Annotated in this window: 34 protein-coding genes (1 of these 34 running past the window's edge); 12 read left to right on the top strand and 22 right to left on the bottom strand. The window is 51.8% G+C overall.

Annotation, left to right across the window (positions count from 1 at the left end; genetic code table 11):
- Positions 1–511: 511 nt before the first annotated feature.
- Positions 512–766, bottom strand: a complete 255-nt coding sequence (locus NYR02_RS02990) for a hypothetical protein (RefSeq protein ID WP_260974912.1) — start codon at positions 764–766, stop codon at positions 512–514.
- Positions 767–1,143: 377 nt separating this feature from the next.
- Between NYR02_RS02990 and NYR02_RS02985 the strand changes: the two genes are divergently transcribed.
- Both NYR02_RS02985 and NYR02_RS02980 read left to right on the top strand, forming a co-directional pair.
- Positions 1,144–1,962: a hypothetical protein gene (locus NYR02_RS02985; RefSeq protein WP_260974911.1), complete on the top strand. Its 819-nt coding sequence runs from the start codon at positions 1,144–1,146 to the stop codon at positions 1,960–1,962.
- Between the two features lie 16 nt (positions 1,963–1,978).
- Complete coding sequence (locus NYR02_RS02980) at positions 1,979–2,935, top strand: hypothetical protein (protein ID WP_260974910.1); 957 nt, start codon at positions 1,979–1,981, stop codon at positions 2,933–2,935.
- 218 nt (positions 2,936–3,153) lie between these two features.
- Here NYR02_RS02980 and phnX read toward each other — a convergent pair whose 3' ends face one another.
- The 8 genes from phnX to NYR02_RS02940 form a co-directional block, all read right to left on the bottom strand.
- Complete coding sequence (phnX, locus tag NYR02_RS02975) at positions 3,154–3,981, bottom strand: phosphonoacetaldehyde hydrolase (protein WP_260974909.1); 828 nt, start codon at positions 3,979–3,981, stop codon at positions 3,154–3,156.
- The gene (locus NYR02_RS02970; protein ID WP_260974908.1) at positions 3,974–4,567 is read right to left on the bottom strand and encodes an HD domain-containing protein; all 594 of its coding nucleotides are present in this window, start codon (positions 4,565–4,567) and stop codon (positions 3,974–3,976) included. The genes phnX and NYR02_RS02970 overlap by 8 nt, the downstream gene beginning before the upstream one ends.
- A gap of 23 nt (positions 4,568–4,590) precedes the next feature.
- Positions 4,591–5,706, bottom strand: a complete 1,116-nt coding sequence (phnW, locus tag NYR02_RS02965; protein ID WP_260974907.1) for a 2-aminoethylphosphonate--pyruvate transaminase — start codon at positions 5,704–5,706, stop codon at positions 4,591–4,593.
- Between the two features lie 833 nt (positions 5,707–6,539).
- A complete protein-coding gene (locus NYR02_RS02960) occupies positions 6,540–7,268 on the bottom strand; it encodes a UTRA domain-containing protein (protein ID WP_260974906.1) in 729 nt (242 codons plus the stop codon).
- A 2-nt stretch (positions 7,269–7,270) separates the two neighbouring features.
- Positions 7,271–8,638 carry a DUF5690 family protein gene (locus NYR02_RS02955; protein WP_260974905.1) on the bottom strand — a complete coding sequence of 456 codons (1,368 nt, stop codon included), beginning with the start codon at positions 8,636–8,638 and terminating at the stop codon, positions 7,271–7,273.
- A gap of 98 nt (positions 8,639–8,736) precedes the next feature.
- Entirely contained in the window at positions 8,737–9,972 is a 1,236-nt protein-coding gene (locus NYR02_RS02950; protein WP_260974904.1) for an NAD(P)/FAD-dependent oxidoreductase, read from the bottom strand.
- Between the two features lie 157 nt (positions 9,973–10,129).
- Complete coding sequence (locus NYR02_RS02945; RefSeq protein WP_260974903.1) at positions 10,130–12,925, bottom strand: TonB-dependent receptor; 2,796 nt, start codon at positions 12,923–12,925, stop codon at positions 10,130–10,132.
- 225 nt (positions 12,926–13,150) lie between these two features.
- The gene (locus NYR02_RS02940; RefSeq protein WP_260974902.1) at positions 13,151–13,705 is read right to left on the bottom strand and encodes a DUF2147 domain-containing protein; all 555 of its coding nucleotides are present in this window, start codon (positions 13,703–13,705) and stop codon (positions 13,151–13,153) included.
- Between the two features lie 473 nt (positions 13,706–14,178).
- On the opposite strand from NYR02_RS02940, the gene NYR02_RS02935 reads away from it, so the two are divergent.
- Positions 14,179–14,448, top strand: coding sequence for a DUF4212 domain-containing protein (locus NYR02_RS02935; RefSeq protein ID WP_260974901.1), 270 nt, complete (start codon positions 14,179–14,181; stop codon positions 14,446–14,448).
- 14 nt (positions 14,449–14,462) lie between these two features.
- Positions 14,463–16,238, top strand: coding sequence for a sodium:solute symporter family protein (locus tag NYR02_RS02930; RefSeq protein WP_260974900.1), 1,776 nt, complete (start codon positions 14,463–14,465; stop codon positions 16,236–16,238).
- Positions 16,239–16,539: 301 nt separating this feature from the next.
- Here the strand turns inward: NYR02_RS02930 and NYR02_RS02925 are convergent, their stop codons facing one another.
- From NYR02_RS02925 to NYR02_RS02890, 8 genes are all read right to left on the bottom strand, one after another.
- Positions 16,540–16,968 (bottom strand): group I truncated hemoglobin, encoded by a 429-nt coding sequence (locus NYR02_RS02925; protein WP_260974899.1) that lies wholly within the window; start codon positions 16,966–16,968, stop codon positions 16,540–16,542.
- Between the two features lie 7 nt (positions 16,969–16,975).
- A complete protein-coding gene (locus NYR02_RS02920; protein ID WP_260974898.1) occupies positions 16,976–17,878 on the bottom strand; it encodes a DUF3034 family protein in 903 nt (300 codons plus the stop codon).
- A complete protein-coding gene (locus NYR02_RS02915; protein WP_260974897.1) occupies positions 17,875–20,274 on the bottom strand; it encodes a bifunctional diguanylate cyclase/phosphodiesterase in 2,400 nt (799 codons plus the stop codon). Before NYR02_RS02915 ends, NYR02_RS02920 begins: the two co-directional genes overlap by 4 nt.
- 9 nt (positions 20,275–20,283) lie before the next feature.
- Positions 20,284–20,904: a methylamine utilization protein gene (locus NYR02_RS02910; RefSeq protein ID WP_260974896.1), complete on the bottom strand. Its 621-nt coding sequence runs from the start codon at positions 20,902–20,904 to the stop codon at positions 20,284–20,286.
- A 251-nt stretch (positions 20,905–21,155) separates the two neighbouring features.
- Positions 21,156–21,773 carry a 3'-5' exonuclease gene (locus NYR02_RS02905; RefSeq protein WP_260974895.1) on the bottom strand — a complete coding sequence of 206 codons (618 nt, stop codon included), beginning with the start codon at positions 21,771–21,773 and terminating at the stop codon, positions 21,156–21,158.
- Positions 21,773–23,572 (bottom strand): DUF294 nucleotidyltransferase-like domain-containing protein, encoded by a 1,800-nt coding sequence (locus NYR02_RS02900; protein ID WP_260974894.1) that lies wholly within the window; start codon positions 23,570–23,572, stop codon positions 21,773–21,775. The genes NYR02_RS02905 and NYR02_RS02900 overlap by 1 nt, the downstream gene beginning before the upstream one ends.
- A 165-nt stretch (positions 23,573–23,737) precedes the next feature.
- Complete coding sequence (locus NYR02_RS02895) at positions 23,738–25,399, bottom strand: cation acetate symporter (protein WP_260974893.1); 1,662 nt, start codon at positions 25,397–25,399, stop codon at positions 23,738–23,740.
- Positions 25,400–25,411: 12 nt separating this feature from the next.
- On the bottom strand, positions 25,412–25,726 hold the full coding sequence (locus NYR02_RS02890) for a DUF485 domain-containing protein (protein ID WP_260974892.1): 315 nt from the start codon (positions 25,724–25,726) through the stop codon (positions 25,412–25,414).
- 201 nt (positions 25,727–25,927) lie between these two features.
- Between NYR02_RS02890 and NYR02_RS02885 the strand changes: the two genes are divergently transcribed.
- On the top strand, positions 25,928–29,365 hold the full coding sequence (locus NYR02_RS02885) for a PAS domain-containing hybrid sensor histidine kinase/response regulator (RefSeq protein WP_260974891.1): 3,438 nt from the start codon (positions 25,928–25,930) through the stop codon (positions 29,363–29,365).
- Between the two features lie 94 nt (positions 29,366–29,459).
- Here the strand turns inward: NYR02_RS02885 and NYR02_RS02880 are convergent, their stop codons facing one another.
- Positions 29,460–30,134: a response regulator transcription factor gene (locus NYR02_RS02880; protein ID WP_260974890.1), complete on the bottom strand. Its 675-nt coding sequence runs from the start codon at positions 30,132–30,134 to the stop codon at positions 29,460–29,462.
- A 169-nt stretch (positions 30,135–30,303) separates the two neighbouring features.
- Positions 30,304–32,256 (bottom strand): acetate--CoA ligase, encoded by a 1,953-nt coding sequence (gene acs, locus NYR02_RS02875; RefSeq protein ID WP_260974889.1) that lies wholly within the window; start codon positions 32,254–32,256, stop codon positions 30,304–30,306.
- Between the two features lie 654 nt (positions 32,257–32,910).
- On the opposite strand from acs, the gene NYR02_RS02870 reads away from it, so the two are divergent.
- The 7 genes from NYR02_RS02870 to NYR02_RS02840 all read left to right on the top strand — a co-directional run bounded on the left by NYR02_RS02870 (position 32,911) and on the right by NYR02_RS02840 (position 47,722).
- On the top strand, positions 32,911–34,056 hold the full coding sequence (locus NYR02_RS02870; RefSeq protein ID WP_260974888.1) for a porin: 1,146 nt from the start codon (positions 32,911–32,913) through the stop codon (positions 34,054–34,056).
- Between the two features lie 879 nt (positions 34,057–34,935).
- Positions 34,936–37,977, top strand: a complete 3,042-nt coding sequence (locus NYR02_RS02865; protein ID WP_260974887.1) for a hypothetical protein — start codon at positions 34,936–34,938, stop codon at positions 37,975–37,977.
- Positions 37,978–37,987: 10 nt separating this feature from the next.
- Positions 37,988–39,007 (top strand): hypothetical protein, encoded by a 1,020-nt coding sequence (locus tag NYR02_RS02860; protein WP_260974886.1) that lies wholly within the window; start codon positions 37,988–37,990, stop codon positions 39,005–39,007.
- Between the two features lie 13 nt (positions 39,008–39,020).
- Positions 39,021–39,482 (top strand): hypothetical protein, encoded by a 462-nt coding sequence (locus tag NYR02_RS02855; RefSeq protein ID WP_260974885.1) that lies wholly within the window; start codon positions 39,021–39,023, stop codon positions 39,480–39,482.
- Between the two features lie 14 nt (positions 39,483–39,496).
- Positions 39,497–40,678: a hypothetical protein gene (locus tag NYR02_RS02850; protein ID WP_260974884.1), complete on the top strand. Its 1,182-nt coding sequence runs from the start codon at positions 39,497–39,499 to the stop codon at positions 40,676–40,678.
- 2 nt (positions 40,679–40,680) lie between these two features.
- Positions 40,681–46,554 carry an OmpA family protein gene (locus tag NYR02_RS02845; protein WP_260974883.1) on the top strand — a complete coding sequence of 1,958 codons (5,874 nt, stop codon included), beginning with the start codon at positions 40,681–40,683 and terminating at the stop codon, positions 46,552–46,554.
- A gap of 145 nt (positions 46,555–46,699) precedes the next feature.
- Complete coding sequence (locus NYR02_RS02840) at positions 46,700–47,722, top strand: DUF2804 domain-containing protein (RefSeq protein ID WP_260974882.1); 1,023 nt, start codon at positions 46,700–46,702, stop codon at positions 47,720–47,722.
- Positions 47,723–47,857: 135 nt separating this feature from the next.
- Here the strand turns inward: NYR02_RS02840 and ccmI are convergent, their stop codons facing one another.
- The 3 genes in view from ccmI to NYR02_RS02825 are tightly spaced (each overlapping or abutting the next) and all read right to left on the bottom strand, a layout consistent with a single transcriptional unit that may run on beyond the window.
- Positions 47,858–49,075: a c-type cytochrome biogenesis protein CcmI gene (gene ccmI / locus NYR02_RS02835; protein ID WP_260974881.1), complete on the bottom strand. Its 1,218-nt coding sequence runs from the start codon at positions 49,073–49,075 to the stop codon at positions 47,858–47,860.
- A complete protein-coding gene (locus NYR02_RS02830) occupies positions 49,072–49,545 on the bottom strand; it encodes a cytochrome c-type biogenesis protein (protein WP_260974880.1) in 474 nt (157 codons plus the stop codon). The genes ccmI and NYR02_RS02830 overlap by 4 nt, the downstream gene beginning before the upstream one ends.
- Positions 49,542–49,826, bottom strand: the 3' portion of a protein-coding gene (locus NYR02_RS02825; RefSeq protein WP_260974879.1) for a DsbE family thiol:disulfide interchange protein. It continues 231 nt past the right edge of the window; only the last 285 of its 516 coding nucleotides appear in the window; the start codon falls outside the window, past its right edge; the stop codon is at positions 49,542–49,544. The genes NYR02_RS02830 and NYR02_RS02825 overlap by 4 nt, the downstream gene beginning before the upstream one ends.

Genomic DNA, 49,826 nt, shown 5'->3' with positions numbered 1-49,826 from the left:
ATACGACGTTGTTTTTTCATTGGACACCTCTTGGGTTGTGATTTTATCACCTAAGCGGGTGTCCGGATTGATTAGACCACTACACTTCTCCCCGGGCCCCTGCTTCGCGCTGTGCAGGACTTCATCCGCTCTGAATAATCCTGCGATCTCGGTACCGCGAATAATGGGCCGTCCATGGCCCTATTCGCTCGCCCGGCATCCATGCCGGGACGTACCGGCGCAGAATGATTCAAACCGGCGTCCTGCAGGCGCATAAAACCATGACGCAAAGCCGCATATATATCAGGCACCATACTGTAGGAGCGGCTTTCAGCCGCGATACCGCTCGCCCGGCATCCATGCCGGAACGTACCGGCGCAGCATTATTCAAACCGGCGTCCTGCAGGCGCATAAAACCATAACGCGAAGCCACTCTTCAGAACGAATATCTGCTTTCTTTGAAAAGCCGCCTATCAGATCAGGCGCAGCATTGTAGGAACGGGCCATGCCCGCGATGCCGCCGAGAAGCCTACTAGCGGTCAATCGGATACAAGAAGCGGATCTTATCCGCGACATGGCCAGCCATACGCTCACGCCGAAATGTAGGGTGGGCACTGCCCACCAAAGCCATTGTCGTCATTTGCCACTTGTAACCAAATTTATCAACAGATTGAACCTCATCCCAAACTTCAGTACTCTCAAACCACAGCAGGGAGGCAGCTACATACTTAACGGACAGATACCCAATCCGATTCCCCTCCCCGCCTGAAATCCCGATTTCAAACATGCGCCACTCCTGCCCTGCGCTTATAAGGACGGGCGGCAGCGTGTCTGAAATAAAAAGAGCAGATAAACACTGTTTTCTGCTGGACATTGATAACGCGCAAAATGTAAAGAGCGGTTCAGGGTAAAAGTGCCCATGCGCGTCTATAGCCTGACAAGAAAGAAAATAACGATGATTTTTTCAGCCAGGACAGTGGTTTAGGCTGGGAATCTGAATAAGGACTTAGGTGTGTTAATGAGCATACCTACGAATAAACTGTGATACATAATAAGTTATGGCGATACTAATGCTCATAAATGCGATCTATTAAATTTAGTTTGAAATCGACAAATAAAAGTGATAGTGCAATCCTCTAAACTCTAAGTCAGAATCGCGACTTTATGGTTAGATTGCTTTACGTCAATCCATTTTTGAATAATTACCTCAAGGAAAGTGATCCAATGTCTGCTGAAAAGTTTAAGTTACCTTCGTCCTCATATGAGGAATTGACCAAAATTATCAAAGCCTATGGACACTTTTCAGCGCCCGTTGATCTGGGCGAGGTAAGCAAACTAATAGGCATGGATTCCACCGTCATTAGCAGAAATGTTGGCTTCTTATTAGAGTTAGCAATCTTGGAACCCGGGAAGAAAAAAACTGTAACTAGCGCTGGTCGAAATCTGGCTCAGGCACTCGAGCATGAAATGCCAGATGAAATCAGAAAAAACTGGCGTGAAATCGTTTCGGAAACCGAATTTTTAAATAAACTGATCACCTCAATAAAAATTCGGAATGGGATGGATGAGGGGACGCTGCAATCTCATATTGCTTTTTCAGCAGGACAGCCGAAAAAGCCAGCCGTGATGACTGGGGCACGGACCGTGATGGATATACTTCGCGCATCAGAATTGATTCGTGAGCAAGATGGGAAGATTGTTCTCGCAAAAATAGAAGACGATATAGAATCTGGAAAGATAAAAAACTCAGAATTAGATTCGTCTCAACCAACTCGCCCTTTGGGCTTTATTACTTCCCCACAGGTTTCCAAGGTAGTCGCTGAACAGTCCTACACAGGCAGCCCGCAGATTAAAATAAACATTAATGTAACTGTCGATTGCTCTACAGCAGATTTAGACACATTGGGTGAAAAGCTAAACCAGATAATTAAAGATGTAAATCGCGAAATCCGCGATGGCGAAGAAACTGATATAGACGAATAAGCGCGGAGTAATAACTATGCCCCGCAATTTTTCACAAGCAACAGCCGAACTTACCGTACTGGTGGCAGAAGCTGTATGTATTCGGCCAAACTGTGAGCAACAATTTGTTCAGGATTTTTGTGATTTGTCAGCCGCTCAAGCTACAGCTGCGCTGGCTTTGGCTACAGACATAGGGCTTATTGTCAAAGATAATGAGACCTACAAAACAGAATCCCCATTAGTTCGGCTACTAGGCACTCCAGATGAATCAAGTAAGGCTGCTATTTTGAGGATTCTATTGGAGTGCTATGAACCATTTGTATTTTTCAGGGAACGCCTAGTCGCAACTGGAAACTCAGATACAGCAGCCCAACAAACGAAAGTTCACTTAGATTTAAATGCACACAGAGAAGAAATAAAAGACACTCTGATCAGCCTAGGCACATATACCAAGGCCATTAATGCAAAAGGCGGTGGGGTATATGAGGCAGTAAATGGAGAGGACTTAAACCAGCTACGAAATGTGGCGGAGGCATCTTCTAATTTGGCTGACGCAGAGGCCAGCATCAGAATTGAGATCGGTGACTATGCCGACAGCTTAGATCGCGTAGAAGTAGTGGTTCCACTGGCAAGAGCTTTATTAAAAGCGAAAGAAGAACACGCCAAAGAAGCTGTCGCTGAAGCTGCGGCTGCACTAGAATCTTTTCTAGCTGGCTTGGCCAATAGGATGGGAGTCAATTTACAAGGAGCAACAGGTCTAACATCCCGGATAGATAAGTTCAGAGCTAATAGCATATTACCAAAGAAAATAACTGAAGCCGGAAAGTATTTGGGGCAGATTCGAAACGCAGCTGATCACGGTGTCGATATAGACCCAGATGTAGGTAGCGTATGGAAAATATTACCCAGCTCTGGAAGACATTATGTGTTTGTTGCTTGTGCATTTATCAGGGCATGTGGCGCTAGAGAAAATAATCAGGACTTCTATATCTAGGCAAAATAGCGCTGCCGAATGAGGATTCAGGCGTAAACTTTACTTAATTCAATATCCTCTATTGATCGATATTGAACATTGTATATGATTTTTCATGTCACGTATAACAAGGCGCTACTGTCGAACAAGTGATTCTCCCCCACTTTAACGGACACCAAACCATCCGTGTCCGTTAAATCACCCCACGCTTTCTGCACTCCAAAAACCCTGAACTCAGTTCAGGGTTTCTCTCCCCGCGCCAAACGCACATTAATATCGGCAATTACGCCCGGTAAATCCGCGACCGAATCAATCACGTAATGTGCTCCTGCATCGTTAAAGCGCTGGGTTGCTTTGCTGCGGCGCTGTGCCTGCTCGCTGGCGGAAAGCGCCTGCCAGTCAGCCAGATCCAGGCCAACTTCGTTGCCGCTGATGCTGACACCGACGGTCCACATACCGGCACGCAGGCCTTCTTCAATACCGGGTAAGGTATCGTCCACTTTAATGCAGGCGTGTACGTGGTTAACGCTCAGTTGCAGCGCTAACGCCAGCGCCATATCGGCGTATGGGCGGCCACGCAATACATCGGTGGCGAATACACAGGCATCCGGTTCGTAACCCTGATCTTTGGCGGCGATTAATGCCGGTTCCATCATGCCGGGGCCGTAGCCGGTATTACCGCCGATTTTTAAGCCCTGTGCACGCAGCTGGTCGTAAGCGGCTTTCCAGCCCGGAATTAATTGCGCACGTTCGCCAACGATGCGCGTCTGAATCGGCGCAAAAGCATGGTACAGGCGGTCGATTTCGGCGCTGTCGGCTTCCTGCCCTTTTACTTCCAGCCAGCGGGCATGAATACGCGGATTGGCCAGCATACGGGTAATGTGTTCGCGTTTTTCGGTGCCCATGGGTTCCCGCGCTTCGGCCTGGGTTACTTCAATACCTTCGGCGGCGAATAATTCCATAAAGGCGTAAACCGGTGCCAGCGAGCCAAAATCGATGGTGGTGCCCGCCCAGTCGAGAATAACGGCTTCTGTTGGCCCGGCAAAAAAACGTTGCGATTTAAACATGGGTATTGCGCTCCTGCACCACACGGGTGTGCTGAATTAATAGTTCGTAATAGTGGTCAATGCCCGGCACCTGTAAGGCCGGTTGTTTTCCCTGCTCGTCGTATTTACGCAGCCGTAAAGCGTCGGCAAACCAGGGCGAAGATTCAAAGGCGCGGCAGGTGCTTTCATCCATCCAGCCGCCCTGCAGTTCCAGGCTCTGCTGTGATGCCGCCGACAGCGACTCGCGGTAAACGGCATCGGTGGAATATAAATAGCGCTTGGCCGCGACATGCAGACGAATGGGTTTGGTCACGTCATCGGCAAAATATTCACTTAAAAAAGCCGCACCGACTTTTTCGTGGTAGCCGTTATCGCCACCGGCTTCCGGATGCAGCCCCTGTTCCTGCCAGGTAATTAAATGGCCAACATCATGCAGCAGCGCGGCAATAACCAGATGCGCTGGCGCATTATCCTGTTCGGCAAACCAGGCACATTGCAGAGCATGCCGGGTCTGGGAAATATCTTCCCCCAGTGGCATATGGCCGTAATCAGCAAAGGGTTGCCAGACCTGATCCACGGCTTTGCGCGCCAGCGTACGTAAGCGCATGATGATTCCTCCGTTGTCAGCTGTCAGAGCCAGAAGCGGTGTTTTTCCAGCGCCTGCAGCAAACGCTGCATATCCTGCGGGAAAACATCACCGATATGGCCAATGCGGAAACACGGCGTTGCCGTGACCTTGCCCGGATAAATCACAAAGCCTTCCTGCTTTAAGCGCTGATACAGCTGGTTAAAATCGAACGCCGGATTATCAGGATATTTAAAAGTCGAAATAAACGGCGATTGTTTATCGCGGCTGACCACACACTCGAACCCCAGCGCCTGCATACCATCGACCAGGGTGCGGTGATTGTCGGCATAACGCTGTACCCGGGCGCTGATGCCACCCTCTTCTGCCAGTTCCGCCAGTGCCTGCTGAAAAGCGCGCACCACATGGGTTGGCGAGGTAAAACGCCATTTACCATGGCCTTGCTCCATGCACTGCCACTGGTCAAATAAATCCAGACTTAACGTGCGCGCACGACCGGCACATTTAGCCAGCGCATCGCGTTTTGCTATCACAAAGCCCATACCAGGCACGCCCTGAATGCATTTATTGGCCGAGCTGATCAGAAAATCGATACCCAGTGCGGCCAGCGGAATTTCGATACCACCAAACGAGCTCATGGCATCGACAATCAGGGTTTTGCCGGCGGCTTTAATCACTTCGGCATAAGCAGCCAGCGGATTCAGAATGCCGGAGGTGGTTTCACAATGAACCAGCGCCACATGGGTAATGGCCGGGTCATCGTGCAAAGCCTGATTCAGTTCTTCCAGACTCACCCACTCATGCTCGGCGGCGGTTAACAGCCCGTAATTAATACGGTGTACCCGCGCCATATCGGCAATGCGCTGACCGTAAGCGCCATTGGCTAAAATCAATAATTTATCGTCGGCCGAAAAGGCGCTGCTGATGACACTCTCTACCGCAAAACTGCCACTGCCCTGCAGCAGCACCGCACTGTATTCCTCTGCAGCGCTCTCTTTTTCGCCACAGAGCGCCAGCTCTACCAACTGTTTACGGATAGGCTGAACCACTCCCAGGTTGTAATCGTCATCCCAGGTACACCAGTCACGCAGCATGGTCTGCTTTACACTGGCCGTCGTACTCAGGGGGCCGGGAGTGAGTAATAAATAAGGGTTATTCATAAGTCCGTCACGTTTGCGCCGAGTTGGTTTTTGTATTTTCTTTATTCTGGTCTAGACCAGAATGCGCAAACTATAAAAGCTAACGGAGCGAGCGGCAACGGCAGTTTAATGAAGTTTTTGTGACAGTAATGCAGAGTGTTGGGTTGGAGGTTCCTGAGGACGTTATTGAGTTTTTTGGCCGCTGCGCGGGCTGGTTTTTTGGGCTGCCGCCCGGCCCTATGACCTCTTTGAGGGGTCTTACCCCTCACGCCGGTCGGGCAAACTCCCCGCTTCGCGCTGTGCAGGACTTAATCCGTTCTGAATAATCCTGCGGTCGCGGTAACGCGAATAATGGGCCATCCATGGCCCTATTCGCTCGCCCGGCATCCATGCCGGGACGTACCGGCGCAGAATGATTCAAACCGGCGTCCTGCAGGCGCATAAAACCATAACGCGAAACCGCTTTTCAATTCCTGCTTTGTTTGTTTTGAAAAACTGCGTTGCGTCTGAATAAACGCGGCATTTGTGCGGTGCCAGTCAACCAGGCAGAAAATCCGGTGGAAAGCACAGTACAGCCCGGAGCCCATTCATTTCAATTATCAAACGGTAAAAGGCTCCGGGCGAATTGCTGTGCGGGCCGGATTGGCCACGCAGTTGACTGAACAGCACCGGACAGCCGCAAGAGAGGATCGGAAGGAGATACCTCTCCTTGCATGGGGGCGCAGGGGGCGGAGCACCCGCAAAGGCTTCGATATGATTACAAAAGCCAACCCGCGCAGCGGCCACAGAAACAGTATCGCGGCTAAAAGCCGCTCCTACCAAGCCCCTCCCACAAAACAGCTGAAAAAAGAAACTCAGTGACTGGGAATCCGCAGTTCTATCGCACTATGAACCCAGTGCTCAATATCAAACTCCACCGCTTTGCGCTCCCCTTCATAACGGATACGGCGAATCTCCAGACAGGGCGCGCCGTTAATATGCGACAGCGCGTCGGCCACCTGATCGTAAACCGCTGACACGCAGATACGGTTATCTTCGTGCGTAATTTCGACGTTGTAATCGCGCTGCATCAGGGTTGTGAGTGAGCCTTCCAGGTCTTTTTTCATCAGTTCCGGAAAGCGGCTTTCCGGCAGGTAGATAAATTCGTAAAGCACCGGGCGGCCATCGAGGGAACGCAGACGTACCAGTTCAATCAGTTTTTCGTCAGCGGCAACGGCCAGTGTCGTGCGCGCTACCTGTGGACCTTTAATGCGCTTTTGTGAAATTAATTCGGTGGCCGGAGTGCGTTGTTGCTGCTCCGCCAACAGGTAGAAATTCACCCGCGAAGATGGGTCATATTCCAGCCGTGGCGGTGAGACAAACCAGCCGCGGCGGTTGGAGCGGTAAATCAGCCCTTCCGATTCCAGCTTTGACAGCGCATCGCGCACAGTAATTCGCGTGCTTTTAAACTGCTCCACCAGCTCGCGTTCGGATGGCAGACGTTCGTTCTGTTTCAGCCGTGACTGTTTGATCAGTCCGGCCAGGTAGTCGCGTATTTCGATATTGGCTGACAGCATTTTTTTGAGTCCAGAATCGGTATGCATGGCTATTTTAGCCGTGTCGCGGCAACAGAAGCCAGCGGCTGTTTCTGGAGCTGAGTCTCTTCCTGAAACTGCTGCCCATTGCGGATAAAACGCCAGCGGAAATACAACCATGACATCGTCACCAGCAAGCCACCGATGATCGCGGTGGTGTAAATAGCACTGACAAAGAAATTCAGCCAGCTGATGTCCGCCGCATAAAAATGCTTAACCAACAGCAATCCCACACTGCCGGTATAACCGGCGCTGTCGGCCAGATAAATCAGAAATCCGGCATTGGCCACGCCACCGGCCAGGGCGACAAAACGGTCAAACAAAAAGCAGTTAAACGGAATATAGGCCAAATACAAACCCGTACCTAAGGCGACCATCCAGATTTTACTGTCGAGCCAGTGTTGCTGATGCAGCCAGGTGCTGTATCCCAAAATAAAGCAGCCCAGCACAATGGCAATATGATTGGCGGTAAAGGCGCGGAAGTTATCGCGGATAAACATTAACAACGCCAGCGCGACCAGAACCATACCGGCAATGCGCACCCCGGCGTAGGTAAAAATCGCGGGTTCATTGCCATAGCCCAGCGCCTGCCAGATTTCGGCAGAAAAGTTATCGCGAAAATCACGCAGGCCGGTGAACAGTAAAAACGCCAGAATCAGCAGGCTCAGGCCAAACCAGTACTGGCCAAATAATTGCCAGCGGTCGGCGGCGGTCATCGGCTGGCGCTTCAGTCGCAGTTCTTCGTCAGTGGCATCCGGCTCCGGAATCATCGACAACGCGTAGACCGAAATCAGCAGCAGCGGCATAAAAATCAGGCCGGTTAAAAACGGCATCCAGAATTCCGGCACATCGGCGTAAACGATTAACGCTTTGCCCACACTGCGTACCATGCCGGAGGCAACAATAAAGGTGGCGCTTAACCCTGCCCCGAGTAATTCCGAGGTTTTACGCCCTTCCAGATAGCTGAATACCAGCCCCCAGATCATGCCCAGCGGCAGACCATTAAAAAACATTGCCAGCGGTTTTAATGGCGCCGGTAATACTGCAAATAAAAACAGCGCCAGCTGCGCACTGGCGACCAGTAATATAATGGCCAGCGCGCGGCGGTCGTGCATCATGCCCGACACCACACGGATACCGATAAACTTTGACAGCAGATAGCCCAGCACCTGCGCAAAAATCAGGATGACTTTGTAATCCATGCCAAACAACGTCTGGCCATCGTACATCGCCACCGAGAAAGGCTTGCGGAAGGCGTACATCGAAAAGTACGTCATAAAGGCGGCGCTGATGGCAAACACTACAAACCAGAGTGCAGATGCCTGCTGCAGACGCTGCTGAGCACGTTGGTGAAAACGCTGAAACGGCATAATTAACATTAAAATACTCCCGCTGCGGCACACTGGCTGGCAGCGCTATCAGTTCTTATAAACAGGAAATACCCGAGGGATATGTCGGCTGTATGAAAATGCTGCATTCAGCCGGTACTCTTGCCGCTGCGCGCGCGGGCACAGTGCAGACGGAATTCCGGGCTCATCGGATCAGCCTTGGGTTGCATCGCGGCAAAGCGTGACGGCGAGAATTCTTCCGCGTTAACAAAGGTCGGTTGTTCAAGAATCTGCTCGCTGAGCAGGCGGCCAATGCCAGCACTGAAGGCAATACCGGCACCGGAGCAACCGGTGGCGACAAAGGCATTGCTGTACTGCTCCAGACGACCGAGCAAAGGCTTGCCATCCGGCGTGTAAGACGACACTCCACTTAAGTAATACGCCAGTTGCGCCTGCTCCAGCAGCGGGCACAGAGTCAGCAGGCTATGCCAGTGCTCTTCCAGTGCCAGCCAGCCATTAGCGTCTTCGGCAAAATGAAAACTGTGAATATCGTGCGGTAATGCACGCGGATCAGCCACACAGCACTGGCTGTCGCGCACACCAAATAACAGCGCCGATTGTTCGCTGCGGAAATACGCTTTAGCAGAAGGAATAATCGCCATCGGCTGCTTGGCATCAACCTGCGGCTGGTTGCTGGTTATCCAGTAATGGCTGCGAACCGGTGCCATCGCCAGTGCGATATCGTAGTCACAGGCCAGCGCTGCACTCCAGGGACCAGCTGCCAGCACCACAGTGTCGGCACGGATAAATTCACCGCTGGCTATGTGTACGCCGGTCAGTTTATTGCCCTGCAACTCCAGCCGGTTAACCGCACAATGGGAAATAATCTGCGCTCCCGCGGCGCGGGCCGAACGGGCATACAGCTGCGCCAGGGTATAAGGGTCGGCGTGGCCGTCATCGGGGTAATACAAGGCGCTACTGTCTGCCGTGATTGCCAGCCAGGGCAGCAGGCGCTGAATATCGCGGCTGTCCAGCCATTGTGTACCAACATCCAACTGCTGCGCCTGCTGAAAATAACGTTGTTGTTGCTGACGTTCGTTATCGTTAACGGCGATGTGCAAACAACCGCAGCGTTGCGCAAAGGGCAGATTAAAACGCTGCTCCAGCATACGCAGGGTGCTGTGAGTTTCGTGCACCATTAATGCCGCGCTGTCGCTGCTACGCGCGCGGGTTAATAAAGCTGCCGCCTGACTGGTGGTGCCTGCACCTAATTCGCCGCGTTCAAACAGCGTTACCTGTGCCTGCTCGCTGCTCTGCAGATAATGGGCAATGGCGAGGCCAAGAATACCGCCGCCAATAATAACCACCTGCTGTTTTACTGCCATCCTGATACTTCTTTTGGTCTAGTCCAGATGACAATATTTAAAAGACAGCGGATGACAAAACGATGACAGGCAGGTTCAGAGAAAGAAAACGTTGTATCAAGGCAGAACACAAATAAAAACACCGGCCGGAGCCGGTGTTCTTTGTTACTGCAATAAATCAGAAGAAGCTGTATTTAACACCCAGATTGGCGCGGTAACCGTAGTATTCCACCTGCAGTGGGCGGCTTTCGCTGCCGAGGTAGTACTTCATCGGTTCGTTGGTGATGTTATTAATATCGGCATACACCATCAGATCGCTGGTTGCCTGATAAGACGCGCTCAGGTCAACACTGGTGTAATCACCGTAGTAGCTGTCTTCATCACTGCTGTCACCGTGTTCCTGAATATAAGCGCCTTTATGGTTAACCGCGATGCGCACAGCAAAGGTGCTGTCATCGTAAAATAACGCGGCGTTATACAGAGAGTCGGCCTGACGCGGAATATCGGCTTTGCGGCCATTGGTTAATTCCATCACCGAACGCATACGGGTGTAGTTGGCCTGTACACCCACATTTTCCAGCGCATCGGCAATAAAATCGAGGCGACGGCTGAAGGCAAACTCAGCACCAGCCAGCCAGGCATTATCACCGTTCACCGAATCTACGCGGTCAACGCTTTCACCTTTAAAGGTCACTTCGGAACGCTTATTGAAAATCGGATCGCTGATCTGCTTATAGAACAGGCCGCCGGAAATCACACCGACATTGTCGTAATAACGCTCGAATAACACGTCCAGATTATTGGAATAGGTCGGGTTCAGTCCCGGATTACCCACCACCAGCTCACCATCGGCTTCTGAATAGGCCTGTCCCGGCGCCAGCGAACCAAAGTCCGGACGGGCAAAGGTACGGCTGAAAGCAGCACGCAGGTTGCTGTCGTCGGTCAGGGCGTAGGTCATATGCACAGACGGCAGCACTGAGGTGTACGACTTGGTCTTTTTCACCGGCACAATGACTACGCTACCGTTATTGTCTTCGGCACTGTAACCGGATACTTCGGTTTCGGTGCGTTCAATGCGCACGCCACCGACCAGGCTGACTTCATCATTCAGCTGATAGGTCGCCATACCGTAACCGGCCATCTGGGTTTCGTTCACATCGAAGTTACGGCCCAGTGCGCCACCGTTGGCCACGGTATAGGATTCGCTATCAATCAATTCAAACTGATCGCGGTTGTTGTTCCAGAAATTTTCCAGATCCGACATATCCGCCACCTGGCTGAAATCATCGGCGTAACCGGCGTTAATTTCTTCCAGATAGTCGTTACGGCCCGGCTGATCACTTAAATCAAAGTCGCTCAAAAGCGGCGTTGTCGCACTGTCTTTCCACTGATAAAACTCATCGGAAAAACGCGCAACCCGTTCTTTTTCACGGTATTTGGTACCGAATTTTAATTGCAGGTCGTAATTCATATCCTGGGTAAAATCGAGCTGTGCCACGACTTTATCTTTTTCCCGTACATCGACCTTATAAAGCTCGATGGAGGACAGCGCCATTTGCGTTGGGTCCATGCTGAAGCCATCCGGTAAATGCGTGGATGGTTCACTGGCCGGGCTGTTGCCGCCATCAATGGTGTTGTACGACAGGTTTTTACCACTGCGGTTGTCCAGCCCGACAAAGCCTACGTTTTTCTGATCAAAACGGGCAACAAAATAGCTCTTGTCTTTGCTGTTCGGCACATCGCCATAATAAAAGTGGTTATCGTAGGTCGATGCTTTCCATTCCAGTAAACCACCCTCTCCGACCCAGTGCTCGCCACCCAGCTGATGCCCGCTGAGTTCGGTGGTCAGAATATTATGAATATGCTGTAACTCGATCCGGTCTTTATCAAAACGGTAGCGGTGTTTGTAATGGGTTTCATCGTCGATCAGTGTGCCGTACAGGGTACGGGCATAGACGGTATCGCCATTATCGAATTTATATTCCAGCGCACCATTAAAACCGCGGGTGTCACGTTCACCGGTATAGTCACGCAGTTCAAGTCGTTTAATCCCTTCACCGCTGCGGCGCGGTTCGAAGTTATCGGTGGCCCAGTTACGCACATATTGACTGGCATTAACGATATAACCCCACTTACCATCGTCACTGCGGTCACCGGCGAGAATATTCAGGTTATAACCGCTATCACCGGCTTTATCGTTGTAATTGGTGCCAACGGTGACATCCAGTGTGGTTTCCTGCGGCGCGCGGCGGGTAATAAAATTCACGTTACCACCAATGGCATCGCCTTCCATATCCGGCGTTACCGCTTTACTGACTTCCACACTTTCGATCATTTCGGTTGGGAAAAAGTCGAACGCGGTGGCGCGTGACGTCGTTTCTTCTTCGGCAGTAGGAATGCGGTCACCATTCAGCGAGGCTGAACTCCACTGTGCCGGTAAACCACGCACGGCAACAAAGCGGCCTTCGCCCTGATCGCGCTCGATGGATACGCCAGGAATACGCTGTACCGCTTCGGCGGCGTTGCGGTCGGGTAATTTACCCATACCATCGGCCGAAATTGCATTCAGAATTCGGTTAGAATTTTTCTGTGTATTCAGGGCTTTCATTTCACCCTGAAAAATATGGCCGATGGCCACAACCTCTTCAAGACCTGCTCCGCTGAAAATAACTTTCAGTGCGCCCAGATCTTTACGTTCATCAGCCATTACAGTAACCGTTGTCTGCAACGGTTCATAACCGACGTAGGTAATTTTCAGGTTGTAGGTGCCGGGCTGCAGTCCTTTGAGAATAAACTGACCGCGTTCATCACTCTGAACACGGGCACCGGTTTCTGCAACGGTCACCGTTGCACCGGGTAATATTGAGCTTTGATCGATCACCGAACCCATCAGGCTGGCATCGGCCAGTACCAGCTGGCTGCCAAGCAGCAGTGTCGCCAGCAGTGGCAGTTTTGCAGTTTTAAACGTCTTCATCCTAATCCCCATAGTTTCCAGTAAGCCGCAATCACGCCCCTTGTGCCGGCGGGATCCGAATCTGGTCTAATCCAGTTAGCCAGTGCAGATTAGGAAGAAAATATGACGGGGTTATGACTGTCGCGTTCAATAACAGGCAGATGAATGATCGCTTACAAGGGCAGATTTCAGACACAAAAAAGCCCGCGGCTAAGCGGGCTTCAGCAGAATAAAAAACCTAATGCGTTATTCTGCAGCAGCGGTTTCTGCTGCTGTTTCAACCGGCGCGGCTTCAGCAGTCGCTGCTTCGGTTGTTTCTGCACTGCTGTCTGCGCTTGAAGTTTCTGCAGCGGTTTCTGCCGCTGGGGCTTCGTAGCGTAACCATTTCTGGCTGCGGCCAATCCAGGACACGCCGATATAACCGCGAACACTCAGACTCTGACCGTCTTCAGCGACTTCCAGCTGGGATTTATAAATGCTGCCGGATTTAGGGTCGAGAATACGGCCGCTTTCCCATTCGCCTTCGCCATCATTTTCCAGACCCCACATAAAGGTCAGGCCTTCTACGGGCTGATCTTTAAAATCATCCGGGCATTTTTCACAGGATTTTCCCTGATCTTTTTCACGCAGTAATTTAACGATGGTGCCCTGCAATTTACCGTCTTCATTAATGCGGATGTCAACGACGCTGGCCTGGCTGCCGTCTTCATCATCAATCGTTACCCATTGACCGACAGCAGGATCAGCCACAGCAACGGACGACAACAGGGTAAAAGCAAGAGCGGATATGGATTTTTTCACAGACAAACTCTCCAGAGCTGGTGCAATTCCGGACAGGTTGGGTAGCACACCCCCGGCAACCCGGCCGAACCCCGGCCACTTGCGTTATCAGTTATTGGTTAGGCCAGGTGGGCGGATAATACGGTATCTGCCGGGAAAAATCCGCCATTCCAGAGCGGATATGGCCAACTAAAACCCGGCAAATCGGGCCAATAGTCATAAACAACGGTGAGATCAATGCAACGCAGCAGCGTTTTTTTATCGTACTAAAGGCGTACGTATTAGCACCAAAGATGCGTATTTCAACGCCCTGCGACCATAGTCACCCCGTGCTCTTCCGCCCCCTCAAAAGCACCGATAACCCTTTGTTTTTAATAGCAAAATCCATCACTGAACACAGGTGTTCAAAATTGGTACTACCAAGGTCTAGCTGTCGTGTTCTGACGCTATGCTGCTAGGTTGATTCTGCATTCAAATAAAAACTAGGAGGGGTTATGGCTTTCAAGTCAGAAGACGATAAGAACGCGTACTGGCGCAAAAACCTGAGATTAATGTTCATATTACTGGTTATCTGGGCAGTGGTGTCGTATGGCTTCGGCATTCTGTTCCGTCCGGTTCTCGACATGATTCCGGTCGGTGGCGTTGGTCTGGGTTTCTGGTTTGCACAGCAAGGTTCTATTTATGTGTTCCTCGCCATTGTTGCAATTTACGCCAAAAAAATGCGCGAACTCGATCGTGAGTTTGGCGTTGATGACGATGAATAAGTGAGGAGTTGAGCATGGATTTACAGACCTTAACTTACATCGTAGTGGGCCTGAGCTTCGCCCTCTATTTCGGTATCGCTATCTGGGCCCGTGCCGGAACCACCGGTGAATATTATGCGGCTGGCCGCGGTGTTCACCCGGTTGCCAACGGTATGGCAACAGCAGCCGACTGGATGTCTGCCGCTTCCTTTATTTCTATGGCGGGCCTGATCGCCTTCCAGGGTTATGATGCTTCTATCTTCCTGATGGGCTGGACCGGTGGTTATGTACTGCTGGCACTCTGCCTGGCTCCTTACCTGCGTAAATTCGGCAAGTTTACTGTGCCTGATTTTATCGGTGACCGTTACTACTCCCGTACTGCCCGTATTGTGGCCGTTATCTGTCTGATCGTAGCGTCTCTGACTTACGTAATTGGCCAGATGAAAGGTATTGGTGTGGCGTTCTCCCGTTTCCTCGACGTGGATTATGCAACCGGTCTGTATGCCGGTATGGGTATCGTATTCTTCTACGCCGTACTCGGCGGTATGAAAGGCGTAACCTACACTCAGATCGCGCAATACTGTGTACTGATTTTTGCTTACACCGTACCGGCGATCTTTATCTCTCTGAACCTGACCAACAACCCGATTCCACAACTGGGTTTCCTCAGTGACACCGCTGACGGTACTCCGCTGCTGGTAAAACTGGATCAGACGCTGGTTGACCTTGGTTTTGCTGAATATACCGCGCAGAAAGGCGGTACCTTCAACATGCTGATGTACACCCTGTCGCTGATGATGGGTACTGCTGGTCTGCCACACGTGATCATCCGCTTCTTCACCGTACCTAAGGTGTCTGATGCGCGTTCATCCGCAGGCTGGGCTCTGCTGTTCATCGCCATTCTGTACACCACTGCTCCGGCTGTGGGTTCTATGGCCCGTCTGAACCTGACCAATACCATTCAGCCTGGCCCGGTTGGCAGTGCCGAAGGTAACCTGGCTTATGCTGATCGTCCGGACTGGTTCAAGAAGTGGGAAACCACAGGTCTGCTGGCGTTCGAAGATAAGAATGGCGATGGCCGTATCCAGTACTACAACGACAAGAACCCTGAGTTTGCCGCCAAAGCTGAATCTTTCGGCTGGAAAGGTAACGAAATGGTGAAAGTCGACCGTGACATCATGGTTCTGGCTAATCCGGAAATCGCTAACCTGCCAAACTGGGTAATCGCTCTGGTCGCTGCCGGTGGTCTGGCTGCCGCACTGTCCACTGCCGCTGGTCTGCTGCTGGCGATGTCGACAGCCATTTCCCACGATCTGCTGAAACGTACCTTTATGCCGGATATCAGTGAGAAGAACGAACTGATGTCTGCGCGTATCGCGATGGCGGGTGCGATTCTGGTGGCCGGTTATCTGGGCCTGAATCCTCCCGGCTTTGCGGCACAGGTGGTGGCACTGGCCTTTGGTCTGGCGGCATCCTCGATCTTCCCTGTGCTGATGATGGGTATCTTCAGTACTAAGGTGAACAACAGTGGTGCAGTCGCCGGTATGCTGGTTGGTCTGGTGTCTACGCTGGTGTACATCTTTACCTACAAAGGCTGGTTCTTTGTGGCAGGTACCGAGATGCTGGCTAACACTCCGGATAACTGGTTCCTGGGCGTTTCGCCAGAAGCCTTTGGTGCCCTGGGTGCTCTGCTGAACTTCGCCACCGCATTCATTGTTTCTAACATGACTGCTCCGGTACCGGATGACATCCGTCAGATGGTAGAAGATATCCGCTTCCCGAAAGGGGCTGGTGAAGCGCACGATCACTAAGATCTGACGCTGATCCAACCATAAAAAAACCGGCTTCGGCCGGTTTTTTTATGCTGATTATTGGTGATAACGTCATTTTAAATAATCGCTGAAGCAATCGATCTGCAAGAATTCGGACACGAAAAATTGAGATACCGATAATTGAGATACCGATAATTGAGATGCCGATAATTGAGAAGCAGGTAATTGAGAAGCAGGTAATTGAGAGAGGGTATTCACACAGAGTACATTGAGCGTTATCGGTTAAAGAACATTCCGTGCTATCCGCCAATAACGCTAAACTCTATAAATCTAACCCCTGTCAGCGGTGCAACATTTCGCCGCGCAAAGGCGCCAGACGCTGCAATAACCGGTTCTGATCGGTGTAGGGAATACCACTGTCTGCCATGGCCTTCTGCAACAACTCCACCACCCGGTTAAAATCGGTTTCGCTAATATTCATCCCGGTATGCACGGTTGGCATATCATCACCGCTGTAAATGCAGGGGCCATCACTCACCGCGCACAGTTGTTCGCTGAATTTATTGCGGAAGCGCTCTATATCTGAATCTTTAAAAAACGGATAAATACGGCGATCAAAACTGATTTCATCAATAAAATGATCCACCACCACGCTAATGCCTTCAGCCCCCCCTAATCGTTCGTACAGGGTGTCTTCCGCCATCGCCGGATTTATCCATGACGTCGCCATCAGCAAGGTGCCGCTGCAAAGCAAAGAACGGATCATCATCGCTCTCCTATTGAAAATAACCGGTTAATGACAAATACAGGCCATCCTGATCATCGCTGCCGGCAATACTGCCCAGCTGCGCCCATGCCAGAGTCAAATTCAGTTGTTTATGCGGGAACCAGGCAATAAACAGATCGCGGTAATCGTCTTCGCGGAACGCCGCTAAATTATCGGGCTTGGAACGGTACTCGGCACCCACGGCGAAGCCGTCGCGCAGCAACACCAACGCTGACACTTCCGGCAGCCACTGATACCCGCCGTTATCGTCACCACCAAACCCCAGCAATCCCATTTGATTGGCTTTACTGGCACGCACCGTCGCGTTCCATAAAACGTTGTATCCGGCCAGTGCCGCCAGATGAACTTTACTGGCCGACAGGTAAAAATCGGTTCCCTGGGTATTGTTATCAGCGCCCACCGCAGCCGCCGTGTCACCATCCAGCAATCGCTTATGCTGCAGTCCCAACGCCAACTGTGGCAGCGCTGTAAACACCGCATCACCGGCCAGTTTGATTTTAGCGCCATAAATTTCCTGGCGGATTTCGGTGGCGGTATTTTTCAAACGAAAGCTTTGCTGAGCCGCACTGAGTTCCAGCTGATTGTTATAACTCCAACTGGCGCCCAGCACTTCGAGGCGAAAATCCTGCACGTCGGTGCGGGTTGTAAAAGCGCTGAGGCTGCTTTCCCCCTGCTCGCCGTAACCACTGATCAGCGCCCAGGGCACCAGGCCACCACCGGCGGCACCTTCCAGCTGGGTAACGCCGGAGGTTGCCAGTAAACGTCCTTGCGCCAGCACAGGACTGCTGACAGATACGCTTAAACTGAATAAGGCTATGCTCAACGACGTCAGATTCGGTGAAACCAGTTTCTGTGACATCCAGGCCCCAGGCGGGGATAAACGCAGCGTCATGATTGTATCTCCTGTTGCTGTCCACCAGCGGCAGAGCATTGCTGAAAATCAGTCAGCCAGGGGGAAACCTTATCAAAGGCCATTGGCCGACAAAGAAAATAGCCCTGAATATAATGACAACCACTGGCCACTAACCATTCTTCTGAAGCCTGATTTTCCACGCCTTCGGCGGTGACACTTAACCCCAGCTCGCGGGCCATGGTCAGGGTTGAGCGCACAATAATCTGATCTTCGTGTGTTTCTGCTAAATTCAGAATAAAGCATTTATCAATTTTTATTTCGTCCACCGGCATACGCGCCAGTTTGGATAATGCTGAATAACCAATACCGTAATCATCCATCGAAATACTGAAGCCCCGGTCGCGGAATATCTGCAATTGTTGCAGCGATTTTTCTTCATCCTGCATCATGTCGCGCTCCGTTATTTCCAGACAGATATCCGCTGGTCGTAATTGCAGGCGCTGCAGCTTTTGCTCAATAAAAGTCACCAGACCATCACGACTGAGATCCTGAGCGGAAATATTAATCGATACCTGAAGATCGATATTGTCACGCCGCCACACGGCGACATGCTCCAGCACCTGCAATATCACCCAGTCTGTCAGCTGACCTATCAAACCGGTTTGTTCTGCCAGCTCGATAAATACGTCGGGTGGAATGAATCCATCCTGCGGATGAAACCAGCGGATCAGAGCTTCGGCTTTATCGACCTTGCCCGTAGACAGATTTTTCTTGGGTTGATAATACATCTGCAGCTGACCGTCATTCAGACTCAACGCCTGCTTTAACGATTTCAGAATATGCAGCTTCTGCAGATGCTGCTGATCCATGCCTTCTTCATACAAAAAAAGTGGCAGTTTGTGACTGCGGGCATGTTCCAGAGCGATATTTGTGCGCCGGATTAATTGCGCAGCGGTATCAGCCTGAGACGGAAACAATACCAGTCCGACGCGCACCTCGATGCTGACACTGACACCATTTACCGTCATCGGCGTGCTAATGGTGTGCAGTATTTTCCAGCCATGCGCTTCGGCCCACCAGCTGGTGGCAGTATCCGGGCAGGGCATCAGCAATACAAATTCGTCTCCGGCGACGCGGGCCAAAGCGCCCTTCTGTGTCAGTTTGGCCAGCCGCTGTGCTACCCGCGTTAAACAGCCGTCGCCAATATCCGGCCCTAAAGAATCATTAATATTTTTAAAACCGCGAATATTAACGTCAGCCAGCATAAACGGCTCGCCAGCCACAACACGCTGCTCCAGCTCACCCAGCATACTGACGCGGTTTAAAAGCCCGGTCAGGCTGTCATGCAACGCCTGGTAGCGTATTTCCTGCTCACGTTCAGCCAGATCATTATTCATCGTATGAAATGCAGACACTAAGGTCTGAATTTCATAGTTTGCTCCGCCAGGTGGATCAATGCGGTGATATTCTCCGCGGGCAATGGCGCGGGCGTCACGTACCAGGCGTTTCAGCGGCACCGTCAGCCGCCGTGCCATCAGGATACTGCCGGCAACGGCCAGTAGAATGATCACCAGAGCCAATTGCAGAATGCGATTGCGTAACTGAATATAACCGTCAAAAGACGGTTGCAGATCAGCCGATAAAACAACGCTGACCGGCACGGTACCGTGCCTCGATATCGTCAGCCACTGGCTGGCAAAGCGCTGCATGCTGTCGTTGTCCCAGCCGTTCAGGGTGCGGGCATAACCTGGCGATTCCATCGCCTGCAGAATTTGCTCGTCACCGGGCAGAGAAGAAGAATACACCAGGTTGCTCATACCCCGCGGCGAGCGCATGCCCAGCCCCTGCTGCTCAACAAAGGTAACGTCGATACCACTGCTGCGCGCCAGTTGCTGCGCCAGCCGTTCATCCATACGAAACCCCACGCCCGCAATCGCAATCACCCTTGGGGCCTGTACCGGTATCAGCAACAGTTGATAGATATGATTTCCAAGCACAAAAAAATCGGCGCTGACCTGGCCTTTAAGCGCCTGTTCCAGAGCCGGAGCGTAGGTAAACTGTTCTCCTTCACGCACATCACTGTCGGTGCTGGCCGTCACCCGCCCGCTGACATCAACCAGAAACATCAGATCCGAGCGGATGCGCGAGCCATGGTTTTCCAGCATGCTGGCCACCGTCGCCTGATCCTGACTGGCCAACGCCTGTTTAAAACCAAAATCGGAAACCAGAATTTCAGCGGAAGTCAGTAATTGCTGCTGGCGCATGGCGATGGTGTTTTTAAACACTTCAACCGCTGCGCCCAGATCATCGTTCACTTTACTGCGAATAGTTTCACCGGCGCTGTAAAGCACCAGCACCAGAATAGAAAGCGAGGCAAGCGCGGTCAGTCCCGCGGTAAACAGCAGTATCTGACTGCGGAAGGTATTCAGTCGCACCGTTGTGTCTCAGCGACGCAGTTTATTACCAAAACTCTGCTCCTCCTGCTGCACCGCGGCGGCAACCGCCAGTGTCAGTGTTATCTGAATACGTCCGTTGCGGACCGGCATAGCATTCAATTCCTGCCGGGTCATTGTCTGCCGTTCGGACTCACTCAGCGATAAGCGCGGATGCCATATGCTGAGTGTTGACGATGCCGGCAGTGATGGCAGTGTTATGTGTCCCTGTTTATCGCTGATAAAGGTGTAGGCGCTGTCGGCGACATAGATATAGCCGATCATCTGATCATGAATATTGCAGCCCAGTACCACCAGTCCCGGCTTATCAAATAACACCGGGTCTTTGGGGGTATCGGCGTATAACCGGATTTCAAAGGTTTTCGGACTGGAAAAAGAATAAACGTGGTGGCGGATATTATCGCTGTTGGGAAAGCTCACACTCTGGCCCTTTTGCACAACCAGCACAGAGGGGCGAAACTGTTTATTCACCTGATCCATCACCGGCGGCGCTGTCTGCGTCACTGGAATTCCACTGACGCTGACCACCACATCGGCCAGTGGCTGACCCTGCTGATCGTAAAATGCCAGCGACAGTTCTGGCGCTGAGCGAACGGGGGCTGCGTTTACCAACGCAAGCAGCGTTATAAATGACAGCAGCCTCCGCGCCAGCCGTAGTGTGCACTCACCGTTGGCAGCTTGCCAGCGCCTGTTTGCAAGCCTGAATAATCCCCACACGGAGCACCTCAACCACCGATAATTATGGCTTTAAAATAGTCGTAAACCGGCTTGAGCGCAAAGTATGAGAAAGGTGGAAGCATGCTTTAACCGCGCTCTCTGCAGGGGGTTACGCGGCATTTCAGCGTCTGAAAAAACCGGGCCGCTCAGCTGCGCTGATTGAAATGCGTCAGCTTGATATACATCAGAGCCGTAGAAATCACATCCCCCATAGCGGTATGCCGCTCAATAATGGGCACCTTCAGGTCTTTCGCCAGCCCTTCAAAGGTCAGATCCAGCTGCAATTCCGGGATATATTTGCGCTTCTGGCGCACATAAATTTCTGACACTTCGATAAAGCGGTTAGGCAGCTGGAAGTTATGCAGCTGTTTGATATAGCGGTTAAGAATGGCGCGGTCATATTCAATATAAAAACCACAGATTGGCCGGTTACCGATAAAATCCAGAACCTTTTCAATAGCTTCTGAAACCGCCACCCCCTGCTGCCGGTCTTCGCGGCGCAAATAATGCACTCGCACAGCGTTCGGGTCGGTAACGGCATTGGAATTAATGGTCAGATCAAGCGCTTCCGATAAGCGTATTTCACCACCTTTAACCCGTACTGCCGCCACACTTAACAACTCGCCTTTTTTCTTATCAAAGCAGCTGGTTTCGCAATCCAGAACCACCACTTCATCACCATCGTAAGGTTCGGCAAGGTGACGCCAGCGGCCTTCCGGCGGCATATAACCCGGCAGTTTTTTCAGCAACCAGAACGGCGCCATCAGAAACTCTCCAGATGATAATGATTCACCAACAATTGTTTAAATTTTTTCACCCGGTGTAATGCATGACGCAGCAGGCTGCGATCCACACTGCGCAGGCTGTCGAGTTTTAACTGCTGACTCAGGCCGGGATTATCCGATTCCTGTTCCAGTTGCTGGCGCAGCCGGGTACGTAAAAAGAACAGCAACGCATCTTTAAGCCCCTGAGTCGTTTCATCGTCCAGAACATTCAGCGCATGCAATTTATCCAAGCGCTCCAGGGTATTGCATTCACTGATGGCATATTCAAACGCCAGCGCCCGCACACCATGAACCAGCGGAAAAATACCGCCTTTTTTAATATCAATGGTGCCATGATCTTCGCGGATTTTACCTAAAAACGTCAGTGGTGTTTCGAACTGAAGAGCCGGTTTGGCAAACCAGGCAGACGTCATACTGGAACGCAGTGCTTCGGTTTGCCAGCTGGCTTTAACCGGAACAAATAATTCACGGTTACCGCAGACGGGTTCCGCATCCATAAAAATGGCCATATTCATCATCGGTTCGGGACGACCAGAACGCATCCAGCGCTGCACCTTACCCACCCAGCCATCGACGGTGTTAATCCAGCTGTCGTTAATAAACATAACGCCCCCCGGACACGGCGGATAACCGAAATCCAGCAGCGCCTGATGTAAATTCTGCAACAGCGGCAAGACCGCTTCACGGTCATGTTCATTTTGCAGAATAATGGCGTTATCCTGATCGGTCTTCAGTATCTGTTCACCCCGCCCTTCGCTACCCAGCACCAGAATGCACACACTGCTTTGCAGGCGCTTGGGGAAAATCAACTCAAACGCGCGCTCCATCAGGCGGCGGTTTAACGTGGTAATCAGCTCCATAATCGCCACAACTTTTACCCCCTGCCCACTGAGGCTATCGATCAGTACTTCAAGCCGCCGCGCTGCAACGACCAGCTCTTTCAGCGTTTTCGCCTGCTCAACACGCATGGCAATCACATGGGAGTGGGTAGAAAATACGCTGAGCATATCCATCAATTCCAGCATGCCAACGATATCGCCATCTCGGGTGACAATAACCCGCTCGATATGGTGCTGGGTCATTTTCAGCAAAGCGCTGAACAGAAAGTCGCCGTATTTGACTTCCACCAGATCAAATTGCGCGATATCGGCCACTTTACTTTGCTTGGTTTTATCACCCAATAACGTAGCGCGTAATAAATCGGTGCCGGTAACAATACCGATCTGCCGGGCCGTTCGGACCAACACGGCATCGTATTTCTGCTCTTCCATAATGGTCGCCACCCGCGCCAGACTGGTCTGGCCAGTGACATAGACCGGCGGGCGTACACTGTCTTCGTCGATGCGTGCCAGTATAAATTCAGAGACGCCATTACCGCGCTGCTCTACCAGCTCTTCCTGAGTCCCCAGGTCGGTTTTAAAATAGATGGAGAAGTCACTGGATTCATCCAGTAACTGAATAAAATCTTTGGCGCGCAGTAGATAACACAGGGTTTCTTCTATCGCGGTGTAGCGGTGTTTACAGGAGGATTCCAGCACCGCCCGCACGTCAAAAATGTCTTCTTTTCCGTACTGGGAAAAAACCTGATGACCGTTTTTGTCAGTTTCTTCAACCACCCCTTTATAAACGATATACACTCCCGGAGAGGCATCGCCTTCATCCAGAATAACCGCTCCTGCCGCAAAGAAAACCAGATCAAGGCGTTTGGTTAACCACTCCAGTTGCTGCTCGGATAAAAAACTGAACGGCGGCTGGTGAAGATTTATCTGAATCGTCATAACCTGTCTCCTTTTGCAGTGACGGCAGCGCCACTTTCCATTCAGTATAAAATAAAAAAGACACCGTCATACGACGGTGCCAAGGGGAGCCCCAGCTCGAGGCAACCGTGCAGGCCAGCAACGCTGGCCAATATTCTCAAACCGCTTCAGCGCTATAAAACAGATTCAGTGATCCGACGCCTGGGCAGCACCCAATCCGGTATGCGACCTTACAAACTGCTGATCAAACTTATCCCGTTCCTGCGCACCGGCCGCCGATGTATCAGTTATTGAGAAATACCAGATCCCAATAAAGGCCACAATGACCGAAAACAACGCCGGATATTTATACGGAAAAATGGCACTTTCATTACCCAGTATCTGCACCCAGACAATCGGCCCCAGAATCACCAGCGATACCGCCGTTATGAGCCCCAGCCAGCCTCCGATCATCGCCCCGCGGGTGGTCAGGCGCTGCCAATACATCGACAGGAATAACACCGGAAAATTCGCACTGGCAGCAATAGCAAAGGCCAGGCCCACCATAAAGGCGATATTCTGCTGTTCGAATAAAATGCCCAGCCCAATAGCAATCACACCCAAGACCATGGTGGTGATTTTCGACACCCGCACTTCTTCTTCATCGCTGGCGTCTGGACGTAAAACATTGGCGTACAGATCATGGGATACCGCCGAAGCACCGGCTAAAGCCAAACCAGAAACCACCGCCAGAATGGTGGCAAAAGCAACGGCGGAAATAAATCCAAGGAACCAATCGCCACCTACAGCCTTCGACAGATGAATCGCGGCCATATTGTTACCGCCAATTAATGCACCGGCGTCGTTGAGGAATTCACTGTTGGTGGACACCAGCACAATCGCACCAAAACCAATAATAAACGTCAGAATATAAAAATAGCCGATAAAACCGGTGGCAAAAAAGACCGATTTACGCGCTTCACGGGCATCGGCCACGGTAAAGAAACGCATCAGAATATGCGGCAGACCGGCAGTACCAAACATTAAGGCAATGCCAAGACTGATGGCTGACACCGGATCCGACACCAGGCCGCCAGGGCCCATAATAGCAATGCCTTTATCGTGTACCTGGGTTGCCTGCAGGAATAAATCACCCATATCAAAACCCACATGAATCAACACCATCAACGCCATAAAGCTGGCACCGGACAGCAACAGAACGGCTTTGATAATCTGCACCCAGGTAGTGGCCAGCATGCCGCCCATGGTCACGTACAGCACCATCAGAATACCGACCAGAACCACTGCGTAGTTATAAGGTAAGCCAAACAACAGTTGAATCAGTTTGCCGGAACCGACCATCTGTGCAATCAGATACAGCGAGACAACACACAAAGAACCCACTGCAGACAACGTACGGATCTGCGTTTGCCCAAGGCGATAGGAGGCCACATCGGCAAAGGTAAACTTACCCAGATTGCGCAGCCGTTCGGCAATCATAAACAGAATCAGCGGCCAGCCGACGAGAAAACCAATGGAATAAATCAGGCCGTCAAAACCGGATAAATACACCAGGCCGGAAATACCTAAAAAAGACGCCGCCGACATATAGTCACCGGCAATCGCCAGGCCATTCTGAAAACCGGTAATACCACCACCGGCGGCATAATAATCGGCCGCTGAGCGGGTACGGCGGCTGGACCAGACCGTAATCCCTAACGTAAAAGCAACAAAGATCAGGAACATAATAATGGCCGACCAGTTAGTGGCCTGTTGCTCCACCGGGCCACTGATGGCGTCACCGGCCAGAGCCATACTGCTCAGAGACAGTAAAGGAAACAATACACAGGGTTTTAAACGCTTGAACATATCCCGGATTCCTTAACCTTTCAGACACTCGTCGATGATGCGCTGGTTTTCTTCATCAAATTCGGTGTTCGCGCGTTTTACGTAAATACCGGTCAGCAGAAACGATGAAATAATAATAAATACGCCGATGGGTATACCCCAGGTGGTCACACTGCCCTCGGCAACCGGCTGCGCCAGCACACCGGGAGCGAAAGCCACCAACAGAATAAAAGCAAAGTACATCACCAGAACGATGGCTGATAAATTCAGGGCGAACGATTTCCGCCTGGCGACCAGACTGTGAAAATCCGGATGATCTTTGATTTTTTGGTAGACATCGGACTGCATGCCGGACTCCTGACAATGAATAGCTCATGGCATTCTACTCAACAGTCGTCAGCTCCCCAGCCCGACCATAGTCTCAGGATGGCTGCGGGTTCACCTTTCACCGGATACGACCTTGGTCTAAGATCAGAGTCGTGTCGCAGAGTGAAGACAGGGGCTCGTGTTAAGCTCCCCCGAGGCAAAAAAAATACAACAAGGAAAGCTATGATTCCGGCCTGGCAACTCATTTCAATTTCTGTGTTATACATCGGTACCCTGTTCGGCATTGCCTGGTACGGTGACCGCCGTGCTCACAGCGGCAAACCGGTGCACAATACCGGCGTTATTTACAGCTTATCGCTGGCGGTTTATTGCACGTCCTGGACCTTTTATGGTGCCGTCGGAATGGCGGCAACCAGCGGCTGGATGTTCTTAAGTATTTATATCGGACCGATTCTTTTTCTGCTGTTTTTCTGGCGCATGCTGGGAAAAATCATCCGTATTGCCAAAGAAAAACGCCTGACCTCCATTGCCGACTTTATCGCCACCCGTTATGGCCGCGACCATACCCTGGCAATTCTGGTCACGATTGTCGCGGTATTGGGTGTGGTGCCTTATATCGCCCTGCAATTAAAAGCCATTGCCACGACATTCGAGCTGGTTACCCAGCCATTGGGCACCATGAGTGGCGGGCCAATCTATTTCTGGCAAGACACCGCCTTTCACATCAGCTGGGCGATGGCGCTGTTTGTGATTGTATTCGGCACCCGCGATATCGATGCCAGCGAGCAGCATCCGGGGATGATTCTGGCGGTGGCGTTTGAATCGATGGTGAAGCTGTTGGCCATTCTCGCGGTTGGCATCTGGGTTATGACATTCCTGTTCGATTCTCCGCTGGATTTATTAACGCTGTCCAAAACGGTGATGCCTGATCATGCCCTGTTCAGCAGCGATGTCATTTCCCTCGCCTTTGTTTTGCAGAGCCTGCTGGCCGGTTTTGCCATTCTTTGTCTGCCGCGTCAGTTTCAGGTGGGTGTGATTGAAAATGAATCGGTGCGCCATATTCATACCGCGCGCTGGATGTTTCCGCTGTATCTGGTGCTGATGCTGCTGTTTGTGGTGCCCATTGCTTTAACCGGTCATTTATTTATGCGCGACCTGGGTTTTACTCCGGACACCTATGTACTCAGTCTGCCGGTCTCTCTTGGCCAGGATGCTCTGGCCATTATTGCTTTTATCGGCGGTGGCAGCGCGGCCACCGGCATGATTATTGTGGCCACCATTGCCATCAGCACCATGGTGTCAAACGAACTGGTGCTGCCGGCATTTTTCCGTAATACCCAGCAACAAAGCGATATTCAGCAGTCTTCCAGCGTGCGCACTCTGGTGCTTACCGTGCGTCGCATGGTGATTGTGGTGATGATTCTGGGTTCGTATCTGTTTTACCGCATGGTGGGAGAATTTGAATCGCTGGCCGCCATCGGCCTGCTGTCTTTTGCCGCGGTGGCGCAATTTTCTCCACCGTTAATTGGCGGCCTTATCTGGCAGGGCGGCAACCGTCAGGGAGCCATTGCCGGTCTGGTAAGCGGCACGTTTATCTGGATTTATACCCTGCTCTGGCCAGTGTTGGCGCAAGGTATTGAGCAAAGTGACACAACGCCTTACCGGATGCTGGGGCTGAATCTGGATGACTTCAGCTTTGGCGTTATTCTCAGCCTGTCGGTTAACGTCTCGCTGTATATTTTCTTTTCAGTGGTCACCAACGCTTCAGTGCGGGAACGCATGCTGGCCTCAGACTTTACCAGCACCAAAGCGCTGAATCCGGGTAATCAGGTGGCGCCGTCGTTTACCTGTAAAGTGGATGACGTGCGCGTGGTGCTGGAACGTATTCTGGGTTACAAAAAAGCCGAATCCTTTTTCGCCGATTATCAATCACATCATGGCATTCAATACGACCACGCGATGGCGTCTAACGAGCTGCTGCACGATGCCGAAAAGCTGCTGGCGTCGGTGGTTGGTTCCTCTTCGGCGCGGGTGATTTTCTCCACGTTGCTCGGTGGCGAGCAGATTCAGATCCGCGACCTGGCCTTCCTCGCCAGTGAAGCCAGCCAGGCCTTTGCCATGAGCCGCGAGCAGTTGCAGGCCGCCGTGGAAAATCTGCATCAGGGCGTCAGCGTGGTTGACCGTAATCTCAATTTAGTGGCCTGGAATCGCCGCTATCTGGAATTGTTTAATTACCCGCCGGGCTTTATTCAGGTCGGTAAGCCCGTTGCCGATATTATTGCGTTTAATGCCGAACGGGGGTTCTGCGGCCCCGGCAGCATAGAGCAACAGGTCGCACGCAGAATGCGTTTTTTAAGTGCCGGTTCCGCCCACCAGTTCGAACGTCTGCTGCCTAATGGTGTGGTGATTTCTATGCAGGGCCATCCAATGCCTGACGGTGGTTTCGTTACCAGTTTTACCGACATCACGGTTCACCGCAAAGCCGAGCAGGCGTTAAAAGAAGCCAATATCACCCTCGAACGCCGGGTCGAAAAAAGCACTCAGCAATTGGGCGATCTGACCTCTCAATTAATTGAAGCCAATACCAGTAAAACGCGTTTTCTGGCCGCCGCCGGGCACGATCTGATGCAGCCGCTGAATGCCGCCAAGCTGTTTGCTTCAACCCTGGCGCAGCACGATCTGTCGGCCGATCAGCGTCATTTACTGACGCATCTGGAAGGCTCTCTGCAATCCGCCGAAGATGTGTTGTCGGTACTGGTGGAAATATCCAAGCTGGACGCCGGCGTGATAGAGCCCAGCCTGCACCCTATTCAGCTGAGCGCCGTACTGAAACCGCTGCGTGATGAGTTCACCGCACTGGCCGCCGAAAAAGGTCTAGTGCTGCGTTTCCGTCCTTGTGACTACTGGGTATTAAGCGATGCGCACTGGTTACGCCGTATTGTGCAGAACCTGCTCAGTAACGCCGTACGCTATACCCATAACGGCGGTATTCTGCTCGGCTGCCGTAAACGTGGCGAGCAGCTGGTGATCGAAGTCTGGGATACCGGCCCCGGTATTCCGCGCTCCAAACTCGGTGAAATTTTTGGTGAATTCAAACGCCTGAATCAGGGGAAGCAAGACAGCAAAGGCCTGGGACTGGGTCTGGCCATTGTCGATCGTATGGCGAAACGCATGGGCCACAGCGTTGAAGTCGATTCCTGGGTGGGTAATGGCACCCGTTTCCGCATCACTCTGCCGCTGACCGAGGCGGATGTCGTGAAACAGGATAACCGCGACCAACAGGCGCGGGTATCGGGCAGCTTCGAAGGATTGCAGACTTTCTGTATCGATAACGACGCCGAAGTGCTGGCGGGTATGAATGCCCTGCTCAGCAGCTGGCAGTGCGATGTATTCAGCTGCAGTGATGAACAGGAGGCCGAACAGGTGCCGTTTAAACCGCAGATAATGCTGGCCGATTATCAGCTCGATAATGACGTGACCGGCCTGCAGGTAATGTCCATGCTGCGGCGCCATTTTAACGAAGAGATCCCCGGCGTTTTAATTTCCGCAGACCCACGGCCGTCGGTCGCCGAAGAAGCCAAATCCCTTGGTTTCTACTTTCTGAAAAAACCCGTGCGCCCGGCGGCATTGCGGGCATTGATCAGACGACTGATCCGTTAATAAAAAACGCTGCCCATAAAAATAGCGCGCATAAAAAACAGGAGCCTGGCTCCTGTTTTTTTATTGCATACTGATCATCATTAGCCGATCAGCTTCACACCTGATTCGCCATCAGGGTATCGGGTTTTTCAAAGTCCAGACTCTGTACCGAGATGACGGCCTGAGTACGGGTACGCACGCCAAGCTTGCGGAAAATGGCGGTTACGTGCGCTTTAATGGTCGCTTCGCTGACATCCAGATCGTAGGCGATTTGCTTGTTCAGCATGCCTTCCGACATCATGGTCAGTACGCGGAATTGCTGCGGGGTCAGACTGGCCAGACGCTCAGCCAGATCCAGTGCATTCTGGTTCGGTTGATGCTGATGACGGCGTGCGGCATCGGGCAGATAGATATCCCCCTGCAACACCATTTCTATGGCTTTGGCGATATGTTCCAGCGGTGATGACTTGGAAATATAACCGGACGCTTCATGATCGATCGCCTGACACATAATAGCCGGATCTTCACAGGCCGAGACGACAATGACCGGAATCGCCGGGTAATGCGAACGCAGAAATACCAGACCTGAATAGCCGTGTGCGCCGGGCATTTGTAAATCCAGCAAAATCAGATCAGCGTCTTTATGCTGCTCCACAATCTGCTGTAATTCCGGCAGCGATTCTGCCTGCTCAATCGTCACGTCTGGCACCAGCTGCTTAACGGCCTGCTGCATGGCGGTACGGAATAATGGGTGGTCATCAGCAATGATGATTTTTTGTGCGAGCTGCATAGTCCCCTCCGGAGAATCCTGCTCAGCGGTTTAACCACTGACTATTGTTATTGTGCGACATTTTCTCAGCGGATGCTTGTATCTGCTGTAAAAACGCAAAAAACTGCCCAGAGTATTCTCTGGACAGTTATTGTTAACAGCGGGATGAATTAGAACTCATCCCGGCTGATTATCCACGGTTAAGACGTTTATCAATGAGCGATTCCACCACCGACGGATCGGCCAGCGTGGAAATATCCCCCAGAGACTCATGCTCGTTGGCGGCAATCTTACGCAGAATACGGCGCATAATTTTACCGGAACGGGTTTTTGGCAGTCCTGGCGTAATCTGAATCAGATCAGGGGCTGCAATCGGGCCGATTTCTGCACGCACCCAATTACGCAGTTCTTTCACCAGTTCTTCGCTGGATTCTTCACCGGCATTCAGAGTGACGTAGACATAGATGCCCTGCCCCTTAATGTCGTGCGGATAACCCACTACCGCAGCCTCAGCCACTTTCGGATGCGCCACCAGGGCGCTTTCTACTTCGGCGGTGCCCATGCGGTGACCCGATACGTTGATTACGTCATCAACGCGACCGGTAATCCAGTAGTAACCGTCTTCATCACGACGGGCACCGTCACCGGTAAAATACATGCCGCGGAAGGTGGAGAAATAGGTCTGCACAAAGCGTTCATGATCACCGAAGACGCTGCGGGCCTGACCCGGCCAGCTGTCGATCATCACCAGATTGCCCTCAACCGCACCTTCGAGCAGCATACCGGTATTGTCGACCAGTGCTGGTTGAACACCAAAAAATGGCAGGGTTGCAGAGCCGGGCTTGGTATCGGTCGCACCTGGCAGAGGCGTAATCATGATGCCGCCGGTTTCGGTCTGCCACCAGGTATCCACTACCGGGCAACGTTCTTCGCCGATGGTGCGGTAATACCACTCCCAGGCTTCCGGGTTGATCGGCTCACCAACCGATCCCAACAGTCGCAGAGATTCACGGTGCGTGCCTTCAACGGCCTTGGAACCTTCGGCCATCAGCGAGCGGATCGCGGTTGGCGCGGTGTACAGAATATTCACCTGATGCTTATCGACGATTTGCGAGAAGCGGTTGATATCCGGATAGTTTGGTACACCTTCACACATCAGCGTGGTGCCACCATTGGCCAGCGGGCCGTACAGCAGATAGGTATGGCCGGTAATCCAGCCAACGTCGGCGGTACACCAGTAGATATCACCATCGTGATAATCAAAAACGTATTGATGGGTAATGGATGCCCATACCATGTAACCACCCGTGGTGTGCAGCACGCCCTTAGGCTTACCGGTTGAACCAGAGGTATAAAGAATAAAGAGCGGATCTTCTGCGCCCATCTCTTCTGCCGGGCAATGCGGAGAAGCCAGGCTGATCAGATCGTGATACCAAACATCACGATGCGCATGCCAGGCGACATCCGAACCGGTGCGTTTTACCACGATCACTTTTTCCAGCGAGCGAATAGCCGGATTGGTCAGAGCTTCGTCGACGTTGGCTTTCAGCGGTACACGCTTACCGGCACGTACCCCCTCGTCCGAGGTAATTACAATTTTGGCGTTACTGTCTTCAATTCGGCCAGCCAGCGCGTCCGGCGAGAAACCACCAAACACAACGGAATGCACCGCACCAATGCGGGTACAGGCCAGCATGGCCACCGCCGCTTCCGGAATCATCGGCATATAAATGCAGACGATATCGCCTTTACGCACCCCCTGACCACGCAGAGCATTGGCAAAGCGGGAAACTTCTTCGTGCAACTCTTTATAGGTAATGTGGCGGTCCTGATCAGGATCATCGCCTTCCCAGATGATGGCGACCTGATCACCACGGGTTTCCAGATGGCGGTCCAGACAGTTTGCTGAGGCATTCAGCGTGCCGTCTTCAAACCATTTGATATCGACGTTGTGATCATCAAACGATACGTTGCGCACACGAGTGAACGGTTTTATCCAGTCAATACGCTGTTCTGCCTGCTCGCGCCAGAACCCTTCCGGGTTAATGACGGACTGCTGATACATCTGCAGATACTTTTCGTTGTTAATCCAGGCGGAATCAGCAAATTCCGGCTTGACTGGATAAACCTTCTGATCGCTCATAGCGTTCTCCCTAGTGATTATTTTTAAAGCTCGCTAATGCCCGGCGGCAATGAATATCATATGGCTCATATTGAGTGACCGGCCGCTATTCCCCAAATTAGACAATGGTCTATCGGCAGATAAACCCGGCGGCCACGCTTAATAAAGGCAGACTGTCTTGGCCAAAATCGGCATAACACACAATCCGCAACACATTCTCTGTTTAAACAGGGGCTTCTGTGCCTCAAACGACGGTCAGTCAGAAAAGCCTCAGCCACTACTTAATACCCTTATCAGGTATGCTGAACCAGTGTTTCCTGTGTCTTATCCTGCTGAAATATAAAGAAAAACCAGCCGATGCTTTGCTCTGTAGCGGATATTCACCTGTGCCTGTCCTGAATGAATAACCTTTATTAAAAGAAGTATCAATAAATAGATAACGGTATAAAACAGATCTAACCAAATGCCCGCGACCAGCGTCAAAGTGCACCAAAGCGGTACACCGATACCGGCGTCCGGTGCTGTTTTACATCATTGAGGCTTACCCGTAGTTCAACAGAGAGTTAGTAAGTACTTCTACGTAACATCGCACAGCTTCGACCTTTGGCTAATTTCGTCGCACAGAAACTGTGCACCATAGTGAGCAGGCACAACTATGATAATAAGGAGAGCGACATGCGTAAGACTTCTGCAATTCTGTTAGCCGCGGCACTGCCGATGGCTGTTCAGGCAGCAAATACCGAGTTCAGCTATGGCGGCTATATCAAGATGGACGCCATGATGAGCACTTATTCTGACGGTGATATTGGCGCCGCCGCTCTGGGACGTGATTTTTATGTTCCATCGCAAATTCCAACCAGTGGCGGTACTGGCGAAGAAACCAGCAGTGTCGACTTCAGTGCCAAATCGTCACGTCTGAACTTTAAAACCGTTACCACCACCGACAGCGGTGAGAAAGTAACCGGTTTTATTGAAATGGATTTTCTGACGGCACTCGCGGCAGGTGGAGCTGGTAACGAGGTTGTTTCCAACTCCTATAACCCTCGCTTACGCCATGCGTTCTTCACCTATAACAATCTGACTTTTGGTCAGACCTGGTCGACGTTTATGAACGTAGGTGCCCTGCCGGAAACCGTGGACTTCCTCGGCGTAAGTGACGGTACTGTATTTAACCGTCAGGCACAGATCCGCTACACCATGGGTGACTTCCAGTTTGCTCTGGAAAACCCGGAAAACACCATCGCCGGCACTGGCGTAACTGATGACGCCGGGCTGCCTGACATCGTTGCCCGTTACAATATCAAAGCCGGTGACCATGCCTTTACCGTTGCTGCGATCGCACGTCAGATGGCCGTACAGGATGGCGTTAAGAATGGCGTTGATGAATCCACCAATGGCTTCGGTATCAGCTTGTCCGGCATGGTTAAAGTTGGCGCTGATGACCTGAAATTCAGCTACACAAACGGTAACGTCGGTCGTTATGTCGGCTTAGGTGCGGTTAATGATGCAACCGTATCCGCATCTGGCGATCTGGAAGCTACAACCGTCAGCGCAGCCTTTGTTGCTTATCGCCACTTCTGGAACGATAAGATGCGCAGCACCATTGCTTACTCCATGCTGGATGCTGACTACGATGACGACACCATTGCTGCAGGCCTGGTCGAATCATCAAGCAGCACCCGTCTGAACCTGATGTATTCCCCAACCAAAGAAGTCACCTATGGTGTGGAATACAGCATGGCGACACTGGAAAAAGTGACCACCACCAAGAACGAAGGCGATCTGAACCGCCTGCACTTCACCGCCAAGTACAGCTTCTGATCTGCACCTGACGCGTCTGACAAAAACCCGGCTCCGGCCGGGTTTTTTATTGCTGCGCCAGACCCTCAGACACGCTGATCGACACGCATCAATGACCATTCCGCCAACTGGATTACCTTACGGATGTGCACATACCAAAGCACAGTCTGTTTTCAGACTCTGCGCTTCACGCGACCAGGCTTTTCAAACGACCCAGATGTCTCACTCGACCCACATGCGCCCTGCTGTAATACTCAGCCTATTACTACCGGGATAAGCCAGAGTCCAATCTGAATACCTGCGACTCGACAATAAAACATGCCTCCCCGCCCTGGCCTCGGCTGATCAACCTGCTCGTTTTATTACGGCTTAAAAACGCTCCGCACTCCAGTCAAACGGTATGCGCTGAAAGACATTGAATAAAACCAATATTCCAAATTAAACGCAGTAATTGAATAAGAATAAAAACACGAATAGATATCATTGTAACATTAAGAATGGCCGTATTTTTGTCATTTTCATGGCACCAACACCGCAAGTGTTAACTGATGCATATCAATAGTTATATCAATGTCACAAAAATACTCAACAGGTTACATATGGTTACGATTTTTCTGAAAAAAGCTTCACTTGACACTTTTCGTCACATTCACCTCATAATCGACAGTTATGACGGGTGTTTTTTTAAGATTCTTTCCAAGAAACTAATTGAATGTGAGGAAAAACGTCACTTTTTAAGTAAACAAAAATAATTCCATAAAAACAGCGTGTTACATCACACTTTAATATCTCTCTCAGTCTCTGACAGCAAATTGACTCAAACTTACGCCCTACCTAGAATGCCGCCGTTACGCGAATTTACTAACGCCTGATTTTTGGCACCCGAGTACGGATTTTGGCTTGAACGAACGGATTACGTTTCACACTAAGATTATTGATAACCCTGTCCTGTTCTTCCGACTGGAAGGGATTACGCTCGTCTTCGTTCTGGTACTCATTTCCTCCTCTCCGCTTGCCGCCGAAAATATTGTGCTGCGCGAAAGCTACGCCGGCAATCTGTCGTTTGCCCTGACCGGTAATACCATGCGTGGCGGTAATAATGGCTGCTCTCAACTCAACAGCTCCAGTGCAGACATCAGCATTCCCTCCGGCAGCAGCGTCGTTGCCGCATATCTGTACTGGTCAGGTTCGGGCAGTAACGACAACGAGGTTCGTTTCGCTGGTTCAGACATCAGCGCCGACGTGATTTACAACGAGAATATCGACAACCTTAGTTATTACAGTGCACGGGCAGACGTAACCAATCGTGTCAGCTCTGGGAACGCCAACTACAGCGTCTCCAGGCTCACCTTCGATCGCAGTAATTCTTACTGCAATGGTGGTCGGGCTTACGGTGGCTGGGCTCTGGTGATTGTGTATGAAAACGCGCAGGAGCCTCTGCGGGTAGTGAATATTTTTGATGGTTTCCGTAATTTCTGGAACAACTCGATTACCCTTACCCCAAATAACTTCGTTGTAGCCGATAATCCGGCAGCACTGGGTGGCAAACACGCGCACATTACCTGGGAAGGCGATGCTGATATTTCCAACTCAGAAAACCTGCGCTTCAACGGCTCTGTATTAAGCGGCAGCGGTAACCCTCAGGGGAATCAGTTCAACTCCTATTCCAACTCGACCGCCAGCAGCACCTCCGGTGTCGACGTAGATATTTACAATATCGGCAACTACCTTACGGCCGGCTCTCAGTCCGTTACATCGGTCTATACCAGTGGTCAGGATCGCGTCTATCTGAGCGCAGAAATTATCAGTATTCCGAATCGCGATGTCGCCGATCTCAGCCTCACGGTGAACAATCCGGCAACAGTACAACGTGGTGATAATGCCGTGCTGGCACTCCGTGTCACCAATAATGGTCCCCGTTCAGCCAATGCAGTTCAGGTTGAAATTCCTCTGGCTGACGGCCTTAGCCTGTCGTCGTTCTCTGGCAACAACTGGCTGTGTTCATCGCAGAGCAATGCGGTTATTTGTCAGCTCAGCAATCTGGCCAGTAATCAGTACGGTGATCTGTCAGTTACTCTGTCCACGACTGCAACCACTCTTAACAGCGAAAGTCTGTCAATCAGTACCAGCAGCAATACCTTCGATCACCGCATGAGTAATAACAGTCAGAAGATTACTCTCTCCATTGTTGATCCGGACCTCAGTACTTCAGTTAAACGGGTGTTGGATCTGAATGGTGGTCAGGTTCGTCCGGGCGATACGCTGCGCTTTGAAATTGAAATCACAAACAGTGGCGCTGCTGTAGTGAGCAATATGACACTGACAGATCATATCCCTTCACTGATCAGCAGCTTTCAGGTTTTCAGTCACCCTGTCGGTGCGCAATTAACAACACAAGCAGCACCTGCCGGAAATTTCGGCCGCGGCGTAGTCAGTCTTTCTGCGTTGACAATACCAGCCGGTGAGTCACGCATTCTGACGATTGATGGCGTCTTGTCTTCCGGTGCTCAGGATAGTGACAGCTTTACCAACACTGCAATCCTCAGCGGAGCTAAACTGAATCTGTCTCTGACGTCACCCGTAATCACGGTTAACAGTGCTCTCAGCATCGAAGGCAATAAGCCTCTCTATTTACAGCCAAACCTCACCCTGACCCGGGTAGCAACGACGGACAGCAGCTCCGCAATCGAGATTACCAATAACAGCACAATTAACTGGCAGTTAACCCCTGCGCTGCAAACGGATATGTTGCTGAATTACAGTCAGGGTATTCCATTCCGTTTTTATGCCCGCAATGGTTACGACGGTGGTGATAACAGTGCCTATAACCATACCTTTGATATCCGCCTGTCAGCCAGACGCTCCGGTACAGACATACTGCTGGCCAGTCGGACGCTGACCGCCGAACTGCTGACCGCCAGCAATAACAGCGGACTGGAAGTTATCCGGGAATTTAATACCGACCTTAGCGTGCAAAATGCAGAACCATTATTAAATGGTGATATTTTGCAGATCAGCATCCGCCAGTCTGGCAGCCAATACTCAGATCCTGTCGACCTGTTCCTGCGCCGTAACGGCAACAACAGTCAGGTCGCACTGACCTCCAACACGGTTATTAATGTTGATAGCGTTGCACTTTATGACGCGCCATACCCTGGTGGTAACACTCTCAATGCCGCTCAACGTGGGCAGGCAATTTATATTCGCGGCGAAGTATCCGACCCTTTCGGTGCTGACGATATTACCGCTGCGACATTGAGTTTATTCGACCCAAGTGGCAATCAGTTACTTAATAACACCACCTTAACGCCTGTTGCTGCCAGCAATGCCGTTAAGGTTTATGAATACAGCATCACAATGGCAACAGATGCCTCCGCGGGTAACTGGAAAGCCAGCATCAGAGCGGAAGAAGGCTATGAAAATCTCGTATTCAGCAGTAAAGATCTGAGCTATCCGATTCTGCTCTTCCCGCAATTAAATCTGACGAAAAACGCTGAAGTTATTTCTGATCCGGTTAATGGCAGCACTAACCCCAAAGCCATTCCGGGTGCAGAAATTATTTATACCCTGACTGCGTTAAATCAGGGTGAAGGCCAGACCGATGCTGACACTCTGGTTATTGACGAACAAATTGCTGCCACCACCAGCCTTTATGTCGCCGATTTTAATGGCGCAGGCCCGGCGGAATTCATTCAGGGAGCTACTAACAGCGGCCTCACCTACAGCTTTGCATCATTAGCTGCGGCTAATGACGATCTCGATTTCTCCAACGATAACGACAGCAGCGATGGCATTACTTACGGCTACGTTCCACAACCCGATGCCGAAGGCTATGACGCCAATGTCACCTATATCCGTTTTATGCCGAAAGGCACGTTAAACCCCGCGTCTGGCAGCAGCCAGCCGGAATTCAAGTTTCGCTACAAAGTAAAGGTCCAATAAGGAGCATTCCATGCAGACCATTAAACGTACGTCCCTGCTTCTCGCAGGTATGCTTGCCTCGGCAAGTGGCTGGGCGGCAACCTCTGTCGGCACCCAGATTGAAAACACGGCAACGGCTACCTACTACGCACCGTCTGATGCAACCTCACAGCTGACCGTCAGCAGTACTACGGCGTTTGTTGTGCAGGAAAAAATCGACGTTGCAGTAACCAGCAGCACCACCAATGCTCTGGAAGTTCAGGCTGGCAGCACTGCTCAGGTTATTGAATACACCATCAAAAACACCGGTAACGGTGATGAAACCTTCGACCTTACCGTCAGTAACGGTACCGGCGACGCGTTCGATGTTACCAACGTCAAAATTTATCTGGATGACGGCGTACCCGGTTTTCAGGGCACTGAAACCGAAGTCACACAAATTAACCTGACTCCGGAACAGGCCACCAAAGTCTTTGTCGTGGTTGATATTCCGGTTGCGCAAAGTATCGACGATGTTGCCAATATCGAATTCAACGTGACCTCTGCGACCCCAGGTGCCGCAGCCGGTAATCAGGGCGACATTCTGGCAGGCCAGGGCGATGGCGGTACCGATGCAGTACTGGCTAATAATGCTGGCGGCGCGATTAAAGCCAGCAGCTATAAAGTAACCGCAACCGCTGGTCTGGTGGTTATTACTAAAAGTATTCTGTCGACCGAACACCCAACCCTGGGCAGCGTAAAAGTGCCAGGCAGTGTTGTGACTTACCAGATTCTGGTTCAGGTAACCGCCGCCGTGAATAACCTGCGCATTGTCGATGACCTGCCATTAAACCTGACCTACGACGCCGGTTCCCTGCTGCTGGCAAACAGCAATCTGGCCGGTACTGTGCTGACAACCACCAACGCCTCAGCCAACACTGATTCTGCAGCCGATGCAGATGCTGGTCGTTATGACGCCAACGCTGGCAGCAACGGTCGTGTGACCTTTGTTTTGGGTAATCAGGCAGCCGCCGGTGATTACACCATTCAGTTCACCGCCACCATCGATTAATAACGAGGTATTTATGCGCACTCTTCTGCTCGCATTTGCTTTTCTTCCTACTCTGGCAATGGCCGAAGTCAGCCTGACCACCGAGGCTTTTAAAATCGTTCCGGTGCAACAGGCCGACGGCAGTGTTGTGGAAGAGTGGCAAACACCTGAGAAAGTAGTACCCGGCGATAAAGTCGGTTACCGCATTTCTTACAACAATAACGGCAAGGAAGCCGCTGAAGGCGTTGTAATCAATAACCCGGTTCCTGCCGAAACGGTTTACATCGCCAACAGTGCAACCGGTGCCAACAGCACCATTACCTATTCCGTTGATGGTGGTCAGAACTTTGGCAAAGCCAGCGAACTGACCGTCACTGCACAGGGCGCTACCCGTGCAGCAAAAACGGAAGACTACAGCAACATCCGTTGGCAGCTGACTCAGCCGGTCGAGGCCGGAGCCAGCGGTAAAGTTGAATTTAAAGTTCGTATTAAATAACCCGGAGAATCTGTATGAACATACAAAAACTGATTCTGCCTGCTGTTATGTCCGTTGCCGGCCTCGTAAGTTTCGGGGCTCAGGCGGCGACAAAAGCCGGTATTGAAATCGTAAATACTGCAGCCCTTAACTATAAAGTGAATGGCGTTGCGCAGACTCAGGTAGAAGCTGAGAAAAAACTGCAGGTCGACGTAAAAATCGACTTTAACCTGGCTCGTACTGATATTGCAGCGCCAAATGCATCAACAGAAGTTGATGTTGCTGGCAGCAAATACTACGTGATGGGTAAATTTAATCTGGCCAACACCACTAACGCGCCAACCACGTTCACTCTGGCCACAATTAATGGTGACGGCACCGATGCTGCAACATTGGGTTTTACCGGTACAGATTATACCTCGCTGAAAGATACCAAAGATCCGGTAAGCAGCACCTTTAAGCTGTACAGCAGCGCTGCTGGCGCTACCGTTCCGGCAACCGAACTGACTGGCAGTATCGCGTTGAACGAAGACGGAAATGCCAGCAACACCACTGCACTGGTCTGGGTTCTGATTCCAACCAGTGAAATCAAAGGTGTGGATAAAGATGTATTCGCCGTACAGTTAACAGCAACCGCAAGCGAAGTGACTGTTGTTGGCGAAACCGACCCTGTTGATGTTGTTGATAATAAAGCTGATGCCGATACCGATGCCGTTCAGTTTGTTTTTGCTGATGACGCTCAGGCAGGTGATGACGAATCTGCAATTGGCGATGCCATCGAATCTGCATGGGATGCCCTGTTGCTGGCGTTCCCGGATTTCGAAGTCACAGATCCGACTGATCCTACCAATCCAAACAAGAATGGTTTCCTTAAAGAATCCAAAGTAATCTGGGATCCGATTAACGGAGAGACGAAGCCAAAAGCCATCCCTGGCGCTACGGTTCAGTACACCATTCACCTGACCAACCTGGGCAGAGAGAACGCTACTGACGTTAATATTGCCGATGCCATCCCGGCCAACACGACTTTTTGCGACAACATTGATTTCGAATGTTTTGCCCCTAAAACAGTAGTGCGTGACGATATTGATGCGGCGTTGACCTACAAGGATCCGGAAACCTTGCCATTCAACGACGGCGGTGTAATTAAAGCGACCTACACCACCTTCCCGGCGAAATATACCAGCTCAATCACCTTCACTGTTACGGTCGACTGATCATGCTGAACAGCCTGCAACGCATTCGCACTCAACTGTTGAACAGCGGTCGTCAGACCGCCGTTCGCGGCTGTCTGGCATTTGCCGGCTGTTTGCTGCTCAGTCAGCAGGTATTGGCCGCGGTCACCCCGGCCAATACCCCTGTTACCAATACCGCCGTTGCTTCTTTTGAACGCAGCAATGGTCTAACCGACAGTGTCAGCAGCTCTGCAACACTGATCACCGAAGAAATTAACCCGGCTTCTGTCGCTCCGACGCCAGCCGAAATGCTGTTATTGCACAACGCTGGATCGTCTGCCTCAGGTACCGCCATTAATGGCAGTGAATGTGCCGACAGCAGTGGTAATTTTTCTGCATTAACCACTTTTACCGATTTATCCGGCAATGCGCAGTCTTTGCCTGGCAGCTATCAGCTGAATGCCGTCGAATACGGTTTTAAAATTGGTGAGCCTTTAATTATTCAGGTGGTGGAGCTGGATAAAAATCTGAATTCAGCCCGCCCCGACCAGATTGAAATCGATGTCCGCAACAGCAACGGCAGCGATATTGAACATTTACGTTTAACCGAAACCGGCGACAATACTGGCATATTTGTCGGTGTTTTACCGACCCGCTTAACCGATGCCAGCGCCACGAATTACGATTGTGCGTTATCGCTGAAATATGGCCAGACCGTCACGGCTCGTTATCAGGACAGTGCCGACAGTACCGACACCGTAACCCTGAATACCCGCTTTGACCCATACAGCCGTGTATTTGACTCACAAACAGGCGCACCGGTTAATGGTGTTACCGTCACTCTGATTAATGCCGATACAGGTCTGGCGGCCAGCGTATTTGATGACGATGGCGTTACCCCATGGCCAGCCAGTGTTGTTACCGGCCCTAAAGTGTCTGCTCAGACTATCGGTACAGCGGCCCTGGCCAGTGATGCCAACAGCTTCCCGGATGGCAGCTTCCGTTTCCCTTATGTGCCGGCCGGTAATTACCAGCTGCAATTTGAAGCGCCGGCGAAATACCGTGTGCCATCGGAGCTGAGCAGTGACGATCTGAATAATGTGCCGAATGGTCCATACGAGTTAAATACCATTTCCCGTGGTGAAGTATTCAGCCTCACGGGCGGTCGGGTATTTATTTCCGATATCGCCGCCGACCCGCTCGAAGGTGGTGTATTACTGAGCAAAACCGCCAGTAAAAATGAAGCCGGCATCGGAGATTTTGTACAGTTCACCATTCGCCTGAACAACGCACAGGTTGCCGTAAAAGGCGGCAGTCTTGTAGACCAGTTACCACAGGGAATGCGTCTGCGTCATGGCTCTGTTCGTTTGAATGATGAAAAGATAGCCGACCCGGTAATCAGCAGTAACGGGCGCCAACTGACCTTTGCCCTGCCCGATATTGCCGCTAACGGTTCGCTGCTGCTGACCTACGTCACGCAGATTACTGCTCAGGCACAAGGTAAATTAATGAACAAAGCCTGGTTAGTTGATGACGATGTAAGTAGTAACATCGCTCAGGCTCAGGTACAGATTGCCGACGAATTCTTTAAAGACAGCGCGCGTTTATTTGGCCGCGTCTATCTCGACGACTGTAACGGTAACCTTGATGCCGAATCCGTCTCCAACGTGCGTCTGTTTATGGAAGACGGCACCTATGTCGTTACCGATGCCAATGGTGAATGGCATATCGAAAATGTCCGACCGGGCACCCACGTGGTCCAGCTGGATACCGCCACCATTCCTCCTTATATGGAAGTGGTCAGCTGTGATGAGCGCGGTTTCCATGCCGGCCGTGCCTTCAGCCAGTTTGTTGATGTACAGGGCGGCAGTTTCTGGCGCGTTGATTTTGCACTGAAAATGAAAACCCCGGAAAGCGGTGAAATTCGTCAGCGTTTGAGTCATCAGCTGGTGCCACTGGCGGCTATGCAAAATGGCCAACTGCCTTACAACTCGCCGGTACCGGAAAAACTGCGCTTCACCGTCGACATCGAAGGTAACGGCCTGGAAGTCAATAATGTGGTGCAGATGATCGCCCTGCCCGACGGTGTGATCTATGAGCCAGGCAGCAGCGTACTGGATAATGTCCCGTGGGAAGATCCGCAGATTTCTTATGGCACCCTGATCTATAAACTCGGCGACAAACCGGCCGACTGGTCACACCAGCTGCAATTTTCGGCCATCGTCAGCGATAAAGCCGACAGCGGTGAATTAACCACGCGCGCCATTACCCGCTTCCAGGCCGAAGGTCAGCCCAAGCAACAGATTAAACCAGCCAGTACCACCGCCGTACTGCAACTGCCGCCGGATGATGGCCAGGTAAAACCGATTAATCCGCCGAAATTCGATAATTTCTCTGATGTTTTAACGCTGGAAGATAAATCCAACCTGAAAAACGTAATCGACCGTCTGACAGGCCTGCGTAATTTAACGGTGCAAGTGGTTGGTCATACCGACAGCACGCCGATTGCCCGCCGGAATAAACATATTTATGCCGATAACCAGGCGCTGTCAGAAGCCCGTGCATCGTCCGTGGCCCGTTATCTGGCCGAACAGCTGGGCGTTGAGCCACAGAATATCCGTGCCGTGGGTAAAGGTTCTTCGGTGCCGGTGGCCAGTAATGCCAGCCGTGATGGCCGCGCATTAAACCGCCGCGTGGAAGTCAAAGTACTCAGCGGTGATCCGGATATACGTCTGGCGACCATTGAGAGCGATATGCAAATTGCTTCCGTACAAGCCAGCCTGCCCGGCTTTATCCGCAATCTGCCAGCGACCGCCGCCGGTAATCCGGCTGCTCTGGTGGCTGAACAGCCAATGCCGGAATTTGACGAACATTGGTTTAACACCGCCGCAGATCAGGCGCAGTGGCTGTGGCCACCGCTGGATCGCAGCCCGTCGATTGGCTCGGTAAAAATTGCCATCTCCCACGGTGCCGGTGAACGCATTAAATTATTGCTGGATGACCAACCCGTCAGCCCGCTGAACTTTGACGGTACTACACGTAACAGCAAGCGCGATCTGGCCGTCAGTGTCTGGCGCGGTGTGGATATTCAGCCCGGCCCTAACCGCTTCAGTGTGTTTGTCATCAATAAAGACGGCGATATCGTTGATCAGTTTGAGCGCACAGTTCAGTACGCTCAGGAACCCGCCAAAGCAGAACTGGTAGAAAGCCAGAGCAATGCCGTGGCTGATGGTCTGACTCCGGCCACGATCGCTGTGCGTCTGACCGATAAAGACGGCTTCCCGATCCGCGCCAATATTCTTGGCGATGTTGAAGTCCAGGCGCCTTATACCCTGTACGATGAATCGCGTCAGATTGAAGGTAACCCGCTGGGTAATATTCAGCAGCCACAGTACCGTGTGGGTGATAACGGTGTAGCACTGATCCGCCTGACCCCTACCAACCAGGCCGGTGAAGCGGTGCTGACCTTCCGCCACGCCAATGGCCAGAAAGATGAGCTGCGTGTGTGGCTGAAACCTGCTCCGCGTGACTGGATTCTGGTCGGTCTGGGCGATCTTTCCGTCGGTTATAACAGTGGCAATGGTGACCATAACAGCCGTGCAGCAGCCGGTGTTGATGACAATATCTATCACGATGGTCGCCTGGCCTTCTTCACGCAGGGTCAGATACTGGGTGAGTGGTTACTGACCGCCGCCTATGACTCCGGCAAACCGGAAGCCGAAGCCTTTGCCAGCGTAATTGAGCCCGACCGTTACTACACCCTGTATGGCGACGCCAGCCAGCAACAACTGGACGCCAGCTCGGCCCGTAAACTTTACGTACGTCTGGAGCGTGAACGCTTCTACGCCATGTTCGGTGATATCAACACCGATCTGAACAACAGCACTCTGGGCCGTTACAGCCGTAAGCTGACCGGTGCACAGGCGGTGTACCATGGTGATGTGGTTGAGCTGTCAGCCTTTACCAGCCAGACCAGCAACGGCTTTGTCCGTGATGAAATTCAGGGCGACGGCACCTCCGGTCTGTATCGTCTGCGCAATAAGAACATTGTGCTGAACAGTGAAAAAATCCGCATTGAAACCCGCAACCGTTTCCGCAGCGAAGTCATCATCAGCAGCGAAGAAATGAGCCGCGACGCCGACTATGTCATTGATTACCAGGATGGCACCCTGTACTTCAAAGGGCCGGTCAGCAGCACCGATGAAAACTTTAATCCGCGCTATATTGTTGTCGAATACGAAGTCGAAGCCGATGGCAAACTGGGTTATATCAGCGGCGGTCGTGCCGGAATCAAACTGCTGGATGAGCGACTGAAAGCCGGGGTTACTGCGATTACTCAGAATCAGGCTGGCGATGACCGTAACCTGACCGCTGCTGATGCACGCATTACCCTGGGCGATACCGAAATCAAAGCCGAAATAGCCCAGAGCGAAGAAGTGGTTAATTCAGCTTCCGCGACGGCCAATGCTCACCTGCTGGAAGTGACCCACCGCACCGAACAACTCCAGGCCACCGCTTATGTGCGCAGCCAGGACGAAAACTTCGGGATGGATCAGACCGCACAGGGTGAGAATGACTACCGCAAAGAAGGCATACAGGGCAGCTACTACCTCAGCGACCGCGACCGTCTGCAACTGGAAGGCTTCCACCATCAACAACTGAGCACCGGTTTCGATAAATATCAGACACAACTCGATTGGGTGCACCGTCTCGATAACGACCAGCAGCTCTCCTTCGGCCTGCTCACCGCGCAGGAAGAAAACGAAACAGAAGACCAGTATACCGACCAGTTAACTGCTGGCTTCAGCACCCGTGTACTGAACGATCGCCTGACGTTAAACAGCATGTTGCTGGCCAATGCCAGCGCACGCAGTGATGCTTACGATCAACTGCGTCTTGGTGCCGACTACCGTCTGACCAATGACCTCAGCCTGTTCGCCGAACATGAAACCGGGTTTGAATCCGCTGCGCCGGAACGCAGTGTCGTCGGCATGCGCGCCACCCCATGGAGCGGCGCGAAAGCTCAACAAAGCATCGAACAGGTTGAGCAGGATGATGCCTACCGTCTGTTTGCCGTGTCTGGCCTGACGCAGGAAATTGCCATCACCGACGCCTGGAGCGTTAGCCTCGGCTTTGATCAGGCACGTAACCTGGAAGCCAACGCGCCAGGCGAAACCTCGGACAGCACCGAAGATTTCCACGCCACCCATGCCGGTATGTCGTACCGCACCAGCCTGTGGCAATGGAATAACCGTATGGAATACCGTGATGGCAGCAGCAGCGATAAGTGGGTGGCACGTACCAGTCTGTACCATCCATTGAACGATGCACTGGCCACCGGTGGCAGCCTGAACTACTTCAAAGAAGACGGCAGCAGTAGTTACAGCAACCAGCTCGAAGCGAGCTTCGATCTGGCCATCCGTCCGCGCCGCCACCCTTACGCCCTGCTCTGGCAAACCCGCTGGGTACAGCAGGCTGAAGGCGGCGAAGGCACGCCAAGCCGTTCACGCAAACTGATCAATAATGTGCATGGCAACTGGCTGTTCACACCAGCCAACCAACTGGCGGCACAGTACGGTATCAAGCGCGTGCTCGATCAGTACAACAGCGATGATTATGCCTCGACTACTGACTTTATGGCCGCAGAATGGCGTCATCACCTGAATCCGACCTGGGATATCGGCGCTCATGGCCGTCGTCTGCACAGCTACGAAGCCGGCCAGACGGCACACGGTACCGGCCTGTCGGTCGGCTGGATTCCGCAGACCAACGTCTGGCTCGGACTGGGTTATAACTTTACCGGCTTTATCGATACCGATTTCTCCGCTGCCAACTTCACCGCCAAAGGCGTGTACCTGAAAATGCGCTTCAAAGCCGATCAGGAAACCCTCGCAACTCTGCGCGCTGCCTTTTATTGATCACAACGCTGCCTTTGCCCTCATCCAGCCCGCTAGCGGGCTGGACGCCGCCGCCGCTTCCCCTGACAATACGCCATCATTCTCAAATAAAAGTGCCGGCGTTTTATCCGGTTGCTTGATAACAAAAAACGGATAAGGAATTGGCATGACATCCCGCGACCAACTGATCAACGCTCAGGGCCAACCAGCATTTGGCATTTTCCCTGATGGCGTTACCGAGCTGAACTACCTCGACTATGATCTGCGCTCGCCCATGGACCGTAAGCGCAGTGCTCTGGCCAAACGTTTTGGCTTTAATCAGTTTCAGTTTGTCAGTTTTATCAGCCCGCAATTAATTGTCGGACTCGCCATTGTCGATCTGAAACTGGTGAGCAACGCTTTTCTGTATTTATACGATCCGGAAACCGAAGCCTTTGAGGAATTCAGTTTTCTGCAACCGCTGGGGATGAATACCCACATCGAACCGCGCCCAAATGACGGCAATGCCGAATTCCGCAAAGGCGGTAATACATTCAGTATCAAAGCCAGTCGCACACCGGGTGTGCGCAAAGTGTCGGTGACATTGGCCAAAGGCGTGCGCATTGATGCCACCATCGACGAGAGCACCTCCTACAATCCGCTGGCTATTTGCACCCGTGCCGGTTATCAGGGCTGGGTCTTCACCCAGAAAAGCACCGCTCAGGTGTGTAACGGAGAAGTCGAGTGGGCCGGTAAAAAATACGATTTACAGGCCATTGGTGCTCTGGCGGGTGTCGATTGGACCGGCGGATTTATGCGCCATGAAACCTTCTGGAACTGGGGCAGCCTGTCATGCCTGTTAGGCGATGGCCGCCGTCTGGGCTTTAACCTGGCGGCCGGGGTGAATGAAACCGGTTTCAGCGAAAATGCCATTTGGCTGGACGGAAAAATGATCAAAGTCGACATGGTCGATTTTCGCTTTGACCGCTATCACCCCGATCATTCCTGGGCACTGCGCTCCGCCGATGGCAGCATTGATCTGCACTTTGAACCCAAAGGCCGCCGTCAGGAAAAAACCAATGCATTGATTATTGCGTCCAATTTTAATCAGTACTTTGGCCAGTACCACGGCGATATTCATCTGCCGGACGAAAGTATTCACCTGGAAGGCGCCTGGGGTCTGGTCGAAGACCACTACGCCCGCTGGTAGGTTAAAGATTGCCGGATACAACGTTGATTCCGGCAGATGTCTGCGTACTCAGCACAGCTTGCTCAGGAATTGACTGTCGTCAGATTTTTTCCAAAAAAAAAACCGGGCAATGCCCGGTTTTTTTGTGCCTTTTACTTAAGGCAGCAACTCACTGATGGTCAGTTTAATCAGATTTTCTTCATGATTGCTGACCGGCGATTGCTCAATCTGCCAGTCACCACTCTGCGGCATCGGCTGACCGGATTTAGAAATACGCGCCACCAACGTGACTTGCTCGTGACTGCTGAGATTCATCCCCGGAGCCATCGCCTGTGCGTCACTCAGCGTAATCACCAGTGGTAACTGCGCCACGGTAAGCTTCTGTACCGCCAATGGCATGGGCGGGCCGCTGAGGGCACGTGCCAATACAAACACGGTATCCGCCGGATCAACAGCGGCTTTCGCCGCAGGAGAAAGATCCACCAGCACTTTAATTTCGGTGCGTTTCATCCAGCTTAAATCGACCTCACCGCCCTGCTCGCGTACATGCTCAACCGCACGCAAAATGCCCTGCGCTAACATCTGCGCTTCCGGTGAGTCCCCCATGCCCAACCACAGCTGACGCCAGTAATTAATCGCGCCCTGATAATCTTTTAATTCAAACGCGAGCATACCGGCCATGCCCAGCGCCTGGCGATTGCCCGGTGTCAGCTCCAGCGCATCCTTTAACAGCTGATACATGCTGTCATCGGCTTTCTGATCGGCGGCAAAAAAGCGCGCCTGCGCCAATAACGTCATAGTCGCGGCACGATCGGCCGTGGCTTCCTGCGGCAAGACCACCAGAATATCGGCGAACACATCAGCGGCCTGTGCAAAATCACCATTGGCATTAAGCAGGCGACCACGCAGATAATTCCACTCAATATTGTCCGGCTGTTTATCTCCGGCAACCGCCAGGCGTTCGATTAATTCGTTGCGTTCCGGCTGCGTCAGCTCAACCTGACTGGCTTTTTCCAACAGCTCGGTCGCACGTAATTCATTGGCGGCTCCCCACTGCTGATACAACAACACGGTGGCTCCCACCGACACAACAAACAGACCAGCGGCGACCGGCCAACGGTAGCGTACTGAGGCATTTTTCTGCCCAGTGGCAACGCCACTGTTCGCGGCCAGAAATTCGCGATCCAGTTCCAGCTGCAGTGCCTGCTTTTGTTCTTCATCCAGATCACTGGCAGCCAGTTCGTCGGTGCGCTCCTGATACAGACGTAAATTTTCTTCACTCTGATAAAGGTCATCGGCTTTATCCCGGTGCCATACCGGCACCAGTAAAAACATCAGCAACAACAGACTCAGTAATAACAGTGCCCAGATCATGAAGATTTCGCCTTATTTTTTAATGCCTGCAAACGCGCCTGCTCGTCTGCATTTAACGGTGCCGGAGGTTGTTTCTGACCGCGGCGGATCAGCACTAACAGCAACAGACCGAATACGAATACCAGTGCCGGACCGAACCATAACAAAACGGTTTCTGCGCGAAACGGCGGGTTATAGCGTACGAAGTCACCGTAGCGGTCAACCAGATAGCCAACAATTTCTTCATCGCTCTGGCCTTCCTGCATCAGCTCATACACTTTATCGCGCAGATCGACAGCAACCGGGGCATTGGAGTCGGCCAGATTCTGGTTCTGGCATTTAGGACAGCGTAAATCCTGTGCCAGTTGTTCAAAGCGGGCGGCATCCTTAGGATCGTCAAAGGGATATTTATAGCCATCGACGGTTGCCAGCGCCGATAGCGGTAACAATAGCGGTAACAACAGGCAGAGTTTCAGAAAAAAGTGCTTCATTGCATCGCCTCAAATTCCGGCTGCAGTTTGGCCCATACTGCAGGATTCAGATCACCGATATGTTTGGCGCGGATAATCCCTTTACTGTCGACCAGAAAGGTTTCCGGTGCGCCATACACGCCGAGCTCCAGACCTAATTTGCCGTCCGGATCGGCGATATTAAACAGATAAGGATTGCCGTAAGCCTGCAGCCATTGACGGGCTTTAAAATCATCATCTTTGTAATTAATGCCAACGATTTTAACGCCGTCTTTTGCCAGCTCGTTTAAAAAAGCATGCTC

It is taken from the genome of Thalassolituus pacificus, from assembly GCF_025318105.1.
Classification (GTDB): Bacteria; Pseudomonadota; Gammaproteobacteria; order Pseudomonadales; family Oceanobacteraceae; genus Venatoribacter; species Venatoribacter pacificus.
This window is presented reverse-complemented; position numbering and strand designations above follow the sequence as displayed.

Excerpts from the sequence above, each read along its gene's own strand:
- NYR02_RS02990 (WP_260974912.1), bottom strand. The coding sequence starts at position 766 with ATGTTTGAAATCGGGATTTCAGGCGGGGAGGGGAATCGGATTGGGTAT.
- NYR02_RS02985 (WP_260974911.1), top strand. The coding sequence starts at position 1,144 with ATGGTTAGATTGCTTTACGTCAATCCATTTTTGAATAATTACCTCAAG.
- NYR02_RS02980 (WP_260974910.1), top strand. The coding sequence starts at position 1,979 with ATGCCCCGCAATTTTTCACAAGCAACAGCCGAACTTACCGTACTGGTG.
- phnX (WP_260974909.1), bottom strand. The coding sequence starts at position 3,981 with ATGTTTAAATCGCAACGTTTTTTTGCCGGGCCAACAGAAGCCGTTATT.
- NYR02_RS02970 (WP_260974908.1), bottom strand. The coding sequence starts at position 4,567 with ATGCGCTTACGTACGCTGGCGCGCAAAGCCGTGGATCAGGTCTGGCAA.
- phnW (WP_260974907.1), bottom strand. The coding sequence starts at position 5,706 with ATGAATAACCCTTATTTATTACTCACTCCCGGCCCCCTGAGTACGACG.
- NYR02_RS02960 (WP_260974906.1), bottom strand. The coding sequence starts at position 7,268 with ATGCATACCGATTCTGGACTCAAAAAAATGCTGTCAGCCAATATCGAA.
- NYR02_RS02955 (WP_260974905.1), bottom strand. The coding sequence starts at position 8,638 with ATGTTAATTATGCCGTTTCAGCGTTTTCACCAACGTGCTCAGCAGCGT.
- NYR02_RS02950 (WP_260974904.1), bottom strand. The coding sequence starts at position 9,972 with ATGGCAGTAAAACAGCAGGTGGTTATTATTGGCGGCGGTATTCTTGGC.
- NYR02_RS02945 (WP_260974903.1), bottom strand. The coding sequence starts at position 12,925 with ATGAAGACGTTTAAAACTGCAAAACTGCCACTGCTGGCGACACTGCTG.
- NYR02_RS02935 (WP_260974901.1), top strand. The coding sequence starts at position 14,179 with ATGGCTTTCAAGTCAGAAGACGATAAGAACGCGTACTGGCGCAAAAAC.
- NYR02_RS02930 (WP_260974900.1), top strand. The coding sequence starts at position 14,463 with ATGGATTTACAGACCTTAACTTACATCGTAGTGGGCCTGAGCTTCGCC.
- NYR02_RS02925 (WP_260974899.1), bottom strand. The coding sequence starts at position 16,968 with ATGATGATCCGTTCTTTGCTTTGCAGCGGCACCTTGCTGATGGCGACG.
- NYR02_RS02920 (WP_260974898.1), bottom strand. The coding sequence starts at position 17,878 with ATGACGCTGCGTTTATCCCCGCCTGGGGCCTGGATGTCACAGAAACTG.
- NYR02_RS02905 (WP_260974895.1), bottom strand. The coding sequence starts at position 21,773 with ATGGCGCCGTTCTGGTTGCTGAAAAAACTGCCGGGTTATATGCCGCCG.
- NYR02_RS02900 (WP_260974894.1), bottom strand. The coding sequence starts at position 23,572 with ATGACGATTCAGATAAATCTTCACCAGCCGCCGTTCAGTTTTTTATCC.
- NYR02_RS02895 (WP_260974893.1), bottom strand. The coding sequence starts at position 25,399 with ATGTTCAAGCGTTTAAAACCCTGTGTATTGTTTCCTTTACTGTCTCTG.
- NYR02_RS02890 (WP_260974892.1), bottom strand. The coding sequence starts at position 25,726 with ATGCAGTCCGATGTCTACCAAAAAATCAAAGATCATCCGGATTTTCAC.
- NYR02_RS02885 (WP_260974891.1), top strand. The coding sequence starts at position 25,928 with ATGATTCCGGCCTGGCAACTCATTTCAATTTCTGTGTTATACATCGGT.
- NYR02_RS02880 (WP_260974890.1), bottom strand. The coding sequence starts at position 30,134 with ATGCAGCTCGCACAAAAAATCATCATTGCTGATGACCACCCATTATTC.
- acs (WP_260974889.1), bottom strand. The coding sequence starts at position 32,256 with ATGAGCGATCAGAAGGTTTATCCAGTCAAGCCGGAATTTGCTGATTCC.
- NYR02_RS02870 (WP_260974888.1), top strand. The coding sequence starts at position 32,911 with ATGCGTAAGACTTCTGCAATTCTGTTAGCCGCGGCACTGCCGATGGCT.
- NYR02_RS02860 (WP_260974886.1), top strand. The coding sequence starts at position 37,988 with ATGCAGACCATTAAACGTACGTCCCTGCTTCTCGCAGGTATGCTTGCC.
- NYR02_RS02855 (WP_260974885.1), top strand. The coding sequence starts at position 39,021 with ATGCGCACTCTTCTGCTCGCATTTGCTTTTCTTCCTACTCTGGCAATG.
- NYR02_RS02850 (WP_260974884.1), top strand. The coding sequence starts at position 39,497 with ATGAACATACAAAAACTGATTCTGCCTGCTGTTATGTCCGTTGCCGGC.
- NYR02_RS02845 (WP_260974883.1), top strand. The coding sequence starts at position 40,681 with ATGCTGAACAGCCTGCAACGCATTCGCACTCAACTGTTGAACAGCGGT.
- NYR02_RS02840 (WP_260974882.1), top strand. The coding sequence starts at position 46,700 with ATGACATCCCGCGACCAACTGATCAACGCTCAGGGCCAACCAGCATTT.
- ccmI (WP_260974881.1), bottom strand. The coding sequence starts at position 49,075 with ATGATCTGGGCACTGTTATTACTGAGTCTGTTGTTGCTGATGTTTTTA.
- NYR02_RS02830 (WP_260974880.1), bottom strand. The coding sequence starts at position 49,545 with ATGAAGCACTTTTTTCTGAAACTCTGCCTGTTGTTACCGCTATTGTTA.